A 54959-nucleotide genomic window follows, 5' to 3' on the forward strand; every position below is an offset into this window, starting at 1 on the left:
AAGTCACCGGCCTTGTCCATGCCCTGGTCGACCTTGTCGCCGTGCTCGTCGACCGCGTCGGTGGCCTTGTCCTTCATGCTGTCGAACATGCCCATCGTGGTTTCCCCGCTTTCGTCGATGGTTGCTATGGACTACGAGTTGGCGGTACCCGATCGCGCGAGTTCCACACACCTGGGCGCCGATTTGTCCGGACCTGAGCGTCAGCCGGTGAACGGGTTCCCGCCGTCGCTCAAGGCCGGGAGAATACTTCCGGCCAGCCGGGTGTAGGTCTGGCGCTGGAGCATCGGCCCGAAGGTGATCCGGGCGACGCCGAGCCCGGTGAGTTCGGCGACCGATCGGTCGCCCTGGCCGTAGCTGACGTTGACCGGGCCGGGGATCTCCTTGACCAGCGCCTGGATGACGTCGGGATCGCTCGTCCCGATCGGGTACACGCAGTCGGCGCCGGCCTCGAGGTAGCGGGCGGCCCGGTCGATCGCGGACCGGAGCTGCTCGCCGGGGGAGCCGGCGCGCCGGATGAAGGTGTCGATCCGCGCGTTGATCACCAGCTCGGCGCCCGCGGCGGCCCGGACCGCGGTCAGGAAGTCCGCCTGTTCGGACGCATCGACCATGCTCTCGGTCGACGGATCGGAGTCCTCGAGGTTGAGGCCGACGGCGCCGGTCGCGGTGAAGCGCTCGACCAGCTCGGCCGGAGCGAGCCGGTAGCCGCGTTCGAAATCCACGGTGACCGGGACCGACACCGAGCGGGCGATCCGTGCGGCCGCGTCGAGGACCTCGGCCACGGGTGCTCGTTCGCCGTCGTCGTACCCGAGGACGGTGGCGGTGGCGAAGCTGCTGGTCGCGACGGCCGGGAAGCAGGCCTCCTCGACCATGCGGGCCGAGGCCGCGTCCCAGGCGTTGGGCAGGACGACAGGGGTTCCGGGCACGTGCAGGTCCCGGAGGGTGGTTGCCAATGACATCGATTGCTCCGTCTCAACGGGAGTGGACGAGAGGCAGCCCGAACGCCGGGAACAGCGTGGGCTGGTGGAACGCGAGAACGACCGAGATGCCGGCCTTGGTCAGCGTGAGCACCTTCAGCGAATGCGCGTGGAACTGTCCGTCCCGGCCGCGGATGTACAGGGCGAACGCGGGCTGCCCGTTGGCCGACGTCTCGACCAGCAGCCGCCGATCCGGACCGGCGTCGAGCTTGGAGTCCAGCAGCCGCAGTACGTCGGTCCGCCCGCTGAACCACGTCGGGATCGGCGGCATCTCCCACCGGGTGTCCGTGGTCAGCAAGCCCTCCAGTACGGCGAGATCCTTCGTCTCGAACGCGGTCGCGAACTGATCCAACAACTGCCGGCGGACCGGCTCGTCCGGCTCGCTCAGGTCTTCCTCGGCGGGCCGCAGCCGCGCCAGCTCGGCGCGAGCACGCTGCAGCGAGCTGTTCACGGCGGCCGTCGTGGTTTCGAGCAGACTGGCCACCTCCGCGGCCGGCCAGGTCAGCACCTCACGCAGGATGAGTACGGCGCGCTGCCGCGGCGGAAGGTGCTGCATGGCCGCGACCATCGCCAGCCGGAGGCTCTGCCGGTCACCGACGACGACCGCCGGGTCGGCGCCGAGCAGCTGGTCCGGGAACGGCTCGAGCCAGGTCACCTCGAGTGCCTGCGGCTGCAGGTCGTCCGGGTCATTGCCAGGGGCACCGAGCGCGGACGGGACCATCCGCCGGCTGCTGTGCGTCAGGTTGGTCAGGCAGACGTTGGTGGCGATCCGGTACAGCCAGGTCTTGACCGACGACCGCTGCTCGAATCCCGCCTGCCCACGCCACGCCCGCAGGTACGTGTCCTGCACCGCGTCCTCGGCGTCGTGCAGCGACCCGAGCATGCGGTAGCAGTGCGCGACCAGCCCCGCGCGGTGTTGCGCGAACTCCTCCTCGAGGTTCACCGAACCTCCTCCATCGCCTTGGGCGCGACCGGCCCGCCGGTACGGCGTCGCGCGGCGATCCCGAGTCCCGCGAGCGCCCCGAGTAACGACAGTACGCCGCAACCCCCGAGCGCCCGGGTGAATCCGTCACCGCCGTACCCACCGGCCGATGCGAACACCGACCCGAGTACGGCGACCCCGGCGGCACCGCCGAGTTGACGGTTCATGCTGTAGACGCCGGACGCGATGCCGACCGCGTCCCGCGGCAACGCGCCCATCGCCGCACTCTGGGCCGCCGGCATCGCGAGTGAGACGCCGCACCCGGTGATCACGAGCGGTACGACGAGGGCGTCGTACTGCCCGCTGTCCACGGCCGCGACCCAGAACATCCCCAGGCCCTGCAGCGTCAGCCCGATCACCACGAGCGGGCGCTCGCCGACGCGATCGACGAGCCGGCCGGCGAGCGGGCCGACCACGAACAGCGTGGCGGTCCACGGCAGGAGTTGCAGACCGGCGGCGAACGGCGCCGAGCCGAGCACCGCCTGCATGTATTGGGACAGGAAGAACACCGCGGCGAACAGGGCGGCCGTGAGAAAGAACCCAGCCGCGTTCGCCGCCGTGAACGTCCGCTGACGGAAGAATCGCAGCGGGATCATCGAATGCCCCGAACGCCCCTCCCAGACACCGAAGCCGGCAAGCAGGACGACACCCGCTGCGAACGAGCCGACGACCTCCGCGCTCGACCAGCCGGCGCTCTCGCCGTTCACGATGCCCCAGACCAGCGCGAGCACCGCCAGGCTGACGAGTACGGCGCCGGCCAGGTCGAGCCGCCGGGACGGACCGGTGCTCTCGGTGACCTTCCGCAGTACCAGCGGAATCGCGATCAGGCCGACCGGGACGTTGATCCAGAAGATCCACTGCCAGGCGAGCCCTTCGGTCACCGCGCCGCCGATCATCGGACCACCCAGGACCGCGATCCCGGTCACGCCGCTGAACACGCCGATCGCCCGGCCGCGCCGCTCGGGCGGGAACGCCGCGCCGAGCAGACTCATCGACAGCGGCATCACCACCGCCGCGCCCACACCCTGCACGGCCCGCGCCGCGATCAGAAACGGCAGGGACGTGGCCAGCGCGCAGGCGACCGAGGCAAGCGTGAACAACAGCAGGCCGCCCACGTACGTCCGTCGGCGTCCCCAGCGGTCACCGATCGCGGCGGCCGTCATCAACAGCATCGCGAAACTCAGCCCATAGGCGTTCACCGTCCATTCGAGTTGGGTGGGCGAGGCGCCGAGGTCAGCCCGGATCGTGGTCAGCGCGGCCGCCACCACCAGCACGTCCAGAGCCACCATCACCGACCCGACCGACGCCAGCCCCAACACCCACCGCTGCTCTTTCGTACTGCGCACATCGGAGTTCACGTGATGTAGACCGCGGCCGCGACCAGAACTCATCGCGACGATGAGCAGGAATTTCAGCGTCGGTCTCGCTGAGCGGCCCGGCGAAGAGACTGCCGGCGGATCTTCTCGCGGATGCCGCAGGTGTCGGTCGCGCACCAACGCCGGGACGCGTTGCGGGTGAGATCCAGGAAGAGCCAACCGCAGGTTGGGCGGCACACCTTCACCCGGTCGACGTGTGGCGACGCGAGCAGCCGTACGGCGTCCTCGGCGAGCAGATGGTGGATCCGGTCGGGGTCGTCGGCGTCCCAGGACCAGTGCAGGGTGCCGTCCCAGCGCGGGTGGGCCTGCGCGACGGCGTCGGCGTACGAGTCGCGGAGCGCGGACAGGTCGTCGGCGGGCGGCGTCGTACCGGTGGCGACCGCGTGGAACACGCTGTACGTCGCCTCGCGCAATCGGATCGCCCGGTCGTGCGCCGCCGCCGCGCGGCCGCCCGCGGACTGCCTGAGCGCACGCGCACTGTGGCTGGAGATCACGCCGGCCTTGACCGACCAGCCGACGAGCGCCCGGTAGTCGGGCACGTAGTCGCTCGCCGGAGCCGGCTCGTACCGGGGCTCGACGGTGTTGGCGAAGTCGAGACACCAGGCGCCGGCGATGAAGTCCGCGGTCTGCTGCATCCTGATTCCAACGACAGTGGTTTTGTTCGCATCATAGCGGGCACCGGTCCGAGATGATGCAAGCAACACGGCAGACGATCGCATCACCCTTGACGCGATACCTCGGCGCTGCGGTCGTGATCCGGGCGGTGAACGACGGTGCCTCCGTCGGACTCGCCCTGCTGGCGTTGACCGTCCGGCCTGGCGTGGCCGGTGCGTTGGTGGCCGCGCTGGTCGCACCGCATCTGCTCGGTCCGTGGCTCAGCCGCCTGCTGTCCTTGACCGACTCCCGGTACGTCCTGGCGGGCTCGTTCGTCTTGTACGCCGGCGCGGTCGCCACGGCCGCGACGGTGATGGCCGAAGCGCCGGCTGTGGTCGCCGTGGTGCTGGTCGCACTGGCAGGCTGCGCCGGACCGATGCTCGCGGGCGGCCTCACCAGCCGACTCCCTGGTGGTGACACCGCGAGATCGCGTGCGTTCGACAGCGCGACCTGGGGAGTCGCTACCGCCGCGGGACCCGGCCTGGCCGCGGTGACCAACCTGGTGATCGGCCCGGTGGCCGCCGTACTCCTGATGGCAGCGGGAGCGATCGTCGCGGCGGGCCTCGTGCTCACCTTGCCGCCCGACCCTGGCCGGCCCGAAGAGTCTCCGCGAATCCGGGACTCTGCGCTGCATGCGATGCAGACCAGACCGCTCCGGTACACGCTGCTCGCGGTCGGTCTGACCGGTCTGGGGCTCGGTGCTCTGCCGGTAGCGACTCCGCTCCTCGGTGTCGAACTGGGCCAGCCGGCGGGCAGTGGCGGCCTGCTCATCGCGACGTACGGCGTCGCCAGCCTGGCGGGATCGCTTGCCGGCGCGGCTCGGCTGTCCGATGGTCTCTCCTCGCGCTTGGCCGCGGGCAGCTTGGCGGTCATGAGCTTAGGGGTCGGCGTTGCCGCGACCGCTCCGTCGTTCGCGGTCGCGCTCGCCGGGTTCGTCGTACTCGGTCTCGCGAACGGGGCGTTCCTGCCCACGGTGCTCGCTGTGTGCCGGGAGCATGCACCCGCGAACGGCTACGCGCAGTTGCTCGTGCTGAGCAGCAGTATCAAGATCAGCGGCGCGGCGCTGGCCGGCATCTGGTCCGGCTTCGCCGTACCTGCCGGCGGCCGAACAGTCCTCGCAGTCGTCGTCGCCGTCCTACTCGCCGCGGCGGTCACCAGAGCGAGATCAGGACCTTTCCGGAGGCGTCGGAGTCCAGGGCGGCGGTGAACGCCTTGACCGCCTCGTGGGCGGGGAACTCGTGGGTGATGACGCGTTCGAGGCGGGGATGGGCGTCGAGCAGCTCGACGGCGTGGTCGAGCTCGTTGTTGAAGCGCAGGGTGCCGCGGAGTTGGAGCTCGCGGGAGATGAGTGGGGAGAGGTTGACCGGGCGCGGCTCGTTCGGCGGGATGCCGACGAGTACGACGACAGCCGCGCGGCGGGCCGCGTCGAGAGCGCCGGTGATCGCCGCCGGTACGCCGGTGCACTCGAGGACGACGTCGAAGTACGCGGACGGAAGGTCCTGTACGCCGACCTGAACGGTGTCGTGCACGCCGAGATCCCGGGCGCGCTGCAGCGGCCCCGGAAGGATGTCGGTCGAGACGATCTCCGCCGCACCCAACGCCAACGCGGCCGCGGCGGTCAGCAGTCCGATCGCGCCTGCGCCGGAGACGAGCACTCGCTTGCCCTGCACGCCGCCGGCGATCGTGATGCCGTGCAGCCCGACCGCGAGCGGCTCGGCCAGCGCCGCGCGGCGCAGCGGCAACGTAGACGGCAGGATGCGCAGCATGCCTTTGCGCACCACCAGGAACTCGCTCATCCCGCCCTGGGTGTGCGGCCAGGTGGACGCGCTGCCGAGGTAGGCGCCGTTCGGCCAGAGGTGCGGGCGGTCCTCGATCCCCGGCTCGGGCGTGCCGAAGGTGGCCGGGTGAATCGTCACCGGCGTACCGGGCGCGAGCTCGCCGGACGGGTCGAGGTCGACCGTGCCGGACAGTTCGTGGCCGGGGACGAGCGGCTCGCGGACGACGTACTCACCGTTCGCGCCGTCGCGGTAGTAGTGCAGGTCCGAGCCGCAGATGCCGCCGTACGCCATCCGGAGCCGCACCTCGTCCGGCCGCGGATCCGGTGTCGGGAGCTCGGTCTCGACGAGCTCGAGCTTGCCCTGGATGACGACGGCCTTCATCGCGCGCCTCGCTGTCGGATCGGAGTCAGGTCATCGGGATCATCGCAGCCGCCGGCAGCGTCGGGGCGGGGGAGCCGCCGTCGGGTTCGATCGTGAGCCCGAAGGCGATCTTGCCGGTCGAGCCGTTCACGACCGTGGTCAGGTCGCCGCCGGCCAGGCCGACGGAGTGAGCCGTCCGGTTCGGATCGATCAGCCAGAGCTGCCACGTACGGTCGGCGGGGAGCTTCGGCAGATCCCGCAGTACGACGACCGCCCGGTCGGTGCGCGCGGACACGACCACTGTGGCCTGACCGCCCCCGTTGACGGGACTGTGGAGGGTCCGGGCATCGGGCTCGGCGAGTACGGCGGTCACGCGCTCGTTGGCCTGGACGGCCGCCTGCTTGTCGCGGTACTGGTCGATCGCGATTCCGCCGGTGGCCGCGACTGCGAGCGCCGCGGCGGCGAGCGTGAGGACGGAGCGGCGACCGACCCGGCGGCGGGACAGCTCGTCCTTGCCACCGGCAACGTGCGGCGGCAGTTGGCGGACCTGCTCGATCGCGGCCATCACGTCGGTCTTGAGCGCCGGCGGTGGCGGGGCCGCGACCTGGGTGGCGAGTTTGACCGCCGCCTCCCGGAGCTCGGCGACCTCGGTCGTGCAGAACGCGCACTCGGTCAGGTGCTGCTCGAAACGGGCTTGCTCGTCCGCGGGCAGTGCGTCCAGGACGTACGGGCCGGTGAGGGTGTGAACGTCGGATTCGGTCATGGCGGTCACCCCTTGCTGGTTCCGAGGCAGTCGCGTAACCGGATCAGTCCGTCGCGCATCCTCGCCTTGATGGTCGGCAGTTTGGCATCGAGGCGCTGGGCGACCTCGGGGTAGGTGTAGCCCTCGTAGTACGCCAGCGCGATCGACTCGCGTTGCAGGTCGGTCAGGGTGTCCAGGCAACGACGTACCTGCTCGACCTCGAGTCGGGTGGTGACGGTGTCGGCGACCTGGTCGAAGTCGACCTCGGCCGACCGGGTCCCGACCAGGTCGGTGCGATCCGCCGCGGCCTGCTCCGACCGGACCCGGTCGACCGCCCGGCGGTGGGCGATGGTGAGGATCCACGAGTGCGCCGAGCCGCGGGCCGCGTCGTACCGGGTCGCGGTCCGCCACACGTCGAGCATGACTTCCTGGGTCACTTCCTCGGACTGGGCCGGGTTGCGCACCACGCGCCGTACCAGGCCGAAGACCCAGGGAGCGATCCGGTCGTACAGCGTGCTGAACGCGGCCGAGTCGCCGCGGGCGGTCCGCAGCAGCAGGTCGCCGTCACTGACCTCGCCCGGCCGGGTGCGGGACCCGGCCGGCCAGGGCAGTGGAATCGGATCGGGCATCGTCAGGCAGCCGGCGGCATCAGGACCGAGTCGATCAGGTAGACCGTCGCGTTCGCGGTCTTCACGCCACCGCAGATGACGCTCGCATTGTTGACCTTGAGGCTGTCACCCGAGCCGGTGACGGTGACCTGCTGCTTCTCCACGGTCACATGCTTGCCCACAACGGCCGCCGGGTCGAGCTGACCGGGCACCACGTGGTAGGTCAGGATCTTCGTCAGGGTCGCGTCGTCGGTCTTCAGCGTGTTGATCGTGGCCGCCGGGATCTTGGCGAAGGCGGTGTCGACCGGCGCGAAGACGGTGAACTCGCCGCCGTTCAGCGTGGAGACGAGGTCGACCTTCGGGTTCAGCTTGCCCGAGACCGCGGAGACCAGGGTGGTCAGCAGCGGGTTGCCGGAGGCGGCCGTGGCGACCGGGGCGGCGGCCATGCCGTCGATCGAGCCGGCGCCGCTCGGGTTGGCCTTGGCGTAGTCGGCGCAGCCGGGCCCGACCAGGCCGGCGGCGGCGTCCATCGACGGTGTCGTGCTGGTGGTCTCGCTCGTGCTCGGGGTCTGAGCGGGTGATCCGCTCGCGCCGGAGTCGTCGTCGCTGCCGCAGGCGGTCGTGGCGAACGCGAGCGCCAGAGCGGACAGGGCGATGCCGAAGTGCTTACGCATGACGATCTTCGCTTTCTCGAAAGGAGTTGCTGACACCAGTACTTCGGACCCACGGGGCCGCCGGATGGGTCGGATCAGTCGACCATCACGACCGTGTTGTGCAGACCGGACGAACCGTTCGGCCGCGGCGGAGCCGAGGCCGCCGACTGAACGTTGCCGTCGGCATCGGTCGCGCGGACGGTGAGCTTGTGCGTGCCGGGCGTGGCGGTCCACCGGAACCGCCATTGCCGCCAGGTGTCGATCGAGTCCTCGGCCGCGAGTACGGCGGGCTGCCACGGGCCGTCGTCGACCCGGACCTCCACCTTGGCGATCCCGCGGTGCTGGGCCCACGCCACGCCGGCGGCGATCGCCGGGCCGGCCTTCACGGTCGCGAACCCCCTGGGTACGTCGATCCGCGACGACGTCTTGATCGGCGCCTCGACCGCCCAGCCGCGGTCGGTCCAGTACGCGCTGAAGTCCTGGAACCGGGTCACCTCGAGGTCCACGACCCACTTGGTCGCCGACACGTACCCGTAGAGCCCCGGCACCACCATCCGGACCGGGAAACCGTGCTCGAACGGCAGCGGTTCCCCGTTCATCGCGACCGCGAGGATCGCGTCCCGGCCGTCGGTGAGCGCGCTCAGCGGCGTACCGATGGTGAGCCCGTCGATGCTGGTCGACTTCACCGCGTCAGCTCCGTCGCGTGCGCCCTTGCGTGCGCCGGCTCCGTTGGGTGCGCCGGCTCCGTTGCGAGTGCCGGCTCCGGTTCGTACGCCGGCTTCGGCGAGGATGTCGGCGAGCGGGACACCGATCCAGCGGGCGTTGCCGACGTACGGACCGCCGACCTCGTTGGACACGCAGGTCAGGGTGATGTCGCGCTCGATCAGGCGCCGGTCGAGCAGATCCGCGAACGACAACCTGAGCTCGTTCTCGACCATCCCGTGGACCCGCAGCTCCCAGTCGTCCGGATCGATCCGCGGCACCTCGAGCAACGTGTCGACGCGGTAAAACTTGCTGTTCGGCGTGACGAACCGGCTCACCCCCGGTACGTCGACCTGCGCCCCCGCCGGGACGGGCCGCGCAAGCTCCTGCGGACGCGGCACCCGCACCTTGGCCCGCGCAGCCTCGCCGGTCCCGAAGGACGCGATCTGGGTCGTCGCGAACGCCCCGGCGCCCACCACAGCCAACCCGGAAACAGTCACCAAGAACCGCCGCCGATCAAACCCCTCCGGCTGCTCCCGCTCGCCCGTCGGCCGATCCGGCTCCTCCTGCTCGCTCGTCGGTCGGTCCAGCTGCTCCTGCTCGCCCTCCGGCCGGTCCAGCTGCTCCGGCGCGGTCGTCGATCGCTCCGGCTGCTCCTGCTCGCTCGTCGGTCGGTCCGGCTGCTGTTGCGCGGTGTTCGGCCGGTCCGGCTGCTGTTGCGCGCGGACGACCAGGGCCATCGCGACGACGGCGACCACCAGGGTGACGATTGCCGGCAGAAACCGTTCGGCGACGCCCGCAGCCGCCGAACGACTGAGGACCGCAAACACCAGCCCAACCAGGCCGAGCAGAAACGCGATCACGACCGCGACCCGTGGACGACGGCGGCCGATCGCACCCGCGACTCCGGCCACCAGCGCCAGAACCACGCAGATCCCGAATCTGAGCAGCGGACGGTCCGCCGTACCCAACTCCCGCACGGCAAAGTCCTTCACCGGCCCCGGCGCCCAGTCGATCACCTGCACCCCGACCGCATCCACCGGCCAGGGCCCACCGGTCACCGCCGACGCCAGATACCCAACCCCCAACGCCGCCCCAGCCGCAACCACCCCACCAACTGCCCCACCCACACCCTGCTTCCACTTGTCGCCCATACCAGCACTTCGCCGCCACCACCCCACCAGATGGGCGAAACCACCAGCCAACCCCCAACCACCACAACAAACCAGCCACCAGCCCAGCCACCAGCCGAACGCCCAGCCCCGGCCAGCGCCCAGCCTCGGCCGTCAGCTCAGCGCCCAGCGCCCGGTCACCAGCCGGGCGACGGTCCTGGCCACCGCCCCGGCCACCAGCCCAGCGACTGCCGGCCATCCGGCCCAGTGATCAACCCCGGCCACCCGGCCCCAGCGCCCAGCCTCCGAGCCCAACGGCCAGCTCGCGGCCACCCGGCCCAACGCTCAGTCCCCAGCCCGGCGACCGGCGTCGGCCGAGCCCGGCGCCCAGCCCCGGCCACCCAACCCGGTTCAGTCCAGCCAGCCGTTGGACTGAACCGGGTGGTGTTCAGGCGCCGGCTTGGTCTAGGCGGTTGAGGTGGTTTTCGGTCAGTTTGATGTCGGCGGCGGCGAGGGCTGTTTCGAGTTGGTCGGGGGTGCGCGGGCCGATCAGGGTGACCAGTTCGGGGTCGGTCCGGTGCAGGAGCCAGCTGATCACGAGCTGGTTCGGCGTGACGTCCAGCTCGGCCGCGATCTTGGTGAGCTCGGCCAGGCGCGCGTCGGCGTCCGGGCCGTCGTAAAACCTCATGATCTGGTGGCCCTCGCGCTTCGCCGGGTCGTCGTAGATGCCCTTGAGGATCGGCGAGAACGCGACCAGCGTCTGATCGTCGTGGGCCTGCAGATAGTCGATCATCTCATTGTCGACAATCGACAGGGTGTCCGCGCCGGCCTTCGGGCGCAGGTACGAGTGCTCCTGCTGGACGGCGACCGGCACCGGCCAGCCGTTCCGCTCGGCCAGCGCACGGATGCGCTCGAGCCGCCAGGAGCGGACGTTCGACCAGCCGATGTACCGGGCCTTGCCGGCGGCAACGATCTCGGCGAGGGCCTCGAGGGTCTCCTCGAGCGGCGTGGACCGGTCGTCCACGTGGACGTAGTACAGATCGACGTGGTCCGTGCCGAGCCGGCGCAGACTGTCGTCGATCGCGCGCCGCAGCGTGTCACCACCAGCGCCGGCCCACTGCGCCGCCATGGTCTCCCAACTGCCGTCCCCGGTGCGGATGGGTTCCGGGTCACGGACCCACGCGCTGCCCTTGGTGGCCAGGAAGATCTCGTCGCGCTTCCCGCTCTTCGCGAGCCAGCGTCCGAGCAGCGACTCGCTCTCACCGCCGGTGTTGGTCGGGTCGGGCCACCACGCGTAGCAGTCGGCGGTGTCGATGAACGAGCCACCGGCCTCCAAGTAGCGCTCGAGCATCCCGACCGACGTGGGCTCGTCGGTCGCCGTACCCATCAACATCGCTCCCAGGGCCATCTGGCTGACCTGCTCGCCGGTCCGGCCCAATGCGATCGTCCGCATGCGTGTTCTCCTCACGACTCTGGTTTCTCATCGTGAGGCTATGGAGGTCCGCGTTCATTCGTCCAATGCCAATTTCATGGCATTTCATGCGTACGGCGTATTAAGTGGGCAACGTCCCGCGGACGACGCTGTCGCGGGAGTGCTCCGGGTTGCCGTCGTTCGGTTCGAGCGAGATGTCGACGATCCGGTATCCCTCGCTGGTCAGGTTGTCCGGGATGCGGAACGTACCGCCGGTCGCCGGGTCGAGCACTCCGAGCGAGACCATCCGCTGTCCGTCCGCGTTGATCAGCCACAGCTCGTAGTACCCGGACTGCGCTTCGAGCCCGCTGACCGCGACCTGCAGTTCGTTGCCCGCCTGGATGAGGTCCGCGGTCCCGCCGCCGGCCTTACCCGGCAGAGGCTCGAGCCGTACAACAGCCACCGGCGCCGGGGTCGGCTCCTGCCCGTCGCGGTCGAGGACCGTCGAGGCGCCGAGCCCGATCCCGATGCCCAGTACGGCGGCAACCCCGGCCGCCAGCGCGAGCATCCCGCGCCCGTACCGCCGCCCACGCGCAGCGTCCCCGCCTGCCGCGCTGTCTGCCACCCCAGTGTCCGCGACCGGGGTACCCGCGACTGGGGTATCCGCGACCGGGGTGTCGGCGACCGGGGTGTCGGCGACCGCGGCAGTCCCCGTCGCCGTGCTGTCTGGCGATGGCTCGTCGGTGACGGTTACCGGGGATGCGAGGTTGAGTTCGTCGGTGATTCTGTTCCAGATCTCGGCGCGGGGCGTCTCGAGGTCCGGGGTCTGCCGGAGGTCGGCGGTCAGCGCCTGCAGGTCGGCCAGCGCGGCCTGGCAGGTGGAACAGGTCGCGAGGTGCTCAGCCGCGTCCGGCTCGGGGGAGACTCCGTCCAGGGCCCACTGCGCCAGGAGTTCCTCGTCAAGATGCGTCACTGTTCACCTCCTTCAAGCGGTCCCGCAGAGACAGCAGTCCTCGTCGCGCATGGCTCTTCACTGTGCCGAGCGGAAGGTTCAGCCGGTCCGCGATCTGCGGGTACGTCTGGTCTTCGTAGAACGCCAGCCGGAGGATCGTCCGGCGGGGTTCGTCGATCCGGTCGAGCTCGTCGGCCAGCATCACCCGGTCCACGAGTTGGTCGTCCGCGGCCGGCTGCGGCGTCACCAGGGTCTCGCCGACGGCGGTGGCGTTGCGCCGGTCGCGGCTGCGCGCCTCGAGCCGGTCGGCGATCCGGTGCCTGGCGATCCCGGTCAGCCACGAACCCAACGCGCCTGACCCCGGATCGAACGTGTGCCGCCCACGCCAGGCCGACACGAACACCTGCTGGGTCACATCCTCGGCGTCGTCGCGGTCACCGAGAACGCGCAATGCCAGCGTGTAGACCAGGCGGGACCAGCGCCGGTACGCGGCGGCGAGGCTCTCCTCGCGCCCCTCGGCGAAGCCCTTGGCGATCTCGGCCGGCGACGGTTCGCCGGCGATGCTGGTCACGGCTGGGACTCTAGCCGGAGCGGCCACCGAGATGTCAGACGCGCGCGGCACCGACCACCGGCTTCTGCCGAAATCCAGCGTCATTCGACCCACACCATCCACCATCCCGAAACCAGGCTGCCCAGATCTCGCCGAGCCGGTCCACGCCGGTCCGCGGTACGCCGATCCCGCAGCCAAAGCCGAGATGGCAAGTCGCGGGGCGTCCGTGGTGGGCATGCAACCGTGGGGTGCCCGTCCGCTGTTCGCCGTACGGCGCGCAGGATTCGCGGACGGCCATCGAAACTCCTCTCTTCACTCGGTGTCTGCCTGTTCTTCCGTCGGGGCCGCCCTTGCGGATGCATTCCGACAAGTTTTCGGCTGGTTGCATCCGTGGAGGTGGTCGGCGCCGAAGTACGACCGATCAGGGGATGACCCCGGTGGGCCGGAGTCTGGCGGACGTCCCGCGCCAGACTCCGGCGCCGGCGTTCGCCGGCGAATGGGCGTCAGGCCGACGCTGAGGTCGGGGTGGCGAGGGCGGTGGGGAGTTGGCGGCGAGAGGTGATGCCGAGCTTGGCGTACACCTTGCGCAGGTGCCACTCCACCGTGTGCGGGCTGAGGAAGAGCTCGGCGCCGATCTTCGGGTTCGTCATCCCACCGGCGGCGAGGGCGGCGATCTGGGCCTCTTGCGGGGTGAGGCTGCCGGCCGGTTCGGTACTGCGGGCCCGGACGTGTTCACCGGTCGCGAGCAGCTCGCGGCGGGCGCGTTCGGCGAAGGCGGTCGCGCGCATCCCGTCGAACATCTCGTGGGCGATCCGGAGCTGGTCTCGGGCTTCGGTCCGGCGGCGGGTCCGGCGCAGCCACTCACCGTAGAGCAGGTGGGTACGGGCGACCTCGACGACCACGCGATCGAGGTTGAGCTGCTCCAGCGCGGTCTCGTACAGGTGATCGGCCTGGTCGCCGTGGGTGAGGAGCGCTTCGCTGCGGGCGCGGATGCCATGGGCCCAGCCGGTGCCGGCCGCGTTCGTGAGCTCGGTCAGGCGGGCGAGGGACTCCCTCGCCTGGGCGAGCTCTCCGCACCGGGTGGCGGCCTCGACGTGCTCCACCAGTGACAGCCCGGTGAAGTTGAACCCGTCGTGGTCGATGCCCACCCGGGCCGCGGCCATCGCCCGGTCGTAGCGAGCCAGGCCGTTGTTGAGGACGCCCTGCACGTAGCCGGTAACCCCGAGCAGCGAGACCTCGCCGTGCTCGGTGGCGCTGGCCCGGGCCTGCTCGATGATGCCGGCGGCCGCGTCCTCCTCGCCTCGCCACGCGGCCAGGACGAGCGCGGCGTACGTATGCGGAGCCTGACCGGTCGCGGCCGCGATCGTGTCGGCCTCCTCGATCATCCGGGTCGCCGCCGCGAAATCGCCGTGGTGGATGTGTACGCCGCCCGCGTAGATCAACGCTGGTGGCAGGACCCCCAGAGCGCCGATGTCGCGAGCCAGCCGGACCGCACGCGTGGCGAGCGTGTCCCACGCCGGCAGGTCCCAGCCGTAGTGGATGAAGGACTCCAGCGCGACCGGCACCAGCAGGAGCCAGCGCATCGTCGCTTCCCGGCCCGAGAGCTCCTCCTTGGCGAACGGCTTGAACGCCTTGCGGAGCGCCCGTACGCCGGACTCGGTGTCCTCCGCGAGCAGCGCGGCCACCCCGTCGAGGAGCAGGTCCGACGGCTCCGAGCTCGACGCCGCGGCTCCGGACGCACGCGCGGCGACGGCCGCGGCCCGGGCACCGGCCGGACCGTGGACCCGGCCGGCGAAGACCGTGGCACTGATCGCCTCGAGGTACGTCTCCCGCTCCAGGGGCGAGCCTTCGGCGGCGAACTGTGCGGCAGCGTCGAGCAGCAGCGGGGCCGCTTCGTCGCTCCGGCTGCGGGCGAACAGCATCCGTCCGCGCAGACGTGCCAGCCGCGCCTGGTCGAGCGGACGGAGCGGGCAGAGGTCGGCCACGAAAGCGAGGTCGGTGGCGCGATCCGGTGACGCCGCCGAGAAGTGCGCCTCGGCCGCGGCCAGCGCCCGGCGACCGCGTTGCCACGGATCCGGCGTGAGGATCGCCGACCGCTCCAGCAGAACGGCCTCGGCGGCCACTCCACCACGTTGCCTGGCCCGGTCGGCCGCCTGCTCCAGCCCGGCGGCCACCTCCTCGTCCGGCCCACTGGACGCCTGCGCGGCGTGCCAGGCCCGACGATCCGGCTCGAGGTCCGGATCCGTGGCCGACGCGAGCGCGCGGTGGACCGTACGTCGTTCGTCGGGATCGGCCTCGCGGTAGACGGCCGACCGGGCCAGCGGGTGCCGGAAGCGCACCGGGTCGCCGACATCGATCAGCCCGGCCGCCGTGGCCGGCGCGGCGTCGGGCGTGATGCCCAGCAGATCAGCCGCCTTGCGGAGCAGCCGGGCGTCACCGACCGGCTCCGCGGCAGCGATCAGCAGCAACGTCCGGGTCGGCGCCGGCAGCGAGCCCAGCCGGCGGGCGAAGTCCTGCTCGACCCGGCTCGACACCGACCCCGGCTCGACCGACTTCAGTCCGTACGCCAGCTCGGCCGCCGTCCGGCCGCGGGAGAGCTCCAGCAAGGCCAGCGGGTTCCCACGGGTCTCGGCCACCACCCGGTCGCGCACTCTCTTCTCGACCTGTCCGCCGACCGCGCCCTCCAGCAGCTCGCCGGCCGCGGCCCGGTCCAGACCGCCGACCACCAGCTCCGGAAGACCGAGCAGCGCGGACGCACCTTCCGGGTCGCGCACGGCGAACACCATGGCGACCGCCTCGGCCAGCAACCGCCGGGCCACGAACTCGAGGGTCTGCAGCGACACCTGGTCCAGCCACTGGGCGTCGTCCACGAGGACGAGCACCGGCCCGGCCTCGGAGGCCCGGGTGAGCAGGGTCAGGACGGCCAGCCCAACCAGGAAACGGTCCGGCGGATCTCCGGCCGCCACTCCGAACGCGACGCGCAGGGCATCGCGCTGAGGGCCCGGAAGACCGTCGATCACGGCGAGGAACGGCGTACACAGCTGGTGCAGACTGGCGTAGGCCAGCTCCATGTCGGCCTCGACGCCCTGCGCCCGGGTCATCGTGACACCCGTGGCCTGAGCGGCCACGTACTGCAGCAGCACGGACTTCCCGATCCCGGCGTCACCCCGGATCACGCGCACCGCGGAATCACCGGCGCGCAGGCCGGACAGCAGCTCGTCCAGCAGCCTGCACTCCTGGCGCCGTCCGACGAGGTTGGGCAGCTGGGTGGCGCTCATCAGCCTCCTCGGACCGGGCTCGGACGCGCCTCAGGGCAAGGCGGACCTGTCAGTACGATATTTCGTCTCGCCGAAGATCGCGACGTGGTTCGTCCGGAACCCGCCGTCTCGTTGTCCGTCTCCGCCTTCGCCGTTCGTCGGTTCGGCAGGAGACAGAAATCGAAGGAGTGGGACGGATGCGGATGAAGGTCAACGGTGTCGAGCTGTCCGTGCAGACGTTCGGAGACCCGGCCGATCCGCCGGTGCTCCTGATCGGGATCACCATGCTGAGCTGGCCGGACGAGTTCTGCGCGGCGCTGACCGGGCGGTACGTCGTGCGCTACGACCTGCGGGACACCGGCGAGTCGACGTACGTCGATCCGGAGGCACCTGCCTACACCCTACGTGATCTGGTGACCGACGCGTCCGAGCTGTTGAGTGCGTTGGAGATCGACCGTGCGCACGTGGCCGGAATGGGGGTCGGCGGCTTCGTCGCGCAGCTGCTCGCGCTCGACCATCCCGGCCAGGTCGCCTCACTGACCCTGGTCTCGACCCGTCCGGTTGCGCCCGGTCGGATCGATCCGGACCTGCCGGACCACGACCCGGACGTGATGAAGCAGCTGTTCGGGCGCCCGGAGCCGGACTGGACCGATCGCGACAGCGTGGTCGACCACCTGACTGGCTCGGCGCGGTTGCTGGCCGGGAGCCGGGGTTTCGACGAGGACGACGTACGGGCGTCCGCCGCCGCGGTCTTCGACCGGGCCGGACGTACGGCGGAGGCGCAGCGGGCGAGCCATCTCGGAAGCATGTTCGCGGCGATCGACTGCCGGCCGCGGTGGCGCAGCCGGCTCGGGGAGATCGGCGCGCCGACCCTGGTGGTGCACGGCGACGAGGATCCGTTCTTCCCGCACGGGAACGGGGTCGCGCTGGCCGCGGAGATCCCCGGCGCCACCCTGCTCACACTGCCGGGGATCGGTCAGGGCCTGCCACGCGTCACCTGGCCGGCCGTCGTGGACGCTCTGCTGCGCCACACGACCTGACCTCAGCGCCAGCCGCTCCGATCGGCCGGGCCGCCGGCGACCGGCTCGAAGACGACGTCGTCACTCGGTACGGCGCTGCCGTCCGGGCCGACGAAGCCGACGTCGACCAGGTCGCCGGACCCCTTGTCCCGGCGGACGACGGTCGGGCCGGCCGGGCGGGGGACATGGACGTCACCCCACTGCTGCAGGGCGGCGAGGACGAGCTTGAGGTCCTCGCCGGCCGCGGTCAGGTGGTACGACGACCGCGTCCGCTCGCCCTCGGCCTGGTACTCACGCTTCTCCAGCAGGCCGGACTCGACCATCGCGGCCAGCCGGTTCGCGAGGATGTTCGGCGCGATCCGCAGGTAGGTGCGGAACTCCGCGAACCGGGTCGTGCCGAGGTGCGCCTCGCGCAGGATCAGGAAGGACCAGCGGTCGCTGACCATGTCGAGCGTCCGCGCGATCGAGCAGTTCGGCTTCGTCCGGGTGGTCATCAGGCCTCCTTCGCCGGGCCGCGGTTGCTCGCCGCCAGCAGGCCGGCAGCCACGATCACGAGCAACGCCAGCGTACCGATCACGGTCACGCCGAGCAGGAGCGCCGTACTCAGGCCGGCCGCGGTCGCCACCAGCCCGAGGACCAGCGCGATCGATCCCTGCATGATGTAGGCGACGAGGTAGACCGCGGCCACGGTGCCACCGCGGTGATGCGCCGGAGCGTGCGTGGTGATCAGCCCGAGCCCACCGGAGAAGAGCAGCCCGTACGCCGTACCGCCGACGATCGTGGTGGCGACGAAGAACGGCACCGAGTGCTGGGTCGCGGCCAGTTCGAGCAGCACCAGGTCGACCAGGGTCAGGACGCCGCCGACCGGTACCAGCCGGCTCGCGCGGAAGCGCCGTGCGGCGATCGCGGTGATCCCGGTCGCGATGGAGAAGATCGCCAGCAGCACGCCGATCACGAAGAGGTTGCCGGTGCCGACCAGGTCGCGGACGACCTCGGCACCCAGCGCCAGGAACACCGAGCCGAACGCGTAGGCGGCGGTGACGGCGAGTGCGGACGCGAGGTACAGCAACCGGATGCCCTTGGCGACCGTCACCGGACGCGGCCGCCAGCGGCCCTGGGCCTCGTCCTTGAGGTGCCGCGGCATCCGCCAGACCGCGGCGAACACGACCGCGATCACAGCCAACAGGACCCAGAAGTCCAGGTGCAGCGGTGCCGGCGCGTACTCGATCAGGCCGCCGCCGATGATCGTCGCCAGCGCGAGTCCGGCCGCGGTCGCCGCCGTCGTGATCGAGGAAGCCTTGGCCTCCTTGCCGCGTGCGCTCAGCTCGACCGCCGCCGCGGTCGCCGGGGTCAGGGCCAGACCGACACCGGCTCCGATCAGCGCCCGGCCGGCGTACACCCAGCCGACGGACGGCGCGACCGCGAACAGCAGGACGCCGGCGAGCATCGCGCCCACGCCGTACAGCATGGTGGCCCGGCGGCCGATGTAGTCGGAGAGCTGGCCGAAGACCAGCAGGAACACCACCAGGACCACCGGGTAGACGGCGAAGATCGCGGTGGTCGCGGCCGGGGTGAGATGCCAGGTCTCGGCGTACAGCGGGTACGTCGTCGTGGGCGCGGCGCTCGTCCACAGACTGATGCCGGCCACCGCGGCCGCGGTCCAGAAGCTGGCCCGGCGGCTCAGCGTACGACGCGTGCGCGGGGCGGTCGCGGGAAGATCGAGAACGGTCATGCCGAGGCCCTTCGGAGGGTAGCTGAGTTGCTCATTGCTACTCAGAACACCTGAGTAGCTCCAAGCAATCCAGGTGTCTCCTGTGATCCCCCTCACAGGGTCGTGGCGGTGATCCTCGCCAGCAGGTCGCCGAGTGGGCCGGATCGCGACGACGCGAGTGCGGGATGCAGCATGAACCACGGCTGCTCCTCGCCGGACAGCTCCGAGTAGATCGGCACACTGCCCTGCCGGAGCGTCCATTCGTACGGCGCGACGCCGACCCGTCCGTGATCGTCGACGTACCCGGTGCCGCCCCAGGCCGGCGTACCGGCGTGGGTCTCGGTGTCGTGCTCGCCCGGTCTCGGTCCGGCGACCAGCCGGAGGTGGTCCGGCAGGCGGGCGAGGATTCCGAGGCGCTCGTCGACGGTCGCGGTGGCCAGATACTGCGTCGCGTCGAGCCAGGCGCGCTCGAGGACCGCGAGGCGGGCGTCCCGCAACGGCCGGCCGACGTTCAGTTCGCGGACCGAACGCAGTACGGCGGACGTCCAGGCCACGTCTCCGCCGGGGACCGGGACGGAGTCGAGGAAGGACTCGAGCACGGCGTCGAAACCCGGCAGGCCAGGCTGGTCCAGGTGACGCCGCGACATCCGGGCGGCGACGGCCCGTCCGGACCCGCCGTCCCGGGCGGGCCCGGCGGCGGCCCGGACGTCGGCGAGGAACGTGCCGATCACGGTCTCGCGGCGCCGCCAGGTGTCCGGGCCGACCGCCAGGCGCAGTACGTCGGCGAGCGGCCGGACCTCGACGAAGCCGGCGACCCCGACCCGGTCGAGGAGGAGCGCGAGCTCGGACCTGTACGCCTCGAGGTCGGCGCGGGGGCGCGAGCAGTAGTACCCGCCGTCGCTGAGGATGGTCACCCGGATGCCGGGTGGGTAGAACGCGCACACGACGTTCCGCAGCGCGCGGAAGCGCAACAGCGTCCTCACCTCGGCCAGGTCTGGCCGGGGGCCGGCGGCCTTGAGGCCGTTGTCGTACTGCTTGTACGGGAAGCCGATCGCCAGCAGGCGGATCGGTTCACCGCGTGCCATGAAACGGGTGACCAGGTCCTGATCCGGCTCGGCCACGTGTCTCAAGAGGTCGACGACGTGACGGCGGGCGTCCGGCCGGGCGGCCCGGCGGGCGAACCGCGCGAAGCGACGGCCGGTCCGGTTCGCGCGGTCGGTGAGCGCGTGGAGCAGGCGTTCGGTGTCCGCAGCGGACAACACCGTTCGGGCCATGGCTCCACCCGGCGCCTTTCAAGCTCAGGTGGGGCCGGATCCGGTCCACTCGTCGTCGATCGCTGATCCGTCCGCCGCGACCACGCTGGTGCCGAGCGGGGTGCGGCGGTACATGACGCTGCGGCCGGCGCGCCAGGAGACCACCAGTCCACTGCGCTTGAGGACGCCGAGATGCTGACTGACGGCCGGTGTGCTCTGGCCGAGCTCGACCGCGAGCTCGGTGGTGGAGTGGGGGAGGGCGAGCGCCGACAGGATGGCGGCCCGGCTGCGCCCGAGCAGCGCGCTCAGCGCGTCGTCCTCGACCGAGGAGTCGTGACGGTCCCAGAGATTGCCGACCCCGCGAGCCGGATAGGTCAGGCAGGCGGGTCCGCCGGCGCCGGTGGCGAAGACGACGTTCGGCCAGGAGAACGCGCTCGGGACCAGGACCACCCCGGCCGTGGTCATGTCCGTGTCCAGGTTCGCCAGCTTGTCGATCCGCAGTACCTCACCCTGGATGCTGATCTCCGGGTGAAGGTCGGCCAGCATCGCGGTCACCCCGCCCTTGGTGAGCTCCGCGGCCCGGAACGCGACGTCGTCGTCGAACACCGCGCGGATGTCCCGCCAGTGCGGCTCGATCGCGACCGACCAGTACTTCCACAGCTCGTCCGCCAGCCGCCGCGCTCCGCCGGGATCGGTCAGCAGGTCGTGGACGACCGCCGGCATCGCCTCGCCCGACCACACCATCTCGAACTCCCGGCGGAGATGGTCGGGCTGCACGGCGGCGACGTACGCCAGCTGCTGCTCGATCGACGTGTGCGGGGACACGGCCCCGGCGAACAGGAAGTCGGCCATGTAACGACGCGCGGGTACTGCGGACAGCAGCAGGTTCATGTCCGCGTCCGGGAGCCGGCGCCGGACCTCGCCGAACCAGCCACGGTGCACCTCCGGCACGCGTCCGGACGCCAGCACATACAGACTCTCGGCGGCCTCGGCCAGCGGCGAGTACGCGAACCGCAGCCGACCGAGGTCCGCCACAGTCAGCCGAAGCACGATCACACCGCCGATCGTAGGGATCCCCAGCCCACCACCGAAACAATTAAGCCCTCCCGAAATCCCTCCCCAAGTACTCCACCAGGACCGGGGCCAGGATCTCCGGGGGCACGACATGCTCCTGGTGGTCCAGCACCTGCAGGGTTCCGGCCGGCAGGGCGTCGGACAGCTGTCGTGCGACGCTGAGCATCCAGTCGGGACTGGCGCCGCCACAGAGCACGAGCGCGGGAACGGTGACTGACGCAACCATCTCCAGCGGTACACCGCCGCCGTCGAGGTCGCCCATGACCTCCGAGTCGTACGACATCGTGGGAGCCATCGCTTCCAGTGCCGCCCACCACGGCGCCGTCCGTGACTCCTCGACCAGCTCCGCCGGCATCCCGGTGGCGATCAGCATCATCTCGACCGCATCGCCGTACCGGCCGGCGCCGAGCAGGTCCCGCAGTTCCGTGCCGATCCGGCGCGCTTCCTCGCGCTCGTCCTCGAGGCCGGCGGTGTACGGCGCCTCGTGGAGCACGACCCGGCTCACCGGGAGACCGCGCGCCGCGGCGTGCAGAGCCAGGCCGGCGCCGGACGAGTGGGCGTAGACCGCCGCGCCGGCACCGGCCTCGCCCAGGACGGCGGCGAGGTCGTCGATCTCGCGCTGGATCGCGTACGGCGCGGTGTCGCCGCTGCCGCCTCGTCCTCGCCGGTCGTAGTTGAGGACGGTGTAGTGCTTGGCCAACTCCTCGGCGGTAGGCGCCATCTTCGCGCGATCGCAGAGCAAGCCGGTGACCAGCACCAGCGCGGGACCGCTGCCCAGCCGGTCATAGGCGATGACGGTGCCGTCCGCCGAAACTGTCTTCTGCATGGTCGAACCTCGCTTCCGTACCCTCGGTGGGTTTGCCGGAACGTCGGAACCGGAGCCCGTGCTTCGACAGCCGCCCGCAGACTTCCGGGGTGGCTTAATGGTTGCCGGGGGTGGCGGTGGGGCTTTCGCTGGGCGGGTCCATCGATCCGCGGGAGGCGGTTGTGAAGATCAGGTCAGTCATCGGGGGTTGTGGCGCGCTGGCGCTGCTGTTCACCTCGGCCGTGACGCCGGCGGTTGCCGGGGGCAACGGACGGGCGCAGGTCTACCCGAGCCATGCCAGGCCGTACGGCGCGAGCATCGCCACCTGGGGTGAGCGCGCCTCGCAGTGGGTGTACGGGACGCCGTACGACCGCAGCCCGCTGTTCGACGACACCGGCGCCAACTGCGGGGTGAACCAGCGGGGCCCGGTCTGGTTCGTCGCGCGGATCGCCGGGCCGCCGGTGTTCGAGGGCACGCGCCGCTGCACGATCCCGCGGCAGAAGGCGATCCTGCTCTACATCGGTGCCGTGGTCTCCACCTACCCGTGCGCGGCGGACCCGACCTTCCGGCCGGCGCCCGGACAACGGCTGTACGACTTCCTGGCCGCCGACGCGGACGCCGCCATGGACACCGTCGACCACCTGTCGGTGACGATCGACGGCCGGCCGGTGCCTCGTGTCCTCGAGGATCACCGGCACGTGTCCAGGAACCTCTTCCGGATCAAGGGTCACCTGAGCATGCAGACGGCGTTCGACCCGTGCATCACCGGTCACCGCCAGCCGGCCGTGATGGACGGGTTCTTCCTGATGCTCAAGCCGCTGCCGCGCGGGGTCCACACCGTCCGCGTGCACGGGACGAACACGATCGGGCACATCAAGACGTTCAACTACCACCTGACCATCGTGTGACCCCTCCGGTGCCGGCATGGATTTCGTCCTGGCGAAATCCATGCCGGCCGGGTCGGGGCGCTCCTATGATCCTTCGACGGCGACCCGGAAGGATCTCTCATCTTGCGTGCACTCACGGCAGCAACCGTCGTACTCCTGGCCACTGTCAGCCTCTTGTCCGCCGGCTGCGCGGAGGAGACCCCAGACGTGGAGTCGCCACAGTCGTCGGCGCCGGTGCCGACCGGGTCGCCGTCACCCAGCATGTCGTCGCCCATCGCTCCCGAGCCCTTGGCCGAGCGGTGCGGGTTGCCGGATCAGCAGGCCGGCGTGACGCCACGCGTGGTGAAAGTCAGCAACGAGGTGCAGCTGTACGCCGCCGGCGCGGGCAGCGGACGGCTCGGCGTGGTGCTCGTGCACGGCTCGGGTTCGCGCGGAATCTGCAACTGGGCCGGTGAGCTCGGCTGGCTGGCCAAGGCAGGCCTCAACGTCGTCGGTTACGACCAGGCGTGCGTCGGCTCGAGTACGTGCGTCAACGAAGTCCGCCCGATCGACGACCTCCTCGCCGTCGTCGCTGACCTGCGTGCCCGCGGCGCCACCCAGGTCGTGGTCGTCGGCGCATCCGCCGGCGGCTCGATCCCGCTGGTCGCCGCCGCCCGCCCGAACTCCGGAATCACCGCCGTCGTCTCGCTCTCCACCGCCGAACTTGCCACCCCTCTCGGAACCGCCGACGCACTGGAGACGAGCGCGGTGACGGCCGCCCCGGCCATCCGCCAGGCGGTCCTCTACGTCCTGGCCCCCGACGACACCGCCTCCACGGTCGCCGAGCTCACCGCCCTCAGCAAAGCCACCAAAGGCTCCCGACTGATCCTGCTCCCGGCCGGCTCAGGCCACGCCCAAGAGGTTCTGTACGACGCCACCGGCCAGAAGCCGTCCGCCTTCCGCCAGACCTTCCTGGCCTTCCTCCGCACCCCGATCCCGTAGTCCGCGTCCGGACGGCCCCGTGGTTTCCCCGGGTCCGAAGGCTCCGAGGCAGCGTGACAGTGGCCGTGTCACAACGCTGCCTACCTACGGAGCCCCTCATGAACTCTTCGGCACAGAACGACTCCAGGACCCTGCGGGTGTTCCTCGTCCGAGGCCTCGTCGCGATCCTCTGGGCGGTCGTCTTCGCGACCGCCATCCGCTCGGTGACCACGGAGGTCACGGTCGCCGCCGGCGTCCTGCTCGTCGTCTACCCGTTGATCGACGCGGTCGCCACCTTCGTGGACGCCCGCGGCCAGCAGCCGTCCTCGCGGCGTCCGCTGCTGATCAACGCCGCCTCGGGCGTGCTCGCTGCCGTTGCCCTCGGCATCGCCGCGAGTATCGGTGTCCCGGCCGTCTTCGCGGTCTTCGGTGTCTGGGCCGGCGTCACCGGCGCCGCCCAGCTGATCGTCGTACTGCGGCGTCGTCGGCGGCTCGGCAGTCAGTGGCCGCTGATCCTCGCCAACGGCTTCTCGGTGATCGCCGCCGTCGTGTACCTCTTCGTGGCGGTGCGGGTCGACCAGCCGAGGCTGATGGCAGTGGCCATCTACGCGGCCACCGGTGGGGTGGAGTTCGTCGCGACGGCGTGGCTAGTCGCCCGGCGCCGGCGCCTCGCCACCAGGGCCGAACCCGTCCCGAGCATGCCCTGACCAGCCTGCGTCGGCGAGAAAGGTCTGCACGGTGTACGCCGGCCGGCCGACGACGTGCTCGACGGTGTCGGTCACGTCCGCGAAGCTACCGGCGTACACCCGCTCGAACGTCAACACGGTGAGCTCGCGCTCGAATCCGTCCATCCCCTCCACCGCTTCGTCGATCGTCAGCTCGCGGTGCACCACCGGCCGTCCGGCCGCGCGAGTGAGCAGCTCCGCGGTGCGTGGGAGCGAGAGCGACTCGGGTCCGGAGAGCTCGTAGACCTGCCCGGCGTGCCCGTCCTCCAGCAGCGCCCGCTCTGCCACGGCAGCGATGTCGCGGGCGTCGATCCAGGCCACGTGCGCGCCCCGACTCGGGAACGGCAGCTCGCCACGGTCGAGGATCTGGTCCTGGTAGAAGCGCCGATCGGTGAAGACCTGCAGGAACCAGCTCGGCCGCAGGATCGTCCAGCTGTGCGTGCCTCCGCGTACGGCGCGTTCGGCCCGGAGCGCCCAGCCGTCCGGAGCATTTCGCTCGGACAGAAGCACGACGTGCGTCTGAGGGGGAGTCTGGTCGAGGAGCGCCCCGATCAACTCCGGCGCGTCCGCCCGATCCGGCCGGACGAGGTACATGGCGTCGACGCCCTCGGTCGCCGCCGCCCATCCGCCCGGCTCGTCCCAGGAGAACGCAGTCGGCACCACTCCATCACCGACTACCGCCGACGGATCACTGCTCCCGCCGAGAACCTCCACCCCCGTCCGCGCACCCAGCAAGTCAGCCAGCGCAACCCCGGTCTTCCCGCGCACCCCAGTCACCAGCACCCGACCCACGCCCGAACACCTCTCGTCGTCGAGACTCCGAGGTGCCCATGCAACCACGGTCACCGATTCGGCTGGGGATGCCAGGTGGTGTCGAGCGGGACGCCGGCGGCGGCTGCGATGCGGTTACGGGACTCGAGCAGTCGGTTTCTGAGGGCCGGGAGGTCGACGCCGAGCAGTACGCCGTCGCGTTTGACCACGTGGCCGCCGACGAGGACGGTGTCGACCAGGCCGGGGTGGCCGGCGCTGACGATGGTGGCGACCGGGTCGGTGACCGGGAACACGGTCAGGTCGTCGGTGCGCAGCAGGATGAGGTCTGCGTCCTTGCCGGGCGTGATGCTGCCGGTCCGGGAGTCGAGGCCGCACGACCGGGCCGCGTCGACGGTGGCGAACTCCAGTAGGTCCCGGGATCGCAGACCGCCGTCCAGGCCGCGTTGGACGGCGAACGCCGTACGCATCGTCGAGAACATGTCGCCGCCGACCGACGGGACGTCGTCGATCGACAGGGTCGGCCGGAGACCGGCGGCCAGCGCCCGGCCGGTCATCGGCGATCCGAACCCCATCTTCAGCTCGACGTCCGGGCTGATCGACAGCGAGGCGCCCGCGTCGGCGAGCATCCGCAGCTCGTCGTCGCTGATCCCGTTGGCGTGCACGTACGTCGTGGTGTCGCGCAGCAGACCGTACTCGTGCAGGTCGGCGACCGGTCGCTGCGTACCGTCGGAGGCGACGTGCAGACTGGTGCGCAGGTCGAGCTCGGCCGCCAACTTCAGCTCCTGGGCGACCATGTCCGTGCCGGTGTCCTCGGCACCACGCAGCCCGAACGCCATCGTGACCAGGCCGTCCCCGCTCAGCTCGGAACGAACGCGGCGGATGTCGGCCTCGACGGGGTTGGGTGTACCCCAGCCGGCGCCCAGGCAGAAAATCGATCGTCCCGGCGCGTCCCGGAGCGCGGCGACGGCGGCGTCCTCGTGCTCATGGCTCTGCGCGACGTGGTACCAGTCCAGCATCGTCGTCACGCCGGAGTGCAACGCCTCCAGCCGGCCGAGCCGCGTGCCCACGTAGACGTCCTCGGGCCGGTAGTGGGGCTTGACCGTGCCGTGCATCGCCACCGCCCACTCAGGGAACGTCCAGTCCGCACCGACCCCTCGGAAGGCAGTCTGCCAACTGTGCCGGTGGTTGTCGACGAAGCCGGGCATGACGATCCGGTCGGTCGCGTCGATCACCTCGGCGTCCGGCGCGTCGACGTACTCGCCCACCTCGACGATCACGCCGTCCTCGATCAGCACGTCACCGCGCGCGAGCTCGCCCACCACCGGATCCATGCTGACCACGGCGCCACCACGCAACAACGTCTTCATCGGACTCCTTCTGGGGATGCCGGACTCGCTCAAGCGTGGCCGATCGCCCGACGCCATATCGCCGAGTGTTGGCAACTTTGGCAGCAAATTGCGCGGAGTGGTGGCTGGGGATTGTGGTAGCTGGCGGCTTGGCGCAATATTCTGCCGGTATGGATGACGTGGACCGGGCGATTCTGGGCGTGCTCGAGCGGGAGGGGCGGATCAATAACAACGAGCTCGCGGCTCGGGTCGGGTTGTCGCCGTCGCCGTGTTTGCGGCGGGTGCGGCAGTTGGAGGACGCGGGGGTCATTCGCGGGTACCGGGCGTTGATCGATCCCGCCGCGGTCGGCCGGAGCCTGCGGGTGTTCGCAGGGGTTCGGCTGGTACGGCACACCCGGCCGGACGTGGTTGCGTTCGAGCGTGGGGTCGTGCGGTTGCCCGAGGTGGTCGCGTGTCACCACGTCACCGGCAACTTCGACTACCTGCTGCAGGTCGAGGTCGCCGACCTGCCGGCGTACGAAGAGTTCCACGCCAACCAGTTGGCGACGCTGCCCGGCGTGGCGACAGTCAACAGCTACGTCACCATGAAGACGCTGTCGGCTGAGACGGCCGGGACGGTCAGAGAGTGATGGTGCCGCGGATGCAGGTGGTGGTTGCGCCGCTGACCCATACGGTGCCGTCCGGGTCGGCGGTGACCTCGATGCTTGCGGCCCGTCCGACTCTCGCGCCCTGGGAGACGCGGTACGACGAAGGCGCCGCACCGGTGGAGATCAGCCACTGACCGACGGAGGCGTTCATGCTGCCGCAGGCGGGGTCTTCGGGGACGCCGACCCCGGGGGCGAAGGTCCGCAGCTCGAAGTCGTACTCGTGCCCGTCGGGATACGGCCCGATCGCGCCGACCATGGCGGTCGGGATGAGGGCGAGATCGGGTTCGAGCTTGAGAACCTCCTCGGCCGTGGGCAGGTGGATCACGGCCCAGCCGGGTCCGTTGTCGACCCACTGGTGAGCCACGACGCGGTCAGGCGTGATGCCGAACGCGGTGACGATCCGGTCGAGGTAGTCGTCCTCGAGCGAGCCCTCCCGCACCCGGGGCGGGGCCGCGAACGACAGCCTGTCCTCGTCACGCCGTACGGCGACCAAGCCGGCAGCGCACTCCTGGACGATGCGGTCGGCGTGCTGCGGTACGCCGCCGCCGTCCAGCCAGGCCCACGCCGAGCCGAGGGTGGGATGCCCGGCGAACGGCAACTCGCCTCCGGGCGTGAAGATCCGCAGCCGGTAGTCCGCCTCCGGGACCGTCGGCGGCAGCACGAACGTGGTCTCGGACAGGTTCGTCCACACCGCGAGCCGCTGCATCTCCTGGTCGCTCAGCTCCGTCCCGTCCAGCACCACCGCCACCGGATTCCCGGTATAGGGGCCTGAAGCAAACACATCCACCTGGACGAACTCCCGCACCCGCACCCTGACCACCAGCCCCTCTCCGAACCCGCCTCGCCAGCATAGGCGACCGACCCGGTGTGCGGCTCAGTCCGGAGGCTCGACCGGACGACCTTCGGTGCCCGGCGTCACGTCCTGCTCGCGGGGCGGGCGCCGGTCGGGGTTGGGTTCGGGGCCGGCGGAGGGCTCGCCCGCGTCGTGGTCGACCTGTTCGATGTCCAGGCGGCCTTTGTCGAGTTCGTCGTTCTCCAACGCCTCGTTCAGTTCGGTGTCGCTGACGGTCTGGCGCGTGTCGTCCGGACCGGGCCGGTCAAAGCTCATCATCGCCTCCATTCGCTGACCACCCCGGTAACCGTCCACCCGCCCCACCAATCAGGCTCGGGAGGACGACATAGAGCGTCGGGACGAGCAGGACGTCGAACTGATCACACCCGGCGGGCGCCGGGCTTGCCGTTGTCGGTCACGAAGGTGGCGAGGGTGTAGAGCGGCGCGTCCGGCTGGAGGACGGTGTCGGACACGCGGAAGTCGGCCCGCCACTGGTCGCGAGTGACCTCCACCCGCATGTAGCCGCGCTGGTTGTTCTGGAACTTGAGGTGCGGATTGTCGGCAGTCGGTCCGTACACCGTGGTGGGAACAGTGTCGCCGCCACTGCTGATGGACGTACCTAGATACTCGGTCGCCAACGTCTCCGAGCCGGGGTCGCCGAAGTCGGCCTTGAGGTCGAACACCCAGTTGCGATGGGCGTCGCCGGTGATGACGACCGGGTTGGCCGGCCGGTGCTCGGCGATGAAACCGAGCAACTGGTTGCGATCGGCAACATAGCCTTCACCCCAGCCGTCCTGCGAGGAGTACTCGACCCCCGCGCCGGCCTTCTTGTCGAACGGCGCGAACTTCGTCTGGTTCGCGATCACGTTCCAGCGCGCCCTCGACGTCGCCAGCCCGTGCAGCAGCCACTGCTCCTGCGTGTCCCCGAGGATGGTCCGCTCGGGGTCGAGCGAGCCGGGGGAGTAGCCGCCGATCGCGTCGGCCGCGGTCCACTTGGCCTGGTTCGAGCGGTACTGCCGGGTGTCGAGTAGGTGGAACTGCGCGAGATCGCCGTACCGGACGCGCCGGAAGAGCTGGATGTCCGGACCGGCCGGCAGCGACGACCGCCGCAGCGGCATGTTCTCGTAGTAGGCCTGGTAGGCCGCCGTACGCCGGGCCAGGAACACCTCGCCCGAGTCGCCGCCGCCGATGTCGTCGGCGTAGTTGTTGGTCACCTCGTGGTCGTCGGGGATGACCAGGAACGGCAGGTTCGCGTGCGCGGCCTGCAGCGCGGGATCGGTCTTGTACTGCGCATGCCGGATCCGGTACTGCGTGAGGTTCGTGATCTCCACCGGGGGAACGTGGGCGCGGTCGAGCGCCGGGTTGCCGGCCGACGGGCCTTCGTAGATGTAGTCGCCGAGGTGGACGACCAGGTCGAGGTCCTGGGCGACGATGTCGCGGTAACCGACGAAGTACCCGGCCGGGTAGTTCTGGCAGCTCGTGATCGCGAGGCGCAACCGGGACGGACAAGCATCGAACGCCGGCGCCGTCTTGGTCCGGCCGACCGGGCTGATCGCGTTGCCGGTGCGGAAGCGGTAGAAGTACTCGCGTCCCGGCCGGAGTCCGGAGACCTCGGCGTGCACGGAGTGACCGAGCTCCGGGGTGGTTTCGACGGCGCGCCGGCGGACGATCCGGCGGAAGCGTTCGTCCTCGGCGATCTCGTACCGTACGCCGAACGACTGCGGCGGCATGCCGCCCGTCCCGTCCTCCGCGAGCGGGTCCGGAGCCAGGCGGGTCCACAGCACGAATCCGTCCGGCAGCGGATCGCCGGACGCCACACCGAGACGGAAGGGGTCGCCGAGCTGCGGCGGCAGGGCGGCGGCCGTCGGTGGCGCGGCGAGCTGACCGCCGACGACGGCGGCCGCGGCGCCGAGGCCGCCGATCGCCAGCAGGTTGCGGCGGCTCAGCTCGGTGGACGGGTTCTGCTCAGCGTCGGGACGGCTCATGCTCGCTCGAGGTCCTTCCAGGCGTTCGTGAGTGGTTGACAACGCGAGACAGAACGGTGTCAAGCACTGCCGTTCGACCGGCCAACAGCACACAACACCGGAGCGAACGCTGCCTGTCCGACTGGCGGGTTCGCCTCAGCGGGGGCGGCTGGACTCGCGGATGACGAGTTCGTGGGGGACGGTGTAGACCCGGGCCGGGTCGCGGTTGCCCTGGATCCTGCTGATGAGGGCCTCGAAGGTGCGGTCGGCCAGCAGGTCCATGTCCGTGGCGACACTGCTGAGGCTCGGGGTCAGGTAGCGGCCGTCGACGATGTTGTCCCAGCCGATGACCGCGACGTCGTCGGGGACCCGGACCTGGTGCTCGGTGAAGGTCCGGATCGCGCCGATCGCGAGCAGGTCGCTCGCGCAGACGACGGCGTCGATCTGCCCGATCCGGGGCAGCAGTTGCTCGGCCATCGCCGCGCCCGTCTCCCGGCTGTACCGGTCGCAGCGCAGCAGCCACTCGGGCCGGCTCTCCAGGCCGAGCTCGCGCACAGCGGCCCCGAAGCCGAGCTGCCGCAACTGCCCGACGCTCGACGGCCGGGCCGGGTTGCCGCCGAGGTAGGCGATCCGCCGCCGACCTCCCTCGGCCAGATGCCGTACGACGTCCCGCGCGGACTGCTCGTTGTCGATCGCGACGTAGTCGGCCGCGCCCTCGCTCAGGTGTTCGCCGAGCATCACCATCGGCGTGAACCGGCTCATCTCCGTCACCCGCCCCGGATCCACCGCGAGCGGGCTGTAGATGACCCCGTCGATGCTGTGACCGGGGTAGCCGCCGGCGGCCCGGAGTTCGTGCTCGTCACTGCGACCGGTCTCGTCGGTGAAGACGGCGTACCCGTGCCGTTCGCCGGCCATGATCAGCGCGTGCGCGAGGGCGCCCAGGTACGGCTCGTCGATCCGCGGTACGGCGAGCGCGACGATGTTGCTGCGGCCGCTCTGCAGTTGCCGCCCGACCAGCGACGGGGTGTAGCCGAGCTCGGCGATGGCCGCCTTCACCCGCGCCCGGGTCTCGGCCTTCACGTGCCGCCGCTCGTGCACCACGTTGGTCACGGTCTTCAACGACACCCCGGCCAGCTCCGCGACGTCCTTCAACCGGGCCGGACGCGGCGGCCCACCGTTCGCGGACGACGTCATGGCTTCCTCTCGACTGGCTCGAAACACCGTAGGACGACATCTTGACAGAGCCCACGAGCCCGGTCAGCATCACTTCTAACGTTAGAACTTCCAACGTTAGAAGTATCCGACGCCTCGCCGCCGACAAGGAAGTCGCCTCGTGAACAAGATCGCGTACGTCGCCTCGATCGCGCTGACCACCGGAGCACTGTTCGCCACTGCGGCCTGCACCGGCGGCGCGCCCGGCACCGGGTCCGGGGACGTCCAGCAGGACACCAGCGAACAGCAGGAGATCCGCTACATGATCGGCCAGCCGGAGGATCCGGCGGACCTGGAGCTGATCAAGTCCGACCTGAAGACGTTCGAGTCGAAGAATCCCGGCATCACCGTGAAGCTCGACGTCATCCCGTCCGAGAACGTCCGGACCGTCCTGCAGACCCAGCTGCGCTCCGGTGAGGGGCCCGACGTCTTCGGCTACGACACCGGCCCGGGCTTCGCCGGCGCGCTGGCCAAGGCCGGCCTGGTCTACGACCTGACCGGTGCGTACGACGAGCACGACTGGCCGATCTACGACTTCGCGAAGAAGCGGGTCACGTTCGACGGCAAGATCGTCGGCGTGCCGAGCCAGATCGAGGAGGTCGGCGTCTTCTACAACAAGACCCTGTTCGCGAAGTACGGGATCGCCCAGCCGAAGACGCTGCCCGAGCTGACCGCCGCGGCCGAGAAGCTCAAGCAGAACAATGTCGTCCCGCTCGCCGTCAGCGACAAGGAAGGCTGGCAGGGCGGCCACCTGCTCAGCATGGCGCTGTCCAGCGCGGTCGGCTCCAAGGGCATGGACGACCTGCTCAACGGCCGTACGTCGTGGAACAGCCAGCCGGTCGTGGACTCGCTGGCGGTCTGGAAGGACTGGAACGACAAGGGGCTGCTCACGCCGTCGCCGACCGCGGTCACCTACGACAACGCGAACGCGCTGTTCTACTCCGGCAAGGCCGCGATGAACCCGACCGGCAGCTGGCTGGCCCTGGACATCGAGCGGAACGCCAAGTTCGAGGTCGGGTTCGTCCCGTTCCCGGCCAAGGACGGCCCGGGCATCTTCAGCGGCGGTCTCGGCTCCGGCACGTTCGTGTCCGCCTCGACCACCAAGGCGGAGGCGTCGATCAAGTTCCTCGACTACCTGCTGACCCCGGAGCATGGTCGCTGGGCGGCGGAGAAGTTGCAGGACATCCCGGCGTACCCGATCGACACGAACGGGATGACGGCGTCGCCGCTGTTCAAGCAGGTGCTGGACGACTCGGCCAAGATCGCCGACGGCACCGGTGACTTCGGGTACAACATCGACGTCCTCACCACCGACGTCTTCAACAACGCCATGTGGAAGGGCATCCAGGGCGTCCTGAGCGACCAGGCCGAGCCGGCCCAGGTGGCCGCCCAGCTGCAGGCGGCGTACGAGAAGTCGGCCAAGTAGGATGCGGGCCGCCAGCAACGTTCCCGCGGTCACCCGCAGAGCCCAGGCGCGGCTCGGCATCCTGCTCGCGCTGCCGGTCGCGGTCGTCACGGCGGTGTTCTTCGTGTTCCCGATGGCCAACGCGCTGTACTACGCGGTGGTCGACTTCGACGGCCTCGACCCGACCCCGCCGTTCGTCGGACTGAGCAACTTCACCGAGATGTTCACCGACTCCGCGACCTGGCACGCGCTCGGCAACAACGCGATCTGGATCGCGATCGGCACCGCCGCGCCGATGGTCATCGGGCTGCTGACCGCGGTGCTGATCTGGTCCGGCCGCGGCGGCTCGGTCTACCGGCTGCTGTTCTTCCTGCCGTTCCTGCTGCCCGGGGTCGCGATCGGCATCGTCTGGGGCTGGATGTACGACCCGGTCAACGGCTGGATCAACCGCCTCCTCGGCGCGGTCGGGCTCGACGGCCTGAGCCGCGGCTGGCTCGGAGACCCGGACACCGCGATCTTCGCGGTGCTGGCGACCGCGATCTGGGCGACCTGCGGGTTCGTCACCATGATCATCCTGTCGGCCCTGCGGAACGTCGATGTCGAGCTCGTCGACGCCGCCCGGATCGACGGCGCGAACGCGGCCCAGCGGCTGTGGCACATCCTGCTGCCGCAGATCATGCCGGTGTTCCTGATGGTCCTGACGCTCACCCTGGTCGGCGGGTTCAGCGTCTTCGACATCATCTTCATCATGACCGGCGGTGGACCGGCCGACGCGACCGAGGTGCTCGGGACCTACGCGTACTCGAGCGCGTTCGAGCTCAACCGGATCAGCTACGGCACGGTGCTGGCCCTGCTGATCACGGTCCTGGCGGTTCCGTTCGCCATCATGCTGAACCGTCTCCAGCGACGGCTCTCGCTGCAAGGGCTGGGGGCCTGATGGTCGACGTACCTGTGGCTGTCTCCCGCGGCAGCGAGTCCGAGAACCGCCCCGCAGTCCGGCGATTGTCCGCCCACCGGTCCAGCGGGCTGGTGGTCCGCCACCTGGTCCTGGTCGCGATGGCGGCGCTCACGTTGTTCCCGGTGCTGCTGGTCATCTCGACGGCGCTCAAGACCCCGCAGGACGTCCGGAGCAATCCGTTCGGGCTGTTCTCGTCGTTCTCCCTGGAGAACCTGCGGTCGGCCTGGACGGTGGGGCAGTTCAGCAGCTACCTGCTGGACAGCGTCCTGCTCAGCGTTCCGAGTACGGCGGTGGTGATCGTGATCTCCACGATGGCCGGCTACGCGTTCGCCCGGTTGCCCTTCCCGGGACGGTCGGTCGTCTTCTACCTCGTCGTACTCGGCCTGCTGGTGCCGTTCTTCACGTACATGATCCCGTTGTACTTCCAGCTGCGGTCGATGGGGCTGCTGGACAGCCTCGTGGGGGCCAACCTGGTACTGATCTCCACCAACTTGTCGTTCGGGACGTTCTTCATGCGGGCGTTCTTCTCCGACCTGCCGGAGGAGCTCGAGCAGGCGGCCCGGATCGACGGCGCGTCCGAGGGGCGCATCTTCGCGCAGGTGATGATGCCGCTGGTGAGCTCGGGCGCGGCCGCGCTGACGGTGTTCACGTTCCTGAGCAACTGGAACAACTTCCTGGTGCCGCTGCTCTACCTGCCCAGCGGGAAGTACCGGCCGCTCACGGCCGGGCTGTACAACTTCACCGGCGGCCGCTCGATGGACATCGGGCCGCTCGCGGCCGGCACGTTGATCACGATCGTCCCGGTCATCGTCATCTTCGTGATCCTGCAACGGCAGGTCACGCAGGGCTTCATCTCCGGCGCCGTCAAGGGCTGACCCCGTTCTGCTCGAACCCGAAGGAGACCTATGCCATCCCTGGTCAGATTCAGCTCACCACGCGTCGCGGAGGTGGTGCCCGACCTCGAGCGCACGCCCGAGCCTGACGAGGTCCTCATCCGCACCTTGTACTCCGGCATCTCGGCAGGCACCGAACTCACGGCGTACCGCGGCAGCAACCCCTACCTGAACAAGCGATGGGATGACGCGTCCCGTCTCTTCGTCGACGGCGGCACCTCGTTCAGCTACCCAGTCGACGGCTGGGGATACGAGGAGGTCGGCGAGGTCGTCTCGCTCGGTACGGCCGCCGAAGGAGTGAAGGTCGGGGACGTCGTCTGGGGCACCTGGGGACATCGCAGCCACACGGTCAAGAAGGCGGAGTGGGCCGCGCGGCGGATCCTCGACCCGGCGGTCGATCCGCGGGTCGGCATCTTCAGCCAGATCGGTGCGATCGCGCTGAACCTCGTGCTGGACGCGGACATCCATATCGGCGAGACGGTGGCCGTTTTCGGTCTCGGCGTACCCGGTCAGCTGGCCGCGCAGCTCTCCCGGCTGAACGGCGGCCGGGTGATCGCCGTCGATGGCCTGCCAGCTCGACGTCAACTGGCGCTGGAGCTCGGGGCCGACCTCGCGCTCGACCCGGCCGAGGGAGGGGTGGCGGAGCGGATCCGCGAGCTCACCGACGGGCGTGGGGCCGACGTCTGCCTGGAGGTGTCGGGCAGCTACCACGCATTGCACGAGGCGGTCCGGTCGGTCGCCTACAGTTCGCGGGTCTGCGTGGCCGGCTTCATGCAAGGCGAGGGAGCCGGCCTGCGGCTGGGGGAGGAGTTCCACCACAACCGGGTGGCGTTGGTCTGCTCGCAGATCTCGGGTGTCGCGCCGGGACTGCAGCACCGCTGGGACTACGACCGGCTGGCGACGACGGCCATCCAGCTCGCGTCGGCGAAGCGGCTGAACGTGACCGACCTGATCACTCACACCGTGCCGATGGCCGACGCCGCCGAAGCCTTCCGGATGCTCGACGAGCGTCCGCAGGAGGCGCTGCAGGTCGTACTCAGCTTCGACGAAGGGATGACCGCATGAGCTTCCGGCTCGCAGCCGCCGAGATGACCCTGCCCGGCGAGACGTTGGAGGACAAGTTCAAGTTTGTGCGGACGGTGGGGTTCGACGGCATCGAACTGTCCGCGCGGGGTGACGGCATCTTCGGCGCGCGGCTCGACGAACTGCGCCGGGCCCGCGACGCCGGCGTACTCATGCCGACCGCCGTCGTCCACATGGACCACTTCATCGGCGACTTCGACCCGGACCGCCGCCGGGACGCGATCGAGCAGCTCAAGGTCCACCTCAGCACGATCGCGGCGGCAGGCGGTACCGGCATCGTGTCGCCGCACGCGTTCGGCCTGTTCTCCCGGCGGCTGCCGCCGTTCGAACCGCCGCGGTCGGTCGAGGACTCGCGCGCCGCGTTGGTCGAGGCGCTGCGCGAGGTCGGCGAGCACGCCGAGTCCGTCGGCGCGAAGGTCTACCTGGAGCCGTTGAACCGGTTCGAGGACTTCGTGATCAACCGGTTGGCGGACGCGGTCTCGGTCGTCGAGGAGGTCGCATCGCCCGGCGTGATGATCACCGCGGACACCTTCCACATGTCGATCGAGGAGGCTCGGATCGGCGAGTCGATCAAGGACGCCGGCGCGCTGATCGGCCACGTCCAGCTGGGCGACAGCAACCGCCTCGAACCCGGCGCCGGCCACTACGACTGGCCGGAGACCCTGGACGCCCTGGAAGCGATCGGTTACCAGGGTTGGCTGGCGATGGAATGCGGCCTGAGCACCACCGTCGACCAGGTCCTCCCCAAGGTAGCCAAGCTCCTGACCCGCTGAGAGAAGCCCTCTCGACAGCAGGACAATACTGGGTATTATACCGAGTATCATCCTGGCTGGACGGAGGAACGATGAGCATCCGCCATGCGCTGCTCGCCCTGCTCGCGGAGGGACCGAAGTACGGTCTGCAGTTGCGGCAGGAGTTCGAGTCGCGGACCGGGGAGGTTTGGCCGCTGAACGTCGGCCAGGTCTACCTCACCCTGCAGCGGCTCGAGCGTGACGAGCTGGTCGAGTCCGAGGACGCGGCGGGTGTGGAGCGCGAAGGTCCACAGAAGACCTTCCGGATCACGCCCGCCGGCCAGGACGAGTTGACGACGTGGCTACGGACGACGCCGGACGTCGCCGGCCCGCCGCGTGACGAGCTCGTGATCAAGGTTCTGGTGGCGTTGCGGCTGCCGGGCGCCGATGTTCCCGCGCTGCTGCAGGCCCATCGCCGGCACCTGGTCGAGCTGATGCAGCGATACACCCACCTCAAGGCCGAGGCGCCGGACAGTGAGCTGAGTCTGGCCTTGATCGCCGACGCGGAGCTGTTCCGCCTCGAGGCGGTAGTGCGGTGGCTCGACGCCACGGAGGCGCGGCTGGCGCACCAGTCCCACGAGCAGCCCACCGCACGCACCGAGCGCGCGGTCACGAGGCGGGCGGCCCGGGTATGAGTGCCGCGGTCGAGCTTCGGCAGGTGTCGAAGACGTACGGCGCCGCCGCCGGCGAGGTCCACGCCCTGCGTGATCTGGACCTGACGGTCCAGGCGGGTGAACTGGTCGCGGTGATGGGTCCCAGCGGCTCGGGAAAGAGCACGCTGCTGACGATCGCGGGCAGTCTGGAGGAGCCGTCCGGCGGGGAGGTGCTGGTGACCGGCCTGCCGTTGGCCACGATGTCGCGGGACGACCGGGCGCGGTTGCGCCGGCGGACGATCGGCTTCGTCTTCCAGGACTTCAATCTGCTCCCCGGCCTGACCGCGGTCGAGAACGTGACGCTACCGCTCGAGCTCGACGGCGTCGGCGTACGCGCCGCGCGGACGATCGGCCTCGCGGTCCTCGAGGAGCTCGGTCTGGCCAGGCAGGCGCAGCAGTACGCCGACGAATTGTCCGGCGGTGAGCGCCAGCGGATCGCGATCGCACGTGCCGTCGTCGGTGACCGCCGGGTGCTGCTCGCGGACGAACCGACCGGTGCCCTGGACTCGGTCAACGGCGAAGCGGTCATGCGGATGCTGCGCACGGCCTGCCGGCGCGGTGTCGCGGGTGTGGTCGTCACCCACGACGCGCAGCTCGCGTCGTGGGCGGATCGGATCGTCTTCCTGCGGGACGGCCGCATCGTCGACCAGACCACGCGTCCGGCGGGCCCGGAGACCTTGCTCGGGCAGGGTGCGGCTCGATGACGAGCCGACGTGGACCCGATGCCTCGCGCCGGGCGGTGGTGCGCTGGGCCTGGCGGATGTTCCGCCGGGAGTGGCGGCAGCAGGTCCTGGTCATCGCGGTCCTGTCGGCCGCGGTCGCCGCTTCGATCGGTTTGACCTCGGCCGCGTACACGACGACGCCGGTGCCGGACAACGCGGTCTTCGGTGCCGCCACTCACGTCGTGAGGTTCAGCGGCGATCCGCAGTCGTTGGCTCGCGACATTCCCGCTGCCCGGGAGGCGTTCCGACGCCACGAGGTGATCGTCGATCGCCACGTGCCGCGGCCGGGGGTCTTCGAGCCCGTCGACTACCGCACCCAGGATCCCGCCGGCCGACTAGGCGGCCCGCGGCTGGCGCTGCTCGAGGGAAGGTATCCGGCAGCCGGCCAGGTCGCGATCACCGACGGCCTGGCCGCCGCCCTCCGGGTCGACGTCGGTCGGCCGGTCGCGCTCGACGGAGTACCGCGAACGGTCGTCGGTGTCGTCGAGAATCCCGGGGATCTCGGTGACGAGTTCGTGCTGCTGCCACCGTCCACCGTCGATGGTGCCGTCGACGGTGCCGGCGAGGTGACGGTGCTGGTCGATGGGTCCGACGACGAGGTACGCGCGTTCCGGCCACCCAGCGGAGCGGCTCTCGACATCGGATCGCGACCAGCGGGTCAGGGCCTGGTCGCAGCCGTGACCACGCTCGTGCTCTCGACTGTCGCCTTGCTGTTGATCGCGCTGATCGCGGCGGCCGGCTTCGTCGTCGTCGCCCATCGGCGCATGCGCCAACTCGGCCTGCTGGCGGCGATCGGTGCCACCGAGCGCCGGCTCCGCCTGGTGACGCTGGCCAACGGAACCGCAGTAGGAGCTGTCGCCGCCGTGGTCGGTGCGGTCGTCGGTCTGGCCGGCTGGTTCGGCGTCGCCCCGCTGGTCGAGCGTGCCGTCGGCTACCGGATCGACCAGTTCGCGGTGCCGGTCTGGGTGATCGCCGCCGGGATGCTACTCGCTGTGGTCGCCGGAACGGCGGCTGCCTGGTGGCCGGCTCGCACAGTCGCGCGGGTACCAACGGTCCGCGCGCTGTCCGGCCGCCCGCCCGAACCGCAGCCGGTACGTCGCTCGGCCGCTCTCGCAGTGGTGTTCGCCGTGACGGGGCTCGGGTGTCTGGTGCTGGGCGGCGACCTGGCCGACGAGACGAGGGTGCACTGGACGAACGCCGCTCTGCTGGTCGCCGGAGTGGTCGCGTTGACGCTCGCGGTGCTGTTCGTCTGTCCGCTGGCGCTGCGCGTGCTCGGAGCGTCCGTCGGACGGTTCCCGGTCGGCGTCCGCCTGGCGATCGGCGACCTGGCCCGCTACCGGGCCCGCTCGGGTGCCGCACTGGCGGCGATCACGCTGACGCTGGGAATCGCCGTCGCGCTGGTGGTTTCGACGACAGCTGCCCAGGCGACCGACGACGAGGGGAATCTGCCGGCCGGCCAGTTGCTGATCCGGTCCAGCCAGGTGGACGGGCCGTTCGTGCCCGAGGCGGACGACCTCGACGGTCTCCGCGCCGGCGTCGATCGCCTGGTCGCGTCGCTGGACGACCCCACGGTGACGCCGCTCGACGCGGCCCTCGATCCCGCTACCCCGCGCGACCCGAACTTCGACGGACGGATGGCGATCAGCCTGGCCCGGCACACGGAGGACGGCTGGATGGACGTCAGCCTGCTGTACGTCGCGACCCCGGACAGTCTCGCTCGCAGCGGCCGTCGACTCGCCGACGCTCCCGGTGACGCCGTACATTCCCGTGAGATCGGTGAGCTCGCCCTGCTCGGGGTGCGGACGAAGATCGAGCGGCTCGAGAGCGTTCAGCGGCTCGAGCCAGGCTACGACTCGCTGCCGGGCACCTTCGTCACCGATCAGGCGCTGACCGAGCGCGGTTGGGTCGCCGTTCCGTCCGGCCGCTGGCTGGTCAGCACCCCCTCGCCGCTGACAACCGACCAACTCGTCGCTGTCCAGGAGACGGCGGCCGGTGCAGGCCTGACGGTCGAGGTGCGGAACCGCCAGGGCGGTCTGGGCGCCCTGAGGTCAGGCGCGACCGCGGCCGGGATGCTGGCCGCGCTCGGCATCATGGCCATGACGGTCGGTCTGGTCCGCGCGGAGGGTGCTCGCGACCTCCGGGTGCTCAGCGCGGCCGGCGCCACCACACGAACCCGCCGCACGCTGACGGCCGCCACCGCTGGCGGCCTGGCGATCCTGGGCGTCGTCCTCGGCACCGCCGCCGCGTACGCCGGCCTGATCGCCGGATTCGCGTCCGACCTGGGCGACCTCGTCCCGGTCCCGATCCTCCACCTCGCCGTCATCGTCCTCGGCCTGCCGCTGGCCGCGACCATCGGAGCCTGGCTCCTGTCCACCCGCGAGCCCGCCCAGACAGCCCGCAACCCCGTCGAGTGACCTGCGCTCCCGTCACGACCGGGTGCGGAGGGTGTAGCGGCGTTCGGCGTACGCGAGGTCGTCCTGCCAGAGGCGGCCGGCGGCCCAGCGCATCGCGGGTCTGAGGGCGGCTGCGGCTCTGGTCGCCCAGACGAAGCCCGGGCGGTCCGACGTCGCGATCGTTGCCTCGATCACCGCGGTCCGGGAACGGCCGTCGTGGCCGGGGCCGATAGGAGTCGCGTGGGTCTCGACGACGCTGCCCGCCCCTTCGCCGGACAGGATCCGCATGATCACGGTCCGCGGTCCGGGGCAGGTGAACTCCGCGCGCACCGGTACGCCGATCGGCCCGCCCAACCGGAACGTGACATCGACGAGGAACCGGTCCGCCACCGGATCGTCCACGCCCTCCGGGATCTCGACGACCCGGAGATCGGAGAACGAGTACGGGTGGAACCACGCGCCGTGCCAGGGATCGAGGCGATTGGCCACGATGTCGACGGGCTCGCAGATCCCTTCCATGGTGGCGACCGCGTCGACGACCCGCTCACCGCGGGGCCGAAGGAGCTCGAGCGGCCGATCGGTCGGCTCCTCGCCACCGACGCCGTCGAGCCGGACCCAGCACAGTACGCCGTCGTCGTGGCTCGGGAACGACCGCCAACCCGTCCGGTCGCCGTCGTCCCCGACGGCCAGGCCGTGCCAGCGGCACACCACCTTCCCGCAGTCGATCGCCCCGAGCGCCAGTGGCGCACCGAGGTGGGGGCACGCACCCTCACCGACCCGGAGCGAGCCATCGACGTTGCGCCAGGCAACGAGCTCCACGTCGGCGACGACGATCCCCAGCGGCTTGTCCGTGCGCACCTCGCGACTGGCCGCGAACACGAACCAGTTGCCCGAGGCCCGGTTCGTGGCCCGTTTGACCGCGGACTCGATCACCGCGGGCGAGGCTGCGCGGTACGTCGGCTCCTGCCGGCTCCAGGCCTCCCGGGGAAGGAACTGGACCGGCCAACTGCCGGGCCAGGTGGTCCGGATCCGGCGCGTCACGCGATCTCTGAAGTGGTTCACAGCGATGCCCTCTCCGGTTGGCGGGGCCGGTGCAGGCCCCGGATCCTCGGTCCGTTCGGAACGGAGTACAGCTCGTGGCCTGGCTGTCCGAAGTCGCCGAGCAGCAGGTTCGCGGCGTGGACGCCGGTGGTCGCGGCCCGCTCCATCAGCGCCACGGGCAGGTCGATCCGGATCCCGTCGCCGGCCAGCACCAACCCGTCGACCGGTGTCCTGACCGGCGGCCGGCCCGCGAACGAGCCCGGGGTGAACCACGGGCAGTCGTCGTTCCAGAGCGAGACGGCGTCGACGGTCTTCGCGTCCGCGGTCTCCGGATAGACCCGATGCAGCTGCGCCTCGAGTCTCGTCGCCAACGTTCCGGCCAGGTTCGGATCGGCGGAGTACGCGTGCAGCTCGACGACGGAGCCGCCGTGCGTACCAGCCCAGCGACGAGCCTCGGCTTCGTACCGTTCGAGCACCGACACGTTGTCCAGCTCACCCCATCCCGCCGTACCCAGGAAGGCTGGACGCGCCGCGTCTACAGGTCGATCGAGCCAGAGTCGATGCACGAGGAACGGCGGCGCGTTGAGCTGGCTCGCCATCTGCTCACGCCACTCGGGTGGTCCCAGGTCCGGCGAGTGCTGCAGGAGATGCTGAAGCCCGCGCAGGTCCGCCGCCAGTACGACGGCATCCGCGTCCATGCTGCGATCAGCCGCATGCACCCGGAACCGCCGTGGACCGTCCACCTCGATCGCGTCGACGGTGGCCGACGTGGCGACGTCCGCGCCGAGATTCTCCAAGTACCGTCCCAACGGCTCCCACAACGCCGGGCCGAAGGCGGCGTCGGGCACGTCGAACAGCAGGCCCTCGGACGATCCGAGGAAGTAGAGATGGAACATCAGGGCCATCTCCGCAGCGGACAGCTGACTCGGTGGCGCGAAGAAGCTGCGGCTGAACACCTCGAACGCCAGGTGCCGCGCGGCCGACGGGAAGTTGATGGCCGCCAGGAAATCGTCCGCCGTGACCGAGTCCAGTCGTCGATACACCTCCGGCACCGAAACGGTGGCCAGCGGCAACGCGGCCCGCGCGTTCAACCGCAGCAGGTCACGCAGGCCGAAGGTCGGACTGCGCAGTGCGAACAGGACGGCGTTCCAGGGCGGCGTCGTCGGCAACCCACGGAACGTGTCCGTCCGGCCCTCCGCGTCCACCAGCGGATAATCGGGTACGCCGACCAGCCGGCGCAGCTCGGGATCCGTCCGGCGGAGCAACTGCCTGAGGTTGTAGTACTGCCGGAAGAACGCGTGGAACCCGCGGCCCATCGACACAGTGCTTCCGTCGCGCAAGTCCTGCGACCACGATGCGACCCGGCCACCGAGGTAGGGCTGACCTTCCAGCAGGGTGACTTTGACCCCACGTTCGGTCAGTGCGGTCGCAGCCGAGAGTCCCGCGATCCCGCCACCGACGACGATCACCCGGCGATCGGGGACCGCGGCCTTGTGCGGGGCCGGTGGGCGATGAGTCTCGATGCGGGCGTCACGGCCGAGGGGGACGGGCATCAGTCGCCGTCCGCTGGGAGTGGGCGCGTGCCGAGGAAGGTGTGCACCACATCGCGTTGCCAGCCGGACATCCCGCACTCGGTCACGTGCTCGAAGCCGTTGGCTGCCATCCGCTGCCGGAAGGCAGACACTCCGTCAAAGGCCAGCACACTCCGCCACAGATGACGGTAGAGCGTCGTGTCCCGGGTCGTCACCTTGCCCAGCGGAATGATGATGCCCCAAGCAACTGATGACCAGAGCGTACGGGCGAGACGTGAGTCGGCGACGGAGTACTCGTGCACGGCCAACCGGCCGCCCGGCCGCAACAGACCACGGAGCTTGCGCAGCCCGGCGTCCGGGTCGTCCAGGTTCCGGATCAGGTAGGCGGCGAGTACGGCGTCGAAGGACCCGCCGAGCCCGGCCGGATCCAGGTCCTCCATCGAGCTGTGGAGGAACCGCACCCGATCCGGGAAACCCTTGCGCCGGGCGCGCTCAATCATCGCCGACGAGGCGTCGAAGGCCACGATCTCCGCGTGCGGCGCGACCTTCAGCAGCGCTGCCGTCGACGCGCCCGTACCGCACCCCGCGTCGAGCACACGCAGGCCACGGCCGCCGTCGGGAAGCTCGAGGCGCGCCGCACTGAGCCGAAGGTGCTTGTGGTAACCGGGATTCAGGCCGACCAGGCGGTCGTATCCGAACGCACCGGCATCGAAGGCGGCCGGCACCTCGCTGCGGGGGAGTCCAGCGGTCATCGAAGCTCCTCACTCTTCTCCACGCTGCTGGTCCTGGATTCGGAGCGCAGCTTGAGGTACTCCCACACGAGCAGCGTCGCCGTGATCAGAGACATGCCGAACGCGAAGTCCTCGACAGGGATGTCCCAGGGGAAGCGCACGCCGACGGTGTGCCGGTCGGCGTACAGCACGATCGGAGCGTTCAGCTTCGTCAGCCAGCCGTCCACCGGGATCTGGAAGCCGAACACGATGATCATGCTGATCCAGTACGCCGGCCGCCGGAACAGACCCGTCCGCAGCCACCGGAGCTCCAGCAGCACGACGGCGACGACCGACAGTACGGCGGGCAGCGTGTATCCGAGTCCTCTCATGCCGTGTCCCGGGCCTTCCAGCGGCCGAGCATGAGCGTCACGGTCTCGTAGGTGAGCAGCCCGCAGGTCGGGACGACGACGAAGAACACCAACTCTTCCAGCGGAATGTTGCCGGGCAGCGTGATCCCGGTCAGATAGGCGGCGTCGTAGCCCCAGACGCCGGCCGCGATCGCGATGGCGTCCCAGATCAGGAACACCGTGACGACCGGGAGCAGGGCCAGCACCCAACGCCGCGGCCTGCGGTACACCCGCGCTCCCAGCAGTTCCAGCGGCAGGGTGATCGCCACGCACAAGCCCATCACGATCAGGTACTGCAGGTGATTCACCGGGCACCTCCCGCTCGTCGGCGTACCCATAGGGCCCGGACCAGGGCCGCGCCGCCCACCGTCAGCTTCCGGCTGGTGGTGACGCGCGCCCGCCGCGCGAAGACGTTGTAGTCGGCCGCCTCGATCCGCTGCAGGATCTCCGAGTAGAGGACGTACGCCGTCCGCACGCACGGTCTCGACCGCGGCGCGAGCTGGTCGATACCTCGCTCGGCGACGGTGTAGATCTCCCGGGTCAGCGCGATCTGCTCGCGCAGGGCCGCGACGATTCGTTGCTCGGTGCATCCATTGCGCAGACACCAGCCGATCAGGTCGCGATCCACGCCGTGGGCGGCGAGCTCGTCCAACGGCAGGTAGATGCGTCCACGCTCGAAGTCCTCGGCGATGTCGCGGAGAAAGTTCGTCAGCTGGAACGCGAGACCGAGCGCGGCCGCGGCGGGCGCGGCGTCGGACTGGCGGCCGACCGTTCCCAGCACCGGCAGGACTTGCAGACCGATCACCTCGGCCGAGCCGCGGGTGTAGCGGTACAGGTCCGATCTGGTCGGGTATTCCTCGACGGTCAGATCCATCCGCATCGAGGTCATGAAGTCGTCGAACAGACCCGGATCGATCTCGTACCGCCGCGCGGTGTCGACGACCGCGGCGAGGATCGGGTCGTCGCTGCCGCCGCCTTGGAGGCCCGCGCTGAGCCGCTCCTGGATCCCGAGCAGGGCGTCGGCGATGTCCTGCGTGGTCGCCTGCGGGTCGGGTACGTCGACGATGTCGTCGGCGAACCGGGCGAACCCGTAGAGGGCGTGCACCGCGGGCCGCTGCTCCGGCGCCAGCATGCGGGTCGCGAGGTAGTAGGTCTTGCCGTGCTCGGCGTTCAGGCGCCGGCAGCTGACGTACGACCGGACCAGGAAGGGATCCTGGATGCCGGCGGCGGTGAGCTCTGCGGTCTTCATCTGTTGCCTCCGGCTCTGAGCTTCGATCGGTCGGCGGTCCGGACCGGTCCGGTGACGCGGTCCGCGGCGAGCCGCCCGGAGAGCAGAGCCGTCGGTACGCCGACTCCCGGTACAGTCCCGCCACCGGCGAGGACGACGTTCTCGGTCTGCCGCGGGAGGTTGCCCGGGCGGAACGGTCCCGTCTGGGAGAAGCTGTGCGACCACGCGAAGGGTGTTCCGGCCACCATGTCCTGCGCGGCCCAGTCGGCCGGTGTGATCAGGTGCCGGGTGGTGACGGCGTCGGCCAGTCCCGGGAGCTGTCGTTGCTCGACCAGGGCCACGAGCTCGTCGGCGTACCGCTCGCCCAGCGTCTCCCAGTCGAGGCCGGGCGCCGTGGCGAGATTCGGCACGGGCGCCAGGATCGAGATCGTGTCGCGGCCGGGCGGACCGAGCTGCGGGTCGGTCGCGGTCGGCCGGGTGATGAGCAGGGACGGGTCGGACATCAGCTCGCCGTCCCGGATCAGTTGCTGGAATGTCTTCCGCCACGCCGCCCCGAAAGAGATGGTGTGGTGCGCGACGTCGGCGTACTCCCGGTTCACGCCGGCGTGCAGGACGACCGCGGACGGCGCGGCGCGCAGCGGCACCGGCCGGCGCGGCGCGATGCCCATCAGGTCGTAGCTGACGGGGAGCTCGGTGGTCAGAACGACGGCATCGCAGGAGAAGCGTCGTCCGTCCTCGGTGATGACCGCGGTCACGCGGTCGCCGATCTTCTCCAGTGTCCGGACGTTAGCGTCGTAGTGGAACTCCACGCCACAGTCCGTCGCTGCCTCCGCGAGCGCGTCGGGCAGGCGGCTGACTCCACCGGACGGGAAGTACACGCCGGCGACCGTGTCCATGTAGGTGATCACGGCGTAGAGAGCCAGGGCGTCGTACGGCGCCTGGCCGACGTACAGGGACTGGAACGTGAAGACCCGGCGCAGCCGCTCGTCGTCGATGAAGCCGGCGATGACCGGGTCCAGCCGCCGGAAGCCACCCAATGCCGCGACGCGCGCGAGTTGTGGGGTCAGCAGCGACAGCGGCGAGTCGAAGTTCGCGGCGACGAACCGGTCGAACTCGGCGCGGTACAGCCGTTCGAGCCAGGCCCGCATCCGTCGGTAGCCCTCGGCATTCCGGACCCCGGCGAACGGTTTGATCGCGTCGTACATCCGCTCCTCGTCGCGGTGCACGAGCAAGGAGCTGCCGTCGGCGAACCGGGCGTCGTACGCCGGTGTGAGCTCGGTCAGCTGGAGCAACTGCTCGCTGGACCGGCCCATCGCCTGGAACACGTCCTCGATGACGTCGGGCATGGTGATGACGCTCGGCCCGGTGTCGAAGCGATGGCCGTCCTTCATCAGCCGGCCGGCCCGGCCGCCGGGCACCTTGCCGCGCTCCAGGACCACGACCTGCCGGTCGCGGCCGGCCAGGTGGGCCGCCGCCGCGAGGCCGGAGAATCCCGAACCGACCACCACGACGCGGTCCGTGCGGCCGGAGACCCGGCGCATCATCGCCGTCCTCGTTCGCCGGTGCTCATGCGCTGCGCCGGGTCGCTTGATCGGCCAGTACGACGAGCGCGTCGCGGGCGAACCCGGTCACCGCGGGACGCAGCGCGGCGAGGGCGCGATCGACTCTCGCGGCGATCGCCTCCTCCGCCCACTTCTCCGCGCCGCTTTCGCGAATCACGTCCTGCCACTGACGAACCCACTCCACGCGCTCCTGGGCGTGCTCCGGACGGCGGGCGGCCAGCCGTCGGAGCTCGGTGGCGAGGCGATCCTGGGCCAGTTCACGGGCGGCGACGATGACGGTGGTCGCCTTGCCCTGGAACAGGTCGTCTCCGACCGGCTTGCCGGTCACCGTCGGGTCGCCGAAGACGCCGAGCAGGTCGTCGCGCAGCTGGAAGGCCTCCCCGATGGCCTCGCCGTACCGGCCGAGGGCGGCGGTGATCGCGGGCGAACAGCCGGCGAGCGCGGCGCCGAGCTCGAGCGGCCGCCGGACCGTGTAGTTGCCCGACTTCCGGCGGGCGACGTCGAGCACGTCGTCGAGGGTCGGGTGGGCGGACGCCTCGTTGAGCAGATCACCGAACTGGCCGACGGCCAGCTCCGCCCGCATCAGGTCGTACACCCGCCAGCCGCGGGCCATCGCTGCGGGACCCAGGTCCGCCTCCCGCAGCATGCGTTCGGCCCAGATCAGGCACAGGTCACTCAGCAGTACGGCGGCCGACCGTCCGAACGCACCGGGCTGACGGACGGATTCGCGGCCGGCCGCCCAGGTCTCGAGTTGCGCGTGCACCGCGGGGGCGCCGCGTCGTACCGCCGAGTCGTCCATCACGTCGTCCTGGATCAGAGCGAAGGCGTGCAGGAGCTCGAGACTGGCGGCCGCCTGCGCGGCGCGCGGATCGTCCGGCTGACCGCACCGCCAGCCCAGATAGGCGAACGTGGAGCGCACGTACTTACCGCGGGTAACAAAGCCGGTCAGCACCGAGCCGAGGACGTCGGCGTGCGGGACGGTGAAGTGTTCGGCCGCCTGCCGGTCGGTGAACTCGACGACACGCGCTCGGCTGTCGTCGGCGTGGCCGCGGAACCAGGCGCTGACCCGGTCGTAATCGGTTGCGGATGTGTGCACACGACCTCCACCACGTGATGCGGATATGACGATCCTTCGTCCAGTCCTTCCGTCCGGGACCCCGCGGCGGATTCAGGGAGTAGCGAAAAACTTGTGCACAACCGATGCACCGATCGCTCGGGTGCCTCTCGGGCAGGCGCCAGCGTCCGGCCGGCGCTGCTAGCAGCAGGCATGTGCAGCGCGCCGGTACCCCAGCGGGTCGGTACTAACCCCTCGGAGGCTGCTTCCGCGCCGGCCGGCGGCGTTTTGTCAGCCGGTCGACGACCGACGGCAGGTCGTTCAGCGCGTCCGCCGAGGCGGGCCAGCCGGGGCCGGAGAGCAGGACCTGGCAACCGGCGGCCTCGATGCGGTTGCGCAGGCGCAGCTGGCCCGCGCGGCGGACCAGCGCCCAGAGGACGACCACGCGCGGATCGGACCGGGCGATCGCCTGCATCACCGCCTGCTCGGTGCTCCCCGGACCCAGCAGCACGACCGGCCGGCCGAGCTCGAGCAGGACCGCTCTGAGCATCGTCAACGGCAGCGTGTGGCGCTCCTCCGGACACTGCACGAGCAGCACCGGACGGCCGCGACCCGACGTCAGCACGCGCCGATCGAGGTAGCGCTCGACCGCTGCTTGTACGGCGTCTGCCAGCAGGATCTCGATGTCCGTGCAGTCGCCGACGCTGTCGAAGCGCTCCCCGAGGATCCGGAAGGCCGGCGAGACCAGCTCCGTCCACGTCGTCCCCGCACCATGTGTCATCAGGTGGTCGTCGAGGACACCTGCGAGCTCGGCCACGGAGACCGACTCGGCCAGCTCGACGATCCGCCGGTCCAGGCCCTCGGCGGTGGGCGGCGTACTCTCCCGGAGGCTCAGTTGGGCCGCGTCACCGGCCGCGATCCCCGTGGCGATCAGGCGCTGCATCCGGCGCAGCCGGTCGATGTCCCACGGCGTGTACCGGCGGTGCAGCCCGGACGTCCGCGCGGACGGACCGACACCGTAGCGGGCGTCCCAGGTGCGCAGCGTCACGGCGGGGATCCCCAGCAGCCTCGCCACCTGCCCCACCGGCAGCACAGTCGCCGCCCGCTCGACCTCACCGACCGACGCACCCATGGACCAACGATGGCACGACTTCCCAGTCCACCCACCCGGAGGGCCCTCGGCAGCTACCCTGCAGTCATCCGATGGGCACGGCCGGACTGGCGGAACCGGAGGTACTGATGGACGACGCGGACGTCGTGGTCGTCAGCGCAGGGCTGGCCGGACTGGCCGCCGCGAACAGGCTGAACGATGCCGGCCTCCGCGTCCTCGTGCTGGAGGCGGACGACCGGATCGGCGGCCGGGTCCGGACCGATTTGCTGGACGGTTTCCGGCTGGACCGGGGCTTCCAGGTGCTGCTCCCGTCCTATCCCGAGCTGCCTCGGGCGGTCGATCTCAGCAGTCTCGACCTGCGCTACTTCACCCGCGGAGTGATCGCGCAGGGCAAGGACACCCGCTGGGACCTCGAGCTGTCCTGGCGACGGCCGCAAGCCCTGGCGCAGCTGGCCCGGTTCGCCGTCAGCCGCCCGTTCGATGCGGCCGCGGTCGCCGCCTTCTCGGCCCGTGACGCCTTCGTCCCCGCGGGCGGCGTGCGGACGGCGACCGATCGGGAGACGCGCCGTGAGTTCGACCGCTGGCGACTCTCGGACGAAACCGTCGACGAGATTCTCCGGCCGTTCGTGGCCGGCGTCTTCCTGGATCCCGCGCTGGGCGGGAGTTCGCGACTGTTCCACCTCGTCTGGCGCTGCTTCCTCCGCGGCGGCGCGGCCGTGCCGGCGAACGGCATGGAGGAGCTGCCGAAGCTGCTCGCCGCCCGCCTTCCCGCCGACGCGATCCGGACCACGCGTCGGGTCGTCGACGCCGACGCGCATCGGGTCCGGTTGGACGGTGAGACCGAGCCGATCTCCGCTCGCGTCGTACTCGTCGCGACCGACGGGTCGACCGCGGCGGAGCTGGCGCCGGGGGTTGAGCCTCCGCAGTGGTCGCAGGTATGCACCTGGTACTTCGCCGCGCCCGAAGCGCCGGTCGGTCGGCCCGTGCTGCTGCTCGACGGTTCGGGCCGATCGTTGCTGAACACGGCGGTGATGAGTGAGGTCTCATCGGCCTACGCGCCACCCGGCCGCGCCCTCGTCGTCGCATCCGCACCGGGAGATCCGCTGCCGGTCGACCAGGTGCTGACCTCGTTGGCGGACCTGTACCAGACCTCGACCGCGGGATGGGAACTGCTGGCGGAGTACCGGATCACCAGGGCTCTGCCGCGGATGACCCCTGTGCATCCGCTGACGAAGCCGGTGCGGACTGATGGCGGCATCTACGTCTGCGGCGACCATCGCGACACCAGTTCGATCCAGGGCGCGCTGGTCTCGGGCCGCCGCGCGGCGACCGCCATCGCCCACGCCCTGGGCGCCTCATCGGCTCCGTGAAGGAGTCGTCGCGGCCATGCGGTCCAGCAGCCGCATGGCCGCGACGGGCGCTCAGATGTCGAGCGGACGCAGTACCTGGGTGATGCCGTGCGCGATCTGCCGGTTGCCCTTGTTGAGGTCCAGGGCCCACGGGTTGACGAACGGGTTGGCGTCGTTCCGGTCAGCGTCGATGAGTCTGATCAGGCGGCAGCGCTTGTTGATCACGTCGACCGTGATGGTGGCGCCGGACAGAGCGGTCGTGAGCTTGGCGCCGTCCGATCGCAGTGCGGTCTTGCTGGTGATCGTGGCGCCGGGGACGACGTGGTAGAGCAGGACCGACTCGATGGTGTCCACGCCAAGCGCCTTGGCCAGCGCGTCGAAGAGCCGGGACTCGGTGCGGTACTTCGTGCCGGTCAGGTCCTTCGCGAGACGCTGGAACGCACGATCGCTGGGCAGGAACGCCGTCAGCCGGACCGTCCCGTCGGCCAGCACCTTGACCGGGCTGTTCGGTTTCGCGGCGAGTACGGCGCCCACCGCCTGCGTGAGGACGTCGTAGTCGCTCCAGCTGCGGTCGAAGGTGTCGCCGTCGGCCGCGAGTACGGCGGCCAGGCTCTTCGTTCCCTCCGGGCGGGTGGCGCCGGCCGGCGCCGCGGTGGCGATGACACTGGTCGAGAGCATTCCCACGGCGACCGCGCCGGCGGCCAGGTAGCGGGTCAGGCGTCGGGTGATGGTGCGCATCGGACAACCTTTCGGACGGGTGGCAGCAGCCTCGTTGCCGCTGCTCTTGGCAACTACTTCTCTGCGACTGCTGGGGCCGGATGCGCTGTCTGGTCAGGGATTCCGGCGGATTGCCCTCGGCTGGCGGACGGCCACCAGAAGCGATCGCCGAGGAGAAACGCAAGGGCGGGAACGACGACCGTCCGCACGAGCAGAGTGTCGAGCAGTACGCCGACGCAGACGATCACGCCGACCTGGGTCAAGGTGATCAGCGGCAGGACGCCCAGGACGGCGAAGACAGCGGCCAGCAGCAGGCCCGCGCTGGTGATCACGCCACCGGTGGCGCGCAGCGCGATCTGCATGCCCTCGCGGGTGCCGGACTCGAAGGCCTCCTCGCGCGCACGGGTGCTGAGGAAGATGTTGTAGTCGACGCCGAGCGCGACCAGGAACAGGAACGACAGCAGGACGACCGACCCGTCGAGCGCCGGGAATCCTAGAACGCGGTCGAACACCAGCCAGCTCGCGCCGAAGCTGGCGAAGAACGATGCGACTACAGTTGCCAACAGCAACAACGGGGCCAGGATCGACCTCAGGACCGCGACCAGCACCAGGCCGACGAGGAGCAGGATCAACGGCATGATCAGCAACCGGTCACGCCGATCCGCCTGCTGCACGTCCACGCTCTCGGCGGGTCCACCGCCCACCAGGACGCGTTCGTCGACCTGGTCGAGCCGGTCGCGCAGCTCGCGCACCGTGGCCGACGACTCCTCGCTTCCAGGCCGAGCCTCCAGCACCACGTCGTACTGCGCGAGCCGGCCGTCACGACTTCCTGGCCGTACGTCGACGACGCCGGGAACCGTGGTCACCGCCCGGGCGATGTCGTCCGCCTTCTCTGCGGGACCGATGACCACCACCGGCTCGGTGGCGCCGGCCGGGAACGCCCGCGCCAGGACCTTCGCACCGCGGACCGCTTCCGGCTCCACCCGGAACTGCTCGTTCTGCGCGAGCCCTGTCCGTACGTCGAACGTGCCCACGGCAAACCCGGCCAGCAACAAGGTGGAGAGCAGTAGCACGGTGACCGGTCGCCGGGCGACTCCACGGCCGAGCCGTCCCCAGAGCTTGCCCTCGGTGACGGGATCTCCGACACGCGGGACGAACGGCCAGAAGATGCGGCGGCCGAAGAGAACGAGCGCCGACGGCAGGATGACCAGTCCCGACACCATCGCGAACGCGATGCCGATGATGCACGCCACGCCGATGCCCTGCAGGGTCTCGGTGCTCGCCAGCAGGAGCAGGGCGAGCGCGCCGATGACCGTGCCACCGCTGGCCAGGATCGGTTCGGCGACCCGGCGTGCGGCGACTCTCATCGCGTCGAGCGGTCGCTCCGAGGTCCGAAGCTGCTCGCGATACCGGGCGATCAGCAGGAGGGCGTAGTCGGTCGCGGCACCGAAGACGAGCACACTGACGATGCCGGCCACAGCGCCGCCGCCAGGAATGCCGAGCCTGGCGAGAACCTGCTCGGACACCCCGCGCGTGACCTGTTCGGTCAGGCCCACGACCAGGAGAGGGATGACGACCAGACCAGGGCTTCGGTAGGTGAGCAGCAGCAGTACGGCGACGACGGCAGCCGTCACCAGGATCAGGCGGGCGTCCGCGCCGTCGAACACCCGCGTCAGGTCGGTGGTGAAGGCTGCCGGTCCGGTGACGTCGGCCGTCATCCCATCCGGCAGGCCGGTCAACTTTGCGCGGATCTCGTCGACCTTCTGAGCGGTGGCCTCGTCGTCGGTCGCCCCGTCGGCCGCCTCGCCGGTCGCCTCGTCGGGCGCCGGGAGGGTCAGGATCGCGAGCGCGACCCGCCCGTCCGGCGAGACCTGCAGCGGGACCCGGGAGCCGAGTTCGCCGGCCTTCGCCTGGGCGGCCGTACGATCCGCGGGGCCGAGTGCCGCCTGGTCGGACCGGCTGAAGACGACGAGCGCCGACGAGGAGTCCGTGTCGGGCAGCTGGGCGCGGAGTCGTTCGACCTCCGCAGACTCCGCGGAGGTGCCCAGCCCGGTGCCGGAGCGAGGCGCTGCCTGGTCCGCGGTCGGCACGAGCAGAGCCACCGCCGTGAAGACGATCCCCGCCACGACAACGAGGAAGGCGGCCATCCTGGACCTCAGGTACCAGGGCGATCCGGGCACTGTGGCACTCCGATCCTTTAGGCAGGGACAGCTGTGACGACGAGGTTGTCGCGGTAGCCGCCGGTGGCCTCGTTGTACGGGCCGCCGCAGGTCACGACTTTGAGCACGCGTGGCCCCTCACGGGCGAAGAGTTGGTCGACCGGCAGTTTCCGCTTGGCGATGTCCTCGACCCGCCGTACCCGGTAGCGGCTGGTCGAGCCGTCGGTCGAGCGCACGGTGATGAGGTCGCCCGCCTCCACGCGCCGGAGCCGGACCAGGGGACCGACGCCGTACTCCTTGCTGTCCAGATGTCCCCCGAGTACGACGGTGCCCTGGTCGTCGGCCGGGCCGGGGCCGAAGCGGTACCAGCCGATGAGGGCCGGGTTCGCCGGCAACTCCATCTGGCCGTCCTCGGCCACGCCGACCGGGCGCACCGGGATGTCCAGTGCCGCCGCCTCGACGATCAGCCGGGACGGCGAGGGGAGTGGCGCTTCGGCCGTCGGCAGGTCGGCCGCCCGGGTCGGAATGCTGCTGTTGCTGCTCGGGGTGGGCGTTGCCGCCGTGGCCGAGGGCGGAGGGCTGGGGGTGGTCTCGGCCCGTTCGGGCTCGGCGGGGGCACCGCAGCCCGCCACAACGAAGGCCAGTGCGGCCACCACGAGGGTGGCCGCACGACGGTGGATCGTCACGACCTCGAGCGCGCCCGGACTGCCGCCGTACCCGCGCCGACGACGCCCAGGCCCAGGAAGCCGAGCGCGCCGACCAGCCACAGCGGGGTGTCGGCCGAGGCGGCCTGGCCGCCGGTGCCACCGGGGACGCCGGACGGGTTGCCGTGCAGGCCGGAGATCGTCTGGACGGCGAGCTTGAGGTTGTTGGCGCTCGCGCTGCCCCACGCGTAGACGATCGTGTTGGTGCCTTCCTTCAGGTTCACGTCGGCCGGGCCGATCGCGACGGTCGAGGTGCCGGCCAGGACGACGTCGGCCTTGACCGTGCCGGCCGGGAGGTCGGCCTTCGCCTCCTTCGGGTTCGCCAGGTTCCGGAACACCGGCTTGCCGCCGGCCCGGACGTCGACCGCGGGCGCTGCCGCGTCGTGGCGGACGGTGATCCGGGCCTGGCCCGCGCCGAGCTTCGAGGTGTCGTTGACGTACGGCGTCAGGACGGGCTTGCCGGCGGCGCTGAGGTGCGCGACCACGGTGATGTTGGCGCCACCGGGGACGTCCACGTCGTTGGCCTGGATGAGCGCCGCGGTCTGGCCGGCCGCCGTCACCTTCAGGTCGTAGCTGCCCTCGGGCAGCCGGACCGGGTCGGTGAGAGTGCCGGGCTTGAAGTTGGTCAGCAGGGCCTTGCCGTTCGCGTAGACGTCGACGGTCGCGCCCGGTACCGCGTGCAGTACCGAGACGTGAGCATCGGCCGTCGGCTTGGCCTGAGCGGATGTCACCGCGACGGCGGGCACACCGGCGGCGAGCAGACCTGTCGCTGCCAGGGCGACGTATCGACGGACAGACATGCAAATCCCTCCTCGGGGAATCGAGCTTTGGTGCCTGTTCTTCCGTCGGCGGTCGCGCACCGGATGCATCACTTTTGCAAAACTTCGGATTTTCGGGTCAGGGAGTCGTGTGGGTGGCGGGCAGCTCGAGGCCGAGCTGACCGGCCTTGACGACGACGGAGTCCAGTGTGCGAGCCAGCTTGAGCCCGATGACCTGGGTCGGGATCGCGAGTTGCGCCAACTGGTGCAACCGGTGAACCTCGTCCTCGCTCCAGTCTCGGTCCGGGGCAGCGGCAGCGTTCATGATCAGCCTTTCGGGGGTGGGTGGTGGCGATGTTGTACCCAGTGTGAACTCATGCAAAAGTGATGCAGCCGGTCAGGTGATTAG

54 protein-coding genes (1 of these 54 only partly in view) are annotated in these 54959 nt (G+C 70.5%); 15 read left to right on the forward strand and 39 right to left on the reverse strand.

Annotation, left to right across the window (positions count from 1 at the left end):
- From ACQPYZ_RS09205 to ACQPYZ_RS09225, 5 genes are all read right to left on the reverse strand, one after another.
- A protein-coding gene (locus ACQPYZ_RS09205) for an antitoxin (protein WP_433167014.1) crosses the window boundary here: on the reverse strand, nt 1–95 show its beginning. It extends 109 nt beyond the left edge of the window; 95 of the gene's 204 nt are visible here — the first part of the coding sequence; the start codon lies at nt 93–95; the stop codon falls past the left edge of the window.
- A gap of 105 nt (nt 96–200) precedes the next feature.
- Nucleotides 201–956 (reverse strand): isocitrate lyase/PEP mutase family protein, encoded by a 756-nt coding sequence (locus tag ACQPYZ_RS09210; RefSeq protein ID WP_433167015.1) that lies wholly within the window; start codon nt 954–956, stop codon nt 201–203.
- Nucleotides 957–969: 13 nt separating this feature from the next.
- Nucleotides 970–1917 (reverse strand): sigma-70 family RNA polymerase sigma factor, encoded by a 948-nt coding sequence (locus ACQPYZ_RS09215; RefSeq protein ID WP_433167016.1) that lies wholly within the window; start codon nt 1915–1917, stop codon nt 970–972.
- Entirely contained in the window at nt 1914–3275 is a 1362-nt protein-coding gene (locus tag ACQPYZ_RS09220; RefSeq protein ID WP_433167017.1) for a DHA2 family efflux MFS transporter permease subunit, read from the reverse strand. Before ACQPYZ_RS09220 ends, ACQPYZ_RS09215 begins: the two co-directional genes overlap by 4 nt.
- A gap of 92 nt (nt 3276–3367) precedes the next feature.
- Nucleotides 3368–3967 carry a CGNR zinc finger domain-containing protein gene (locus tag ACQPYZ_RS09225; RefSeq protein WP_433167018.1) on the reverse strand — a complete coding sequence of 200 codons (600 nt, stop codon included), beginning with the start codon at nt 3965–3967 and terminating at the stop codon, nt 3368–3370.
- An 89-nt stretch (nt 3968–4056) separates the two neighbouring features.
- Here ACQPYZ_RS09225 and ACQPYZ_RS09230 point away from each other — a divergent pair, with 89 nt between their 5' ends.
- Nucleotides 4057–5193: a hypothetical protein gene (locus tag ACQPYZ_RS09230; RefSeq protein ID WP_433167019.1), complete on the forward strand. Its 1137-nt coding sequence runs from the start codon at nt 4057–4059 to the stop codon at nt 5191–5193.
- Here ACQPYZ_RS09230 and ACQPYZ_RS09235 read toward each other — a convergent pair.
- From ACQPYZ_RS09235 to ACQPYZ_RS09275, 9 genes are all read right to left on the reverse strand, one after another.
- Complete coding sequence (locus ACQPYZ_RS09235; RefSeq protein ID WP_433167020.1) at nt 5138–6145, reverse strand: zinc-binding dehydrogenase; 1008 nt, start codon at nt 6143–6145, stop codon at nt 5138–5140. The two genes, ACQPYZ_RS09230 and ACQPYZ_RS09235, sit on opposite strands and share 56 nt — an antisense overlap.
- 25 nt (nt 6146–6170) lie before the next feature.
- Nucleotides 6171–6887, reverse strand: coding sequence for an anti-sigma factor (locus ACQPYZ_RS09240; RefSeq protein WP_433167021.1), 717 nt, complete (start codon nt 6885–6887; stop codon nt 6171–6173).
- 5 nt (nt 6888–6892) lie between these two features.
- Nucleotides 6893–7495 (reverse strand): ECF RNA polymerase sigma factor SigK, encoded by a 603-nt coding sequence (gene sigK / locus ACQPYZ_RS09245; RefSeq protein ID WP_433167022.1) that lies wholly within the window; start codon nt 7493–7495, stop codon nt 6893–6895.
- A gap of 2 nt (nt 7496–7497) precedes the next feature.
- Entirely contained in the window at nt 7498–8148 is a 651-nt protein-coding gene (locus ACQPYZ_RS09250) for a fasciclin domain-containing protein (protein ID WP_433167023.1), read from the reverse strand.
- Nucleotides 8149–8222: 74 nt separating this feature from the next.
- Entirely contained in the window at nt 8223–9983 is a 1761-nt protein-coding gene (locus ACQPYZ_RS09255; protein ID WP_433167024.1) for a molybdopterin-dependent oxidoreductase, read from the reverse strand.
- Nucleotides 9984–10389: 406 nt separating this feature from the next.
- Nucleotides 10390–11394 carry an aldo/keto reductase gene (locus ACQPYZ_RS09260; protein WP_433167025.1) on the reverse strand — a complete coding sequence of 335 codons (1005 nt, stop codon included), beginning with the start codon at nt 11392–11394 and terminating at the stop codon, nt 10390–10392.
- Nucleotides 11395–11494: 100 nt separating this feature from the next.
- Nucleotides 11495–12325, reverse strand: coding sequence for an anti-sigma factor (locus ACQPYZ_RS09265; RefSeq protein WP_433167026.1), 831 nt, complete (start codon nt 12323–12325; stop codon nt 11495–11497).
- A complete protein-coding gene (locus ACQPYZ_RS09270) occupies nt 12312–12875 on the reverse strand; it encodes an RNA polymerase sigma factor (protein ID WP_433167027.1) in 564 nt (187 codons plus the stop codon). The genes ACQPYZ_RS09265 and ACQPYZ_RS09270 overlap by 14 nt, the downstream gene beginning before the upstream one ends.
- 482 nt (nt 12876–13357) lie before the next feature.
- A complete protein-coding gene (locus tag ACQPYZ_RS09275; protein ID WP_433167028.1) occupies nt 13358–16132 on the reverse strand; it encodes a helix-turn-helix transcriptional regulator in 2775 nt (924 codons plus the stop codon).
- 176 nt (nt 16133–16308) lie between these two features.
- Between ACQPYZ_RS09275 and ACQPYZ_RS09280 the strand changes: the two genes are divergently transcribed.
- Nucleotides 16309–17151 carry an alpha/beta fold hydrolase gene (locus ACQPYZ_RS09280; protein WP_433167029.1) on the forward strand — a complete coding sequence of 281 codons (843 nt, stop codon included), beginning with the start codon at nt 16309–16311 and terminating at the stop codon, nt 17149–17151.
- 2 nt (nt 17152–17153) lie between these two features.
- Here ACQPYZ_RS09280 and ACQPYZ_RS09285 read toward each other — a convergent pair whose 3' ends face one another.
- The 5 genes from ACQPYZ_RS09285 to ACQPYZ_RS09305 form a co-directional block, all read right to left on the reverse strand.
- Nucleotides 17154–17624 carry a winged helix-turn-helix transcriptional regulator gene (locus ACQPYZ_RS09285; protein WP_433167030.1) on the reverse strand — a complete coding sequence of 157 codons (471 nt, stop codon included), beginning with the start codon at nt 17622–17624 and terminating at the stop codon, nt 17154–17156.
- Nucleotides 17624–18862 carry an MFS transporter gene (locus ACQPYZ_RS09290; RefSeq protein ID WP_433167031.1) on the reverse strand — a complete coding sequence of 413 codons (1239 nt, stop codon included), beginning with the start codon at nt 18860–18862 and terminating at the stop codon, nt 17624–17626. Before ACQPYZ_RS09290 ends, ACQPYZ_RS09285 begins: the two co-directional genes overlap by 1 nt.
- 92 nt (nt 18863–18954) lie before the next feature.
- Nucleotides 18955–20115 carry an L-tyrosine/L-tryptophan isonitrile synthase family protein gene (locus tag ACQPYZ_RS09295; RefSeq protein ID WP_433167032.1) on the reverse strand — a complete coding sequence of 387 codons (1161 nt, stop codon included), beginning with the start codon at nt 20113–20115 and terminating at the stop codon, nt 18955–18957.
- Nucleotides 20116–20139: 24 nt separating this feature from the next.
- The gene (locus ACQPYZ_RS09300; RefSeq protein WP_433167033.1) at nt 20140–21150 is read right to left on the reverse strand and encodes a DUF5937 family protein; all 1011 of its coding nucleotides are present in this window, start codon (nt 21148–21150) and stop codon (nt 20140–20142) included.
- Between the two features lie 40 nt (nt 21151–21190).
- Nucleotides 21191–21994 (reverse strand): alpha/beta fold hydrolase, encoded by an 804-nt coding sequence (locus tag ACQPYZ_RS09305; RefSeq protein ID WP_433167034.1) that lies wholly within the window; start codon nt 21992–21994, stop codon nt 21191–21193.
- Nucleotides 21995–22155: 161 nt separating this feature from the next.
- Between ACQPYZ_RS09305 and ACQPYZ_RS09310 the strand changes: the two genes are divergently transcribed.
- The 3 genes from ACQPYZ_RS09310 to ACQPYZ_RS09320 all read left to right on the forward strand — a co-directional run bounded on the left by ACQPYZ_RS09310 (nt 22156) and on the right by ACQPYZ_RS09320 (nt 24527).
- The gene (locus ACQPYZ_RS09310) at nt 22156–22881 is read left to right on the forward strand and encodes a hypothetical protein (protein ID WP_433167035.1); all 726 of its coding nucleotides are present in this window, start codon (nt 22156–22158) and stop codon (nt 22879–22881) included.
- A 102-nt stretch (nt 22882–22983) separates the two neighbouring features.
- On the forward strand, nt 22984–23841 hold the full coding sequence (locus tag ACQPYZ_RS09315) for an alpha/beta hydrolase (protein WP_433167036.1): 858 nt from the start codon (nt 22984–22986) through the stop codon (nt 23839–23841).
- 98 nt (nt 23842–23939) lie between these two features.
- On the forward strand, nt 23940–24527 hold the full coding sequence (locus tag ACQPYZ_RS09320; RefSeq protein WP_433167037.1) for a hypothetical protein: 588 nt from the start codon (nt 23940–23942) through the stop codon (nt 24525–24527).
- Here the strand turns inward: ACQPYZ_RS09320 and ACQPYZ_RS09325 are convergent.
- Together ACQPYZ_RS09325 and ACQPYZ_RS09330 are read right to left on the reverse strand one after the other, a co-directional pair.
- Nucleotides 24468–25337: a hypothetical protein gene (locus ACQPYZ_RS09325; RefSeq protein ID WP_433167038.1), complete on the reverse strand. Its 870-nt coding sequence runs from the start codon at nt 25335–25337 to the stop codon at nt 24468–24470. The genes ACQPYZ_RS09320 and ACQPYZ_RS09325 overlap by 60 nt on opposite strands.
- Nucleotides 25338–25387: 50 nt before the next feature.
- A complete protein-coding gene (locus ACQPYZ_RS09330) occupies nt 25388–26683 on the reverse strand; it encodes an amidohydrolase family protein (RefSeq protein WP_433167039.1) in 1296 nt (431 codons plus the stop codon).
- A 149-nt stretch (nt 26684–26832) separates the two neighbouring features.
- Here ACQPYZ_RS09330 and ACQPYZ_RS09335 point away from each other — a divergent pair, with 149 nt between their 5' ends.
- A complete protein-coding gene (locus tag ACQPYZ_RS09335; RefSeq protein ID WP_433167040.1) occupies nt 26833–27291 on the forward strand; it encodes an Lrp/AsnC family transcriptional regulator in 459 nt (152 codons plus the stop codon).
- Here the strand turns inward: ACQPYZ_RS09335 and ACQPYZ_RS09340 are convergent.
- The 4 genes from ACQPYZ_RS09340 to ACQPYZ_RS09355 form a co-directional block, all read right to left on the reverse strand.
- Complete coding sequence (locus tag ACQPYZ_RS09340; protein WP_433167041.1) at nt 27281–28129, reverse strand: PhzF family phenazine biosynthesis protein; 849 nt, start codon at nt 28127–28129, stop codon at nt 27281–27283. The genes ACQPYZ_RS09335 and ACQPYZ_RS09340 overlap by 11 nt on opposite strands.
- A gap of 54 nt (nt 28130–28183) precedes the next feature.
- The gene (locus tag ACQPYZ_RS09345; protein WP_433167042.1) at nt 28184–28429 is read right to left on the reverse strand and encodes a hypothetical protein; all 246 of its coding nucleotides are present in this window, start codon (nt 28427–28429) and stop codon (nt 28184–28186) included.
- A 92-nt stretch (nt 28430–28521) separates the two neighbouring features.
- On the reverse strand, nt 28522–30126 hold the full coding sequence (locus tag ACQPYZ_RS09350; RefSeq protein WP_433167043.1) for an alkaline phosphatase D family protein: 1605 nt from the start codon (nt 30124–30126) through the stop codon (nt 28522–28524).
- 135 nt (nt 30127–30261) lie between these two features.
- Nucleotides 30262–31299 (reverse strand): LacI family DNA-binding transcriptional regulator, encoded by a 1038-nt coding sequence (locus tag ACQPYZ_RS09355; RefSeq protein WP_433167044.1) that lies wholly within the window; start codon nt 31297–31299, stop codon nt 30262–30264.
- Nucleotides 31300–31438: 139 nt separating this feature from the next.
- On the opposite strand from ACQPYZ_RS09355, the gene ACQPYZ_RS09360 reads away from it, so the two are divergent.
- The 8 genes from ACQPYZ_RS09360 (at nt 31439) to ACQPYZ_RS09395 (ending at nt 40236) form a co-directional block, all read left to right on the forward strand.
- Nucleotides 31439–32743, forward strand: a complete 1305-nt coding sequence (locus ACQPYZ_RS09360) for an ABC transporter substrate-binding protein (protein WP_433167045.1) — start codon at nt 31439–31441, stop codon at nt 32741–32743.
- A 1-nt stretch (nt 32744) separates the two neighbouring features.
- Nucleotides 32745–33659, forward strand: a complete 915-nt coding sequence (locus ACQPYZ_RS09365) for a carbohydrate ABC transporter permease (RefSeq protein WP_433167046.1) — start codon at nt 32745–32747, stop codon at nt 33657–33659.
- Complete coding sequence (locus tag ACQPYZ_RS09370) at nt 33659–34555, forward strand: carbohydrate ABC transporter permease (protein WP_433167047.1); 897 nt, start codon at nt 33659–33661, stop codon at nt 34553–34555. Before ACQPYZ_RS09365 ends, ACQPYZ_RS09370 begins: the two co-directional genes overlap by 1 nt.
- Before the next feature lie 30 nt (nt 34556–34585).
- Entirely contained in the window at nt 34586–35638 is a 1053-nt protein-coding gene (locus ACQPYZ_RS09375; RefSeq protein WP_433167048.1) for a zinc-binding dehydrogenase, read from the forward strand.
- Entirely contained in the window at nt 35635–36429 is a 795-nt protein-coding gene (locus ACQPYZ_RS09380) for a sugar phosphate isomerase/epimerase family protein (protein WP_433167049.1), read from the forward strand. The genes ACQPYZ_RS09375 and ACQPYZ_RS09380 overlap by 4 nt, the downstream gene beginning before the upstream one ends.
- Before the next feature lie 71 nt (nt 36430–36500).
- Nucleotides 36501–37082: a PadR family transcriptional regulator gene (locus ACQPYZ_RS09385; RefSeq protein ID WP_433167050.1), complete on the forward strand. Its 582-nt coding sequence runs from the start codon at nt 36501–36503 to the stop codon at nt 37080–37082.
- Nucleotides 37079–37804 (forward strand): ABC transporter ATP-binding protein, encoded by a 726-nt coding sequence (locus ACQPYZ_RS09390; RefSeq protein WP_433167051.1) that lies wholly within the window; start codon nt 37079–37081, stop codon nt 37802–37804. Before ACQPYZ_RS09385 ends, ACQPYZ_RS09390 begins: the two co-directional genes overlap by 4 nt.
- The gene (locus tag ACQPYZ_RS09395) at nt 37801–40236 is read left to right on the forward strand and encodes an FtsX-like permease family protein (RefSeq protein WP_433167052.1); all 2436 of its coding nucleotides are present in this window, start codon (nt 37801–37803) and stop codon (nt 40234–40236) included. The genes ACQPYZ_RS09390 and ACQPYZ_RS09395 overlap by 4 nt, the downstream gene beginning before the upstream one ends.
- Before the next feature lie 12 nt (nt 40237–40248).
- Here the strand turns inward: ACQPYZ_RS09395 and ACQPYZ_RS09400 are convergent, their stop codons facing one another.
- From ACQPYZ_RS09400 to ACQPYZ_RS09440, 9 genes are all read right to left on the reverse strand, one after another.
- Nucleotides 40249–41277 (reverse strand): DUF5914 domain-containing protein, encoded by a 1029-nt coding sequence (locus ACQPYZ_RS09400; protein ID WP_433167053.1) that lies wholly within the window; start codon nt 41275–41277, stop codon nt 40249–40251.
- Nucleotides 41274–42809 carry a hydroxysqualene dehydroxylase gene (locus tag ACQPYZ_RS09405; protein ID WP_433167054.1) on the reverse strand — a complete coding sequence of 512 codons (1536 nt, stop codon included), beginning with the start codon at nt 42807–42809 and terminating at the stop codon, nt 41274–41276. The genes ACQPYZ_RS09400 and ACQPYZ_RS09405 overlap by 4 nt, the downstream gene beginning before the upstream one ends.
- Nucleotides 42809–43540, reverse strand: coding sequence for a class I SAM-dependent methyltransferase (locus ACQPYZ_RS09410; RefSeq protein ID WP_433167055.1), 732 nt, complete (start codon nt 43538–43540; stop codon nt 42809–42811). The genes ACQPYZ_RS09405 and ACQPYZ_RS09410 overlap by 1 nt, the downstream gene beginning before the upstream one ends.
- On the reverse strand, nt 43537–43890 hold the full coding sequence (locus ACQPYZ_RS09415) for a lycopene cyclase domain-containing protein (RefSeq protein WP_433167056.1): 354 nt from the start codon (nt 43888–43890) through the stop codon (nt 43537–43539). Before ACQPYZ_RS09415 ends, ACQPYZ_RS09410 begins: the two co-directional genes overlap by 4 nt.
- Nucleotides 43887–44216 carry a lycopene cyclase domain-containing protein gene (locus ACQPYZ_RS09420; RefSeq protein WP_433167057.1) on the reverse strand — a complete coding sequence of 110 codons (330 nt, stop codon included), beginning with the start codon at nt 44214–44216 and terminating at the stop codon, nt 43887–43889. The genes ACQPYZ_RS09415 and ACQPYZ_RS09420 overlap by 4 nt, the downstream gene beginning before the upstream one ends.
- Nucleotides 44213–45157, reverse strand: coding sequence for a phytoene/squalene synthase family protein (locus tag ACQPYZ_RS09425; protein WP_433167058.1), 945 nt, complete (start codon nt 45155–45157; stop codon nt 44213–44215). Before ACQPYZ_RS09425 ends, ACQPYZ_RS09420 begins: the two co-directional genes overlap by 4 nt.
- Nucleotides 45154–46680, reverse strand: coding sequence for a phytoene desaturase family protein (gene crtI / locus ACQPYZ_RS09430; RefSeq protein WP_433167059.1), 1527 nt, complete (start codon nt 46678–46680; stop codon nt 45154–45156). Before crtI ends, ACQPYZ_RS09425 begins: the two co-directional genes overlap by 4 nt.
- 22 nt (nt 46681–46702) lie before the next feature.
- Nucleotides 46703–47794, reverse strand: a complete 1092-nt coding sequence (locus ACQPYZ_RS09435) for a polyprenyl synthetase family protein (protein WP_433167060.1) — start codon at nt 47792–47794, stop codon at nt 46703–46705.
- 205 nt (nt 47795–47999) lie between these two features.
- On the reverse strand, nt 48000–48884 hold the full coding sequence (locus ACQPYZ_RS09440; protein ID WP_433167061.1) for a MerR family transcriptional regulator: 885 nt from the start codon (nt 48882–48884) through the stop codon (nt 48000–48002).
- Between the two features lie 71 nt (nt 48885–48955).
- On the opposite strand from ACQPYZ_RS09440, the gene ACQPYZ_RS09445 reads away from it, so the two are divergent.
- Nucleotides 48956–50233: an NAD(P)/FAD-dependent oxidoreductase gene (locus ACQPYZ_RS09445; protein ID WP_433167062.1), complete on the forward strand. Its 1278-nt coding sequence runs from the start codon at nt 48956–48958 to the stop codon at nt 50231–50233.
- A 51-nt stretch (nt 50234–50284) separates the two neighbouring features.
- Here the strand turns inward: ACQPYZ_RS09445 and ACQPYZ_RS09450 are convergent, their stop codons facing one another.
- The 5 genes from ACQPYZ_RS09450 to ACQPYZ_RS09470 all read right to left on the reverse strand — a co-directional run bounded on the left by ACQPYZ_RS09450 (nt 50285) and on the right by ACQPYZ_RS09470 (nt 54875).
- Nucleotides 50285–50950 carry a fasciclin domain-containing protein gene (locus tag ACQPYZ_RS09450; RefSeq protein ID WP_433167063.1) on the reverse strand — a complete coding sequence of 222 codons (666 nt, stop codon included), beginning with the start codon at nt 50948–50950 and terminating at the stop codon, nt 50285–50287.
- Nucleotides 50951–51003: 53 nt separating this feature from the next.
- Nucleotides 51004–53076, reverse strand: coding sequence for an MMPL family transporter (locus ACQPYZ_RS09455; RefSeq protein WP_433167064.1), 2073 nt, complete (start codon nt 53074–53076; stop codon nt 51004–51006).
- A 50-nt stretch (nt 53077–53126) separates the two neighbouring features.
- Nucleotides 53127–53774, reverse strand: a complete 648-nt coding sequence (locus ACQPYZ_RS09460; protein WP_433167065.1) for a sortase domain-containing protein — start codon at nt 53772–53774, stop codon at nt 53127–53129.
- The gene (locus ACQPYZ_RS09465; RefSeq protein WP_433167066.1) at nt 53771–54592 is read right to left on the reverse strand and encodes a DUF4397 domain-containing protein; all 822 of its coding nucleotides are present in this window, start codon (nt 54590–54592) and stop codon (nt 53771–53773) included. The genes ACQPYZ_RS09460 and ACQPYZ_RS09465 overlap by 4 nt, the downstream gene beginning before the upstream one ends.
- A gap of 97 nt (nt 54593–54689) precedes the next feature.
- Entirely contained in the window at nt 54690–54875 is a 186-nt protein-coding gene (locus ACQPYZ_RS09470) for a hypothetical protein (protein WP_433167067.1), read from the reverse strand.
- Nucleotides 54876–54959: the final 84 nt, after the last annotated feature.

Source organism: Kribbella sp. CA-247076 (assembly GCF_050942445.1).
In the GTDB taxonomy this organism is placed as follows: domain Bacteria; phylum Actinomycetota; class Actinomycetes; order Propionibacteriales; family Kribbellaceae; genus Kribbella.

What these genes read in the sequence shown, in the direction of transcription:
- ACQPYZ_RS09210 (WP_433167015.1), bottom strand. Translation starts at nt 956, where the DNA reads ATGTCATTGGCAACCACCCTCCGGGACCTGCACGTGCCCGGAACCCCT.
- ACQPYZ_RS09225 (WP_433167018.1), bottom strand. Translation starts at nt 3,967, where the DNA reads ATGCAGCAGACCGCGGACTTCATCGCCGGCGCCTGGTGTCTCGACTTC.
- ACQPYZ_RS09235 (WP_433167020.1), bottom strand. Translation starts at nt 6,145, where the DNA reads ATGAAGGCCGTCGTCATCCAGGGCAAGCTCGAGCTCGTCGAGACCGAG.
- ACQPYZ_RS09240 (WP_433167021.1), bottom strand. Translation starts at nt 6,887, where the DNA reads ATGACCGAATCCGACGTTCACACCCTCACCGGCCCGTACGTCCTGGAC.
- sigK (WP_433167022.1), bottom strand. Translation starts at nt 7,495, where the DNA reads ATGCCCGATCCGATTCCACTGCCCTGGCCGGCCGGGTCCCGCACCCGG.
- ACQPYZ_RS09250 (WP_433167023.1), bottom strand. Translation starts at nt 8,148, where the DNA reads ATGCGTAAGCACTTCGGCATCGCCCTGTCCGCTCTGGCGCTCGCGTTC.
- ACQPYZ_RS09255 (WP_433167024.1), bottom strand. Translation starts at nt 9,983, where the DNA reads ATGGGCGACAAGTGGAAGCAGGGTGTGGGTGGGGCAGTTGGTGGGGTG.
- ACQPYZ_RS09260 (WP_433167025.1), bottom strand. Translation starts at nt 11,394, where the DNA reads ATGCGGACGATCGCATTGGGCCGGACCGGCGAGCAGGTCAGCCAGATG.
- ACQPYZ_RS09275 (WP_433167028.1), bottom strand. Translation starts at nt 16,132, where the DNA reads ATGAGCGCCACCCAGCTGCCCAACCTCGTCGGACGGCGCCAGGAGTGC.
- ACQPYZ_RS09280 (WP_433167029.1), top strand. Translation starts at nt 16,309, where the DNA reads ATGCGGATGAAGGTCAACGGTGTCGAGCTGTCCGTGCAGACGTTCGGA.
- ACQPYZ_RS09285 (WP_433167030.1), bottom strand. Translation starts at nt 17,624, where the DNA reads ATGACCACCCGGACGAAGCCGAACTGCTCGATCGCGCGGACGCTCGAC.
- ACQPYZ_RS09290 (WP_433167031.1), bottom strand. Translation starts at nt 18,862, where the DNA reads ATGACCGTTCTCGATCTTCCCGCGACCGCCCCGCGCACGCGTCGTACG.
- ACQPYZ_RS09295 (WP_433167032.1), bottom strand. Translation starts at nt 20,115, where the DNA reads ATGGCCCGAACGGTGTTGTCCGCTGCGGACACCGAACGCCTGCTCCAC.
- ACQPYZ_RS09305 (WP_433167034.1), bottom strand. Translation starts at nt 21,994, where the DNA reads ATGCAGAAGACAGTTTCGGCGGACGGCACCGTCATCGCCTATGACCGG.
- ACQPYZ_RS09320 (WP_433167037.1), top strand. Translation starts at nt 23,940, where the DNA reads ATGAACTCTTCGGCACAGAACGACTCCAGGACCCTGCGGGTGTTCCTC.
- ACQPYZ_RS09330 (WP_433167039.1), bottom strand. Translation starts at nt 26,683, where the DNA reads ATGAAGACGTTGTTGCGTGGTGGCGCCGTGGTCAGCATGGATCCGGTG.
- ACQPYZ_RS09335 (WP_433167040.1), top strand. Translation starts at nt 26,833, where the DNA reads ATGGATGACGTGGACCGGGCGATTCTGGGCGTGCTCGAGCGGGAGGGG.
- ACQPYZ_RS09345 (WP_433167042.1), bottom strand. Translation starts at nt 28,429, where the DNA reads ATGGAGGCGATGATGAGCTTTGACCGGCCCGGTCCGGACGACACGCGC.
- ACQPYZ_RS09350 (WP_433167043.1), bottom strand. Translation starts at nt 30,126, where the DNA reads ATGAGCCGTCCCGACGCTGAGCAGAACCCGTCCACCGAGCTGAGCCGC.
- ACQPYZ_RS09355 (WP_433167044.1), bottom strand. Translation starts at nt 31,299, where the DNA reads ATGACGTCGTCCGCGAACGGTGGGCCGCCGCGTCCGGCCCGGTTGAAG.
- ACQPYZ_RS09365 (WP_433167046.1), top strand. Translation starts at nt 32,745, where the DNA reads ATGCGGGCCGCCAGCAACGTTCCCGCGGTCACCCGCAGAGCCCAGGCG.
- ACQPYZ_RS09370 (WP_433167047.1), top strand. Translation starts at nt 33,659, where the DNA reads ATGGTCGACGTACCTGTGGCTGTCTCCCGCGGCAGCGAGTCCGAGAAC.
- ACQPYZ_RS09375 (WP_433167048.1), top strand. Translation starts at nt 34,586, where the DNA reads ATGCCATCCCTGGTCAGATTCAGCTCACCACGCGTCGCGGAGGTGGTG.
- ACQPYZ_RS09380 (WP_433167049.1), top strand. Translation starts at nt 35,635, where the DNA reads ATGAGCTTCCGGCTCGCAGCCGCCGAGATGACCCTGCCCGGCGAGACG.
- ACQPYZ_RS09385 (WP_433167050.1), top strand. Translation starts at nt 36,501, where the DNA reads ATGAGCATCCGCCATGCGCTGCTCGCCCTGCTCGCGGAGGGACCGAAG.
- ACQPYZ_RS09390 (WP_433167051.1), top strand. Translation starts at nt 37,079, where the DNA reads ATGAGTGCCGCGGTCGAGCTTCGGCAGGTGTCGAAGACGTACGGCGCC.
- ACQPYZ_RS09395 (WP_433167052.1), top strand. Translation starts at nt 37,801, where the DNA reads ATGACGAGCCGACGTGGACCCGATGCCTCGCGCCGGGCGGTGGTGCGC.
- ACQPYZ_RS09405 (WP_433167054.1), bottom strand. Translation starts at nt 42,809, where the DNA reads ATGCCCGTCCCCCTCGGCCGTGACGCCCGCATCGAGACTCATCGCCCA.
- ACQPYZ_RS09410 (WP_433167055.1), bottom strand. Translation starts at nt 43,540, where the DNA reads ATGACCGCTGGACTCCCCCGCAGCGAGGTGCCGGCCGCCTTCGATGCC.
- ACQPYZ_RS09415 (WP_433167056.1), bottom strand. Translation starts at nt 43,890, where the DNA reads ATGAGAGGACTCGGATACACGCTGCCCGCCGTACTGTCGGTCGTCGCC.
- ACQPYZ_RS09425 (WP_433167058.1), bottom strand. Translation starts at nt 45,157, where the DNA reads ATGAAGACCGCAGAGCTCACCGCCGCCGGCATCCAGGATCCCTTCCTG.
- crtI (WP_433167059.1), bottom strand. Translation starts at nt 46,680, where the DNA reads ATGATGCGCCGGGTCTCCGGCCGCACGGACCGCGTCGTGGTGGTCGGT.
- ACQPYZ_RS09440 (WP_433167061.1), bottom strand. Translation starts at nt 48,884, where the DNA reads ATGGGTGCGTCGGTCGGTGAGGTCGAGCGGGCGGCGACTGTGCTGCCG.
- ACQPYZ_RS09445 (WP_433167062.1), top strand. Translation starts at nt 48,956, where the DNA reads ATGGGCACGGCCGGACTGGCGGAACCGGAGGTACTGATGGACGACGCG.
- ACQPYZ_RS09450 (WP_433167063.1), bottom strand. Translation starts at nt 50,950, where the DNA reads ATGCGCACCATCACCCGACGCCTGACCCGCTACCTGGCCGCCGGCGCG.
- ACQPYZ_RS09455 (WP_433167064.1), bottom strand. Translation starts at nt 53,076, where the DNA reads ATGGCCGCCTTCCTCGTTGTCGTGGCGGGGATCGTCTTCACGGCGGTG.
- ACQPYZ_RS09465 (WP_433167066.1), bottom strand. Translation starts at nt 54,592, where the DNA reads ATGTCTGTCCGTCGATACGTCGCCCTGGCAGCGACAGGTCTGCTCGCC.
- ACQPYZ_RS09470 (WP_433167067.1), bottom strand. Translation starts at nt 54,875, where the DNA reads ATGAACGCTGCCGCTGCCCCGGACCGAGACTGGAGCGAGGACGAGGTT.